Below are 57,671 nucleotides of genomic sequence, written 5' to 3'. Positions count from 1 at the left end.
CTTTTGTTTTAAAAAGATATGAACATGAATTCCGCTACAATTCAGAACATGGAAACGAACGAAGCCCACAAGCTGAGCACCGGCAATATCATCTTGATTGGCCTGATGGGCTCAGGCAAGACGACAGTAGGGAAGCTGCTGGCCAAGCAGCTACATAAGACATTTGTTGATTGCGACGAAGAAATTCAACGGCGCACCGGGGTCACCATTCCCCACATCTTTGATGTGGAGGGAGAAGAAGGCTTCAGGCAGCGAGAAACTGCAGCCTTGGAGGAGCTCGTTCAAAGAAGCGACATCGTACTTGCAACAGGAGGCGGAGCTCCCTTAAGTCAGTTAAACCGGGACATGCTGAGCCGAAGCGGGATCGTCGTGTATTTGAAGAGTAGTGTGCACGATTTGTGGCATCGCACACGGCATGACCATAATCGGCCCTTACTGCAGACCGCCGATCCGCGGGCGACGCTGCAGGATCTATTTGAAAAACGCGATCCGCTGTACAACAGCATAGCTGACATCGTAATTCACACTGGCAAACAGAACGTGCAGATCCTCTTGCTCAAGTTGCAGGAGAAGATCGCCGAGTATCGCGCCACAGATAAACCAGCACCAGAGAGTATCCAGTAATGCAAACCCTGAACGTAGGCCTTGCCGAGCGAAGCTACCCGATATTTATTGGCAGCGGATTGCTGTCAGACAGCGAATTGCTGTTGCCACATCTGACCGCCAAGCGGGCGATGATCGTCAGTAACACAACGGTTGCGCCATTGTATCTGGAGCAGTTGCGCGAAAGCCTAGAGAACTGCGGCGTGCGCTACGACAGCGTCATTCTGCCGGACGGGGAAAAATTCAAAAATACTGCCTCTATGGATACCATCTATGATGCTTTGCTAAGGTCGCACTGCGAGCGGACCACAACACTCATTGCATTGGGTGGAGGAGTGATCGGTGACATGGTTGGCTTCGCGGCAGCGACTTTTTTACGAGGCGTTCCATTTGTTCAGATCCCCACTACGCTACTCGCGCAGGTGGATTCTTCTGTAGGCGGAAAGACAGGGATCAATCACCCCTTGGGCAAAAACATGATCGGGGCCTTCTATCAACCGCAAATGGTGCTGGCGGATATCAGAACGCTGGATACGCTGCCGGACCGCGAATTAAGTGCGGGCATATCGGAAGTAATCAAGTACGGATTGATACGCGATCTGCCATTTCTGGAATGGCTCGAACAGAACATGGAAAGATTGCTGGCCAGGGATGCCGAAGCACTGCAATACGCAATAGCCCGCAGCTGCCAGAACAAGGCGGAAGTGGTAGGAAACGATGAGCGCGAAAGTGGTGAGCGAGCGCTTCTGAATCTGGGGCATACGTTCGGGCATGCGATTGAGAACGGCATGGGATACGGTGTCTGGCTGCACGGCGAAGCTGTCGCCGCAGGCACCATGATGGCGGCTGACCTTTCCCGCCGATTGGGGTGGTTGTCAGAGGCTGAAGTTGAGCGAATCAGAGGCTTGTTCCTGCGGGCGAAGCTGCCAGTGAGCGGGCCACGAATGGCTGCTGAAAAATACCATGAGCTCATGGGGCTGGATAAGAAGGTTGCAGCAGGGAAGATCAGATTCGTACTGCTAAAGACATTGGGCGAGGCAGTTATGACTGGGGATGTTCCTGAGGCGATCTTGAAGGAAACGTTAGAGGCGTGTTGTGACTGAACAGCAGTTGGCCCCCTATGCGGTGATCGAGAGTCTGGGTGGCCGTCGAATCCCTGAGTCGAGCCCGCCAGGAAGAAGCGAGTTCCAGCGCGATCGAGATCGCATCATCCACTCGAGTGCGTTCCGAAGACTGGAATACAAGACGCAGGTTTTCGTCAATCACGAGGGCGATCTGTTCAGAACGCGCCTGACGCACAGCATCGAAGTGGCACAGATAGGCAGATCGATAGCGCGCCGATTGGGTTTGAACGAAGACCTGGTTGAGGCAATCTCTCTTGCCCATGATCTGGGGCACACACCATTCGGACATGCCGGGCAGGACGAACTCAATGAATGCATGGCCAAATACGGCGGATTTGAGCACAACCTGCAATCACTCCGCGTTGTGGATGTATTGGAAGAGCGATATGCGGCATTTGACGGACTGAACCTTTGCTTTGAAACGCGCGAGGGGATACTTAAACACTGTTCCCGCGAGAATGCAGAGCGAATGGGGGATGTGGGGCAACGATTCCTGACCGGTCGCCGACCCAGCCTCGAAGCGCAGGTGGCCAATCTGGCGGACGAGATCGCCTACAACAATCACGATGTCGATGATGGCTTGAGATCCGGGCTGCTGTCATTGGAACAGCTGGCGGAAGTGAGGCTATTTGCAAGCCACCTTGAGGAGGTGCGGCAAACATGGCCGCAATTGGCGGAGCGCCGCGTCGTACACGAAACAGTGCGTCGAATGATCAATACACTGGTCACCGATATGATCTCCCAGACGCTCGCCAATATCGAAAGAAGTGCACCGCAATCGCTCGAGGAGGTGCGCTGCGCCCCTGCGCTGGCAGCATTCAGTCCGCGGATACGCGAACTGAATAATGAACTCAAGTCTTTCCTGCGTACCGAGCTATATCGCCATTATCGTGTCATGCGCATGAGCGCAAAGGCGCGTCGTGTGATTCGCGAACTGTTCCATGCGTTCATGGGCGACCCGCGCTTACTTCCGCCACAATCAGGAAGCCAGGAAGCAGAGGATCTGCCGCGTACCGTGGCAGACTACATCGCAGGCATGACCGACCGATATGCTATCCGCGAACACAGGCGAATTTTCGCTATAGAAGAGATTTAACCGGTTCTCGGTTGCCCACAGCATACGGTTTAAGGTAGCATTCCCGCCCTTTTGGATAAATATCCCGAAAAAGCGGCGCTAGCCGCCCTGTTGTCGGATGATTGAGGTGAGGAACAAGGTGAATAATTCTTCGTTGCCCGCGCGGCAAGGTCTGTATGACCCGCGCAATGAACATGATGCATGTGGTGTCGGTTTTGTCGCACATATCAAAGGCTTGGCCAGTCATGACCGAGTAAGTGAAGGCCTGAACATCCTGAAGAATCTGACGCACCGCGGTGCTGTCGGGGCGGATCCGCTGGCTGGCGACGGTGCAGGCATCATGATTCAGATTCCGCACGCTTTTCTGAGCAAGGCTATTTCCAAGAACAATATCCAACTGCCGGTTGCGGGTGAGTACGGTGTTGGCATGCTGTTTTTGCCGCGCAACAAGGCCGCTCGCGCGGCTTGCGAACAAGTCATCGAAGCCAGGGTCAAGGCCGAAGGCCAAGTCTTGCTGGGTTGGCGTGATGTGCCGGTTGATAGTTCCGGCTTGGGCGAAAGCGTGAAGGCGGTCGAGCCCTTGGTTCGTCAGGTATTCATCGGCCGCGGCAAAAAGACGGCTGATCAGGATGCGTTCGAACGCAAACTGTTCGTCATCCGCAAGACGGTCGAGCACGCCGTGCGCAAACTGCCCAAGGGCCAAGGAGCGGGCTTCTATATCCCGTCCATGTCGTCGCGCACCATCGTCTACAAGGGCATGTTGCTGGCGACACAGGTAGGCGAGTACTTCCTCGACCTTCAGGATGAAAGCTGCGTGAGCGCATTCGCGCTGGTGCACCAGCGCTTTTCCACCCATACTTTCCCTACTTGGGATCTGGCGCACCCGTTCCGTATGATCGCCCACAACGGCGAGATCAACACCATGCGCGGCAACGTAAACTGGATGGCTGCGCGCCATGCAGCGATGTCGTCCAGTTTCCTCGGCAGCGATCTGGAGAAATTGTGGCCGCTGATCGTTGAAGGGCAATCTGACTCCGCTTGTTTCGACAATGCGCTGGAACTGCTGGTGGCGGGTGGCTATTCCCTGCCGCATGCGATGATGCTGCTGATCCCCGAGGCATGGGCAGGCAATCCTTTGATGGACGAAGAGCGCCGCGCGTTCTACGAATATCACGCCGCCTTGATGGAGCCGTGGGACGGCCCCGCAGCGGTTGCCTTCACCGACGGACGTATGATTGGCGCCACGCTGGACCGTAACGGTCTTCGCCCGGCACGCTATCTGATCACCGAAGACGACGTCGTATTGATGGCGTCCGAGATGGGTGTTCTGCCGATCTCCGAAAAGAAGGTCGTCAAGAAATGGCGTCTGCAGCCCGGCAAGATGTTCCTCATCGACATGGAAGCGGGCCGCATCGTTGACGACAGCGAGTTGAAGAAGCAGATCGCTACCGCCAAGCCTTATCGCAAGTGGATCGAGCAGTCGCGCTACTTCTTGGATGATCTGCCTGCGGTAGCAAGCAAACAAACGAGTAGCGTCAGCCTGCTGGATGCGCAACAGGCATTCGGTTATACGCAGGAAGACCTCAAGTTCATCATGCAGCCGATGTCGACTGCCGGCGAAGAGCCTACCGGCTCCATGGGTAGCGATGCCGCATTGCCAGTGCTGTCCGGCCGCAGCAAGGTGCTGTACAACTACTTCCAGCAGCTGTTCGCGCAAGTGACCAATCCGCCGATCGATCCGATCCGCGAAGAGATCGTGATGTCGCTCACTTCGTTCATCGGTTCCAAGCCGAACCTGTTGGGTGTGGACGAGACCAAACCCGCCACACGACTGGAAGTACATCAGCCGGTATTGTCGAATGAGGATGCAGCCAAGCTGCACAACATCGACAAACTTACCAAGGGAAAGTACAAGTCGAAGACACTGGACATCACCTATCCGGTGAAGAACGGTGCAGCCGGTTGCGAAGCAGCTATCAAGGCACTGTACAAGGAAGCCGACAAAGCAGTGGCTGCAGGTTACAACGTGCTGATCCTGTCGGATCGCGCCATGTCCGACAAGCGCGTGGCGATTCCCGCTTTGCTGGCAACAGCAGCGGTACACCATCATCTCGTGCATGAAGGTTTGCGCACCAGCACCGGTCTGGTCGTCGAGACAGGTTCGGCGCGCGAAGTACATCACTTTGCGTTGCTGGCGGGTTACGGTGCCGAGGCGGTCTATCCGTGGCTGGCATTCGACTCCATCTCCTCGTTCGATCTGCCCTCGGGCCTGACAGCCAAGGACGGGCACAAGCGCTTCATCAAGGCGATCAACAAAGGTCTGCTCAAAGTGATGTCCAAGATGGGCATCTCGACCTATCAGTCCTACTGCGGTTCGCAGATCTTCGAAGCCATCGGCCTCAACAGCGACTTCATCGAGAGATACTTCCCCGGCACTGCGACCCAGATAGAAGGTATCGGTCTTCAAGAAGTCGCGGAAGAAGCGGTGCGTACGCACGGCGCGGCGTTTGGCAACGATCCTGTCTTGGCAAACATGCTGGATGCGGGCGGCGAATATGCCTACCGCGCACGCGGCGAAGAGCACACCTGGACACCGGATTCCATCGCCAAGCTGCAGCACTCGACGCGCTCCAACAACTACGCGACCTACAAGGAGTACGCCAAGCTGATCAACGACCAGACCCAGCGCCAGATGACGCTGCGCGGTCTGTTCGAGATCAAGCCCGTGGGCAAGCCGGTCGCACTGGAAGAAGTCGAATCAGCCAAGGAGATCGTCAAGCGCTTCGCTACCGGCGCGATGTCGCTTGGTTCCATCTCCACTGAGGCGCACACCACACTGGCGATCGCGATGAATCGCATCGGCGGCAAGTCCAATACCGGCGAAGGCGGCGAAGACGCCAACCGCTTCAAGACACTGCACGGCGGCGAGAAACTGTCCGAGATCATCGGCAAGGGCCGTATCGAAGCCGATCAGACCATGAAGGCAGGCGATTCACTGCGTTCGCGCATCAAGCAGGTCGCTTCCGGACGTTTCGGCGTGACAGCGGAATATCTGTCCAGCGCCGACCAGATTCAGATCAAGATGGCACAGGGCGCGAAGCCCGGCGAAGGCGGCCAGCTGCCCGGCGGCAAGGTTTCCGAATACATCGGCAAACTGCGTCACTCTGTGCCCGGTGTCGGCCTGATCTCGCCACCGCCGCACCACGACATCTATTCCATCGAAGACCTCGCGCAGCTCATCCATGACCTGAAGAACTCGAACCCGAGCGCTTCCATCTCCGTGAAGCTGGTGTCCGAAGTCGGTGTGGGTACCGTGGCTGCGGGCGTCTCCAAAGCCAAAGCCGACCACATCGTGATCTCCGGTTTCGACGGCGGCACCGGCGCATCGCCGCTGTCTTCCGTGAAACACGCGGGCACACCTTGGGAACTGGGCCTGGCTGAAGCACAACAGACACTGGTGCTGAACAAGCTGCGCGGCCGTATCGGTCTGCAAGTCGACGGGCAGATCAAGACCGGCCGCGACGTGCTGATCGGTGCCTTACTTGGCGCCGATGAATTCGGTTTCGCTACCGCACCGCTGGTGGTCGAGGGCTGCATCATGATGCGCAAGTGTCACCTCAACACCTGCCCGGTCGGCGTCGCCACACAGGATCCCGAGTTGCGCAAGAAATTCACCGGTCAGCCGGAACACGTGGTGAACTACTTCTTCTTCGTCGCCGAAGAAGTACGCGAATTGATGGCGCAGATGGGCGTGCGCAAGTTCGAAGATCTGATCGGCCGCAGCGACCTGCTCGACATGCGCAAAGGCATCAAGCACTGGAAAGCCAAGGGCCTGGATTTCAGTAAGGTGTTCCACCAACCCAAGATCGGTGCAGAAGTGGCGCGCCGTCATGCCGAAGTGCAGGACCACGAACTGGAAAAGGCACTCGACAACGATCTTATCGCCCAAGCCAAAGAAGCTCTGGACGCAAAGCGCGTGGTCACCATCGAAACGAAGATCTGCAACGTCAATCGCAGCGTAGGCACCATGCTTTCGCATGAAGTGGCCAAGCGCCACGGCAATACCGGCCTGCCGGATGACACCATTCGCGTGAAGCTGCTGGGCACGGCAGGACAAAGTTTCGGCGCATTCCTTGCACACGGTGTGACTTTGCAGCTGGAAGGCGAGGGTAACGACTACGTGGGCAAGGGCTTGTGCGGCGGGCGCATCATCGTCAAACCGTCCGACGACAGCAAGCTCGTTGCGGAAGACAACATCATCGTCGGCAACACCGTGCTGTACGGCGCGACAGCGGGCGAAGTGTTCTTCCGTGGCGTGGCCGGCGAGCGTTTCGCGGTGCGTAACTCGGGCGCGGTCGCCGTGGTCGAGGGTGTGGGTGACCACTGCTGCGAATACATGACCGGCGGTATGGTCGTCGTGCTGGGCAGTACAGGGCGCAACTTTGCGGCCGGTATGTCCGGCGGTGTTGCTTACGTGCTGGACGAGGATGGCAACTTCCCGCAGCGTTGCAACATGTCCATGGTGCAACTCGAAGCAGTGCCGGAAGAAGCGGCCCTGAGCGAGACCGGCGAAGTTGAAGCGCACGGTCGCGTGCACTTCAACCATCTGAACAAGGCTGATGCAGCAGCACTGCGCGGCAAGATTGAGAAGCATCTGCGCTACACCGGCAGTGCGCGCGCCAAGTTGATTTTGGATAACTGGGCGCAGTATCTGCCCAAGTTCGTGAAGGTCATGCCGACCGAATATCGTCGCGCTTTGCTAGAGATCGCGGCGCAGCAGCAGAAGGAGGCCGCATAATGGGCAAGCCAACCGGATTCAAGGAATTCGAGCGCGTCAGCGAAGGTTACGCGCCGGTAGCGCAGCGCCTGAAACACTATCAGGAGTTCGTTGCGCATCTGTCCGACGCGGAAGCGACGCAGCAGGGCGCGCGTTGCATGGACTGCGGCATCCCGTTCTGCAACAACGGCTGCCCGGTCAACAACATCATTCCGGACTGGAACGATCTGGTGTATCGCGGCAACTGGAAGCAGGCCATCGAGGTACTGCATTCCACCAACAACTTCCCTGAAGTGACCGGACGTATCTGTCCCGCCCCGTGCGAAGCGGCGTGCACGCTGAACATCAATAACGACGCGGTCGGCATCAAATCCATCGAGCACGCCATCATCGACAAGGCGGGCGAGAACGGCTGGGTCGTGCCGCAGAAGGCAGCGAAAAAGACCGGCAAGAAGATCGCCGTGGTCGGTTCCGGCCCGGCCGGACTGGCTGCAGCGCAGCAACTGGCCCGCGCCGGCCATGCCGTGACCGTGTTCGAAAAGAACAGCCGCATCGGCGGCCTGATGCGCTACGGCATCCCCGACTTCAAGCTGGACAAGCGACTGGTCGACTGGCGCATGGCACAACTCGCCGCCGAAGGCGTGAAGTTCCAGACCAGCACCTTCATCGGTAAGGAACTGCCGGGCAAAGGCATCGTGAATGACGCCAAGAAAGTCATCAGCCCGGCTGCACTGAAGAAGGATTTCGATGCGGTGATCCTGGCGGGTGGTGCCGAGCAACCGCGCGATCTGCCGGTACCGGGACGCGAACTGGCCGGTGTGCACTATGCGCTGGAATTCCTCATTCCGCAGAACAAGGAAGTGGCGGGTGATGCGAAGAACCCGATCAATGTCGCAGGCAAGCATGTCGTCGTCATCGGCGGCGGCGATACCGGCTCCGACTGCGTGGGAACATCCAACCGTCACGGTGCCGCATCGATCACCCAGATCGAAGTGATGCCGCGCGCGCCGGAGCAGGAGAACAAGTCGCTGACCTGGCCGTATTGGCCGCTCAAGTTGCGCACCTCCAGCTCGCACGAGGAAGGTTGTGAGCGTGACTGGGCCATCGCCACCAAAGAGTTCGTCGGAGAGAATGGCGTGCTCAAAGCACTCAAGTGCGTGCGCGTCGAGTTCAAGGACGGCAAGATGGTCGAAGTGGCCGGCAGCGAATTCGAGCTGAAGGCCGACTACGTGTTCCTCGCCATGGGCTTCACCAATCCGCTGGCGCAGGTGCTGGACGCGTTCGGCGTGCAGAAGGATGCACGCGGCAATGTGTTGGCGGCCACCGAAGGCGACAAGTGCTATCAGACCAGCGTGAAGAAAGTGTTCGCTGCGGGCGATATGCGACGCGGTCAATCGCTGGTGGTATGGGCGATTCGCGAAGGCCGGCAGGCTGCACGTGCGGTCGATGAGTTCCTGATGGGCAGCAGTCTGCTGCCACGATAAGAAAAGAGCAAAATGAACTTCAAAGTAAAGAACGACACATTCCTGCGCGCGCTGTTGCGCCAGCCTACCGAATACACACCGCTGTGGATGATGCGCCAGGCCGGTCGTTACCTGCCCGAATATCGCGCCACTCGCCGTACGGCCGGCAGCTTCATGGGCCTGTGCAAGAGTCCGGACTTTGCGACCGAAGTGACTTTGCAGCCGTTGGACCGCTTCCCGCTGGATGCCGCCATTTTGTTCTCCGACATCCTGACCGTGCCTGACGCGATGGGCCTGGGACTGTACTTCTCGGAAGGCGAGGGCCCGAAGTTCGAGCGTCCGCTGGAAACCGAGGCAGACATCATGGCGCTGCAAGTGCCGGATATCGGCAAGGATCTGAAGTACGTAACCGATGCCGTGTCGCAGATCCGAAAATCGCTGGACGGCCGCGTGCCGCTGATTGGTTTCTCCGGTAGCCCGTGGACACTCGGTTGCTACATGGTGGAAGGCGGCAGCAGCAGCGATTACGCCAAGGTGAAGACCTTGATGTACAAAGAACCCAAGCTGATGCATCACATCCTCAATGTGACCGCGCAGGCAGTGACCGCTTACCTCAATGCGCAGATAGAAGCGGGCGCGCAAGCCGTGATGATCTTCGATTCCTGGGGCGGCGCGTTGTCACACTCGGCTTTCCACGAATTCTCGCTGGCCTATACCCAGCGCATCGTGGATGGCTTGATCAAGGAAAAAGACGGCGTACGCATCCCGTCCATCGTCTTCACCAAGGGCGGCGGCCTGTGGATTGAGAGCATCGCCGACATCGGATGCGACGCGGTCGGTCTGGACTGGACCATGGATATCGGCGTGGCGCGCCAGAAGGTCGGCCACAAGGTCGCACTGCAAGGCAACCTCGACCCGACCGTGCTGTTCGCCACGCCGGAAGTGATCCGCAACGAGGTGGAGAAGGTCTTGTCCAGTTTCGGATTCGGCAGCGGCCATGTGTTCAATCTGGGCCATGGTATCTCGCAACATACCGACCCAGAGAACGCCGCTGCACTGGTACAGGCCGTGCACGAACTCAGCAAGAAATATCACTAGAAAACGCTTGACAGACGCTGTTTTATGAACAGGCGTCCAATATAGAAAAGGCCATGGGCGCAGCTTCCATGGCCTTTTGCATTGATAAGATAAGTCTTTGAAAGTTAATGCAGTAATAAACTGCATGGAAAATGTGCTACAGAAAAAAACTGTATACACTGTTTACAGTTAGCGCACTTCAAGGGTGGTTGTCCACATTGTTATCCACAGGAAATGTGGACAATAAAAAAATCCTATATCGCTCAATAGGATTCGCTAAACTTCAAACAAAATACCGGAAAGAATCTGCACAAAATGCCCACCATCCGCGTCGCGCTCGACGTGCCCTTGTCAACACTTTTCGACTACACCGTCAGTGCCGAAATGCAGATCGAGATCGGTCAGCGCGTACTCGTACCTTTTGGCCGCAAGCAGGTGTTGGGCGTCGCGATGGAATGGGTAGAAACCTCGGATCTTGATGCCGGACGCATCAAACCGGTGACGCAGGTGCTGGATGACGTGCCTCCCCTGTCGCAGGATTTGCTGACCCTGTTGCGCTTCTGCAGCGACTACTACCACTTCCCTCTGGGAATGATCGTGCTGTCTGCCCTGCCCACACGGCTGCGCGCTCTGGAGCCGATCAAGCTGAAGCAGGCTTTGGACTACACGTTGAGCGCGGCGGGCAGAGCACTCGATGCAACAACTCTGCCCAAGCGACGCGTGGTACAGCAACGCATCCTGCAGGCCTTGCGTGCAGCACCGCTCAGCGGCGCGCAACTGCGCAATCTGTCGGCCAGCGCACCAGCCGCTGTGAAGGTGTTGCTGGAAGCGGGCTGGGTGGAGGTATGTGCGCCCGTGCCGCGCAGCACGCACACCTTCAACGACGCGCATGCGCTCACCAACGAGCAGCAACAGGCTGTCGATGCCGTCACGCAACAACAATCATTCGGCTGCTTCCTGTTGCACGGCATCACCGGCAGCGGCAAGACCGAGGTGTATGTGCATCTCATGCATGAAATGTTGCAACGCGGAGGGCAAGTGCTGCTGCTGGTGCCCGAGATCAACCTCACCCCGCAACTGGAGAACTATTTCCGCAGCCGCTTCCCGGATGTCGATCTGGTCAGCCTGCATAGCGGTCTGGCCGACGGCGAACGTGCGCAAAACTGGCTCAAGGCGCAATCCGGAGAAGCGCGCATCGTGCTGGGCACTCGCTTGGCGGTGTTCACGCCGCTGCCAAAGTTGACCCTGATCCTGGTGGACGAGGAGCACGATCCATCATTCAAGCAGCAGGACGGTTTGCGCTACTCGGCGCGCGACGTCGCCATCTTCCGCGCCAGCCAGCGCGGCGTGCCTATCGTGCTGGGTTCCGCCACGCCGTCACTGGAAAGCTGGCACAACGCGCAAAGCGGACGTTACCGTTTGCTCAAACTCACCCAGCGCGCGGTTCAGCCCGCCACGCTTCCCGTTGTGCGTTGCATGGATGTCACCAAGCTGCCGTTGCATGAAGGTTTGAGCGAACCTTTGCTGACAGCGATTGAAACAAGGCTGCAGCGCAAGGAGCAAAGCCTGATCTTCATCAATCGGCGCGGCTATTCGCCGGTGCTGATGTGCAGCGCCTGCGGCTGGTTATCCGAGTGCAAGAAATGCGTGGGCAAACTGGTGCTGCACATGAAAGACCGCAGCCTGCGCTGCCATCACTGCGGCTTTCAGCAGCGTGTGCCGCATGCCTGTCCCACCTGCGGAGATGTCGATCTCAAGCCGGTCGGGATCGGAACACAACGTCTGGAAGAGACCTTGCAAAGTCGTTTCCCGCAGGCGCGCATCCTGCGCGTGGACAGGGACAGCACGCGCAACAAAGGCACGTGGGCAGCCATGCGCCAGCAGATACACGACGGCGAGGCCGACATCCTGATCGGCACCCAGATGCTGGCGAAAGGCCACGACTTCCCCAACCTCACCCTAGTTGGAGTGATCAGTCCGGATGGCGCGTTGTACAGCTCGGACTTTCGCGCTTCGGAAAAACTGTTCGCTCAGCTGACACAGGTCGGTGGACGCGCCGGGCGCGCGGATAAAACAGGTGAAGTCATCGTGCAATCTGCTTTTCCAAACCATCCGCTGTTCCAAGCACTGCGCGCCCATGACTACGAAAGCTGGGCAAAGACACTACTGGCGGAGCGCAGCCTGGCGGGTCTGCCGCCCTTTGCATTTCAGGCCTTGCTGAGTGCGGAAAGCCTGCAAGAACAGTTGGTCATGCAGTTCCTGCATCAGACGCGTGAACTGGCCGAACAGATCAATTCGGAAGTTGAGATATACGGCGTCGTGCCGGCGGCCATGCCCAAGCGCGCCAACCATCACCGTGCGCAGTTGCTAGTACAAAGCGATGCGCGTAAAACGCTGCAGGCATTTTTAAGAATTTGGAAACCCGAGTTGGATGCTCTGCCATCACAAAAGGTACGGTGGTCTTTGGACATCGATCCGATGGAATATTAATAATGACCCGTCAGGGCTATATAAGTCCCTACTAAAATAGGCGTTATAATGCGCGCTATCAATCGATATGGAGCAGAAAATGGAAATCCAGCGCTTTACCCTCTCCAACGCAGCACTTCCCCTCAAGACTTTGTTCAGCGGCTACCTACTGGTGGTCGGTCTGGGTCTATTGTTCGCAGGTGGGCAGATCATGCTGACCCATGGCATGGCCGACGGCAAACTCGGACTGTCAGTCGATGACATCGTCTACAGTTACTACGGCAACCGCGAGGAGGGCTCCAAGCTGGTATCCAAGTTGAACGGCTCGATGAAGGACAACGCCCCCCCCGAGGTGCGCCTGGCCATGATCAAGTGGGCGGAGACTGGCGCTTCTCCGGAACAATGGGACAACCGCATCTCAATGGACATCGACCAGTATTGCCAACCCTGCCATGCCAACATCTCCGGCCTGCCCGACCTCAGCAACAAGGATGCGATGAAGAAGCTGCTGGCCGTCGACGAAGGCCAGCCGATGGCCACGCTGACACGTGTGTCGCACATCCACCTGTTCGGCATCTCGTTCATCTTCTTCTTCGTGGGTTGGATATTCACCTATTCGACCGGCATCGCACCGATGCACAAGGCCATCCTGATCTCGGTGCCGTTCGGCTTCCTGATCGTGGACGTGCTGGCCTGGTGGCTGACCAAGTTGCATCCCGGATTCGCATGGTTCGTCATCATCGGCGGCTTCGGCTACAGCATGGCGGCGGCGGTCATGATCTTCACTTCGCTGTACCAGATGTGGATCCTTCCGCTGCGCAAGAATCACCCGGTATACCCGCCCGCTGACGCCACGTGAGTGCTGAACAAACACTGCTTGAGCGCATCGCCGCCGTCCTGGGCGGCGATGCCGTTTTAACGGGCGAAGCAGCTACTGAGCATTGCCAAGACTGGCGAGGCCGCTATCGAGGCGAAGCCATCGCAGTCGCGTTCCCAGCAGATACGCAGCAAGTTTCCGAAGTTGTAAAACTATGTGCGGCTCAGCGTGTCGCCATCGTACCGCAGGGCGGCAACACCAGCCTATGCGGCGCATCCGTACCGCTCGCGGACGGCACACCGCAACTCATCATCAACCTGTCGCGCATGCACCGCATCCGCGAAGTGGATGCCACCAACTACACCATGACGGTGGAGGCAGGCTGCAAACTGGCCTCGCTATACGAAGCGGCGGATCAGGTGGAGCGATTGTTTCCGCTCGGCCTCACCGCCATCGCGCCGCACTGCGAGATCGGCGGCAATCTCTCTACCAACGCGGGCGGTATCGGTGTATTGCGCTACGGCACTGCGCGTGATCTGGTGTTGGGACTGGAAGTGGTATTGCCGGATGGCAATATCTGGCACGGTTTGCGCCGTTTGCGCAAAGACAACACCGGCTATGACCTCAAGCATCTGTTCATCGGTGCGGAAGGCACACTGGGCATCATCACCGCCGCCGTGCTCAAGCTCTATCCTCGCCCACGTTCCACCGCCACCGCCTGCATCGCCGTGCGCGATCCGGCTGCCGCGGTCGCCTTGCTGGCACATCTGCGCGCCACCTGCGGCGACACCATCAGCGGCTTCGAACTCATCTCGCGTTCCTGCCTCGATCTGGTGTTCAAGCACATCGACGACACGCACGAACCCTTTGCGACCAAACATGAATGGCTGGTCATCACGCAATTGAGCAACGTGTTGCCGGTCGCGCTGGATGAAGCACTGCGCAGTGCACTACAGGCATTCGACGGCGTGATCGCTTTCGACATCACCAACGACAAGGAACATGCCGAGCGCTGGTGGAAGCTGCGCAAGAATATCGCCGAAGCACAAAAGGCCGAAGGCATCAGCATCAAGCACGACGTGTCGGTGCCGGTCAGCCGCGTGGCGGACTTCATCGCCGACGCCAGCGCCGCCCTGTGCGCCGCGCATGACGGCATCCGCATCGTCGCCTTCGGTCATATGGGTGACGGCAACATCCACTACAACATCTCCATGCTCGATGCCGCGCAGAACGATGCCTTCATCAAGCAGCACGAACACGAGGTCAATCGCATCGTGTATCAGGTCGTCGCCGCACTGGATGGCAGCATCAGCGCGGAACATGGCCTGGGCCAACTCAAACGCGAAGAAGTCACCCACTACAAGAGTGCGCTGGAGCTGGAACTGATGCGCCAGATCAAGCACGCGCTAGACCCGCACGGTCTGATGAATCCCGGCAAGGTGGTGTAAGCTTTCGCCATCGAACCGCTCAAGGAGGTAGTGATGGCAAACCAACCCGAGATCACCAACATGGCCCTGTTCTGCGATTTCGAGAACGTAGCGCTGGGCGTGCGTGATGCCAAATACGCGCAGTTCGATATCAAGAAAGTGCTGGAACGTCTGCTGCTCAAAGGCAGCATCGTGGTCAAGAAAGCCTATTGCGACTGGGAGCGCTACAAGGAATTCAAAGCGCCCATGCATGAAGCCTCCTTCGAACTGATCGAGATCCCGCATGTGCGGCAAAGCGGCAAGAACTCCGCTGACATCCGCTTGGTCGTCGATGCGCTCGACCTCTGCTATACCAAATCCCACGTCGACACTTTCGTCATCATCAGCGGCGACTCGGACTTCTCACCGTTGGTGTCCAAGCTGCGCGAGAACAACAAATACGTCATCGGCATCGGTGTGAAGGATTCCACCTCCGATCTGCTCAGCGCTAACTGCGACGAATTCATCTTCTACGACGACCTCGTGCGCGTGCAGGAAGCCAAGAAGAAACAAGCCGCCAAGAAAGCGCCCGCCAAAGCGAAAGTTGAAGTCACCAAACCCGCTGCTGCAAAGAGCGACGATGACAAAAAGCAAGAGGCCATGGACTTCCTGGTCGAGACCGTAGAAGGCCTCATCTCTGAACGAGGCTCCGATGAGAAGATATGGGGTTCCATGGTCAAACCCACCATGCAGCGCCGCAGGCCCGGCTTCACGGAATCCTATTACGGCTACCGCTCGTTCAAGGAGCTGATTGAAGACGCGCAACGCAACAAGCTTGTGGTACTGGCTAAAGACGAGAAATCCGGCCAATACATGATCAAGCTGCCTGTATGAGCGAACGTTCCCGAATCACTTCTCCGTCCTTCCGCATGAAGGAAATGCCCGAAAGATAGGCGTACAATTCTGCGCATAGCGCTCCGCAACCTCGGTTTGCACACCCGAAACGACAGGGGCGCAATTGTCGGAGGATGGTATGGCGTTGCAACCTTGTTTCTCTTTCAGGGCGGAGAAGGCGCCGTCGGGCGAGCCTGTTCGCCCCGTGACTTCTCAGACCTGCACCGCAGGCGCGACCAGCGCGCGCCGAACATCATGACGTCTCCTTTGCATGCCAAGCGTATCGGCTGGGTGGTTCTGCTGCTGACGCTGGTGGCAACTGGTTTGTACTGGTGGCAGCTGACCAGAGCCGCCGGTCAGTTGCGTGCAGAAACGATCGCACAGGCCGAGTTGCGTGCAAAACAATTGAATGGTGCAGTCGCGGAACAGGTTTCCATCCTGGTGCGTTCCGCCGACCGCGCGGCCCAAGAGCTAGCCGAGGCCTATGGATCTGGCCGGAAGCGAGATTACGACACCATGGTGGCCAGGGTGGAGCAGCGATTTCCTTTGGGCTCCCTGCTGCAAATAGCGACTATCGATGCAGAGGGATACCTGGCCTCATCCAATTTGGGGATGAAAAGTCGCGTGTATCTGGCCGATCGCGAACATTTCAAGGCGCATCTGAACTCACCAGAGCCCAAGTTGTTCGTCAGTGCGCCTGTATTTGGCAGGGTCTCCAAACAATGGTCCATCCAGTTCACGCGCCCCATCCTGCGCAATGGACGTTTCAATGGCGTGATGGTTGTCTCGCTATCACCGGAATATCTGCATCGCTCTCTGGCGGCCACGACACTGGCCTCCGATGACGTGATAGCGATCTTCCGGCAGAGCGGGGAATACCTGGCGCGCAGTGTCGATAATGACAAGGCGATGGGCAAGCATGTCGGGGCGAACCGCGGCTTTGTCGGGCCGGATGCCGTGCCCAGCGGCTCATTCAAAACGCCGGCCAATTTCGACAAGGTCGTGCGACTTTTCCAGTGGCATCGAATCGATGAGGCGCCACTCGTGGTGGTGACCGGCCTGAGTGAAACCACCCTGCTTGGACCGGTCGAGGCGCTCCTCGCAAAGGATCGTAACCAAGCCATCGTTGCCACCACGATCATTTGGCTGATGGCATTGGCCGCCGCCGCGTTGCTGCGCAGACTGAGTGCGCAACAGAAAGAAACTTACGAGCGTGCCGAGCAGTTGGAAGCGGCTGGCAAGAAGCTGACGGCCAGTGAAAAGCGTTTGCGCAGTATCTTTGAGACAGACCCGCAGTGCATCAAGGTCGTGGATGCCACTGGACGGTTGCTGGAAATGAATAGCGCCGGTCTGGCGATGCTGGAGGCAGGCGGTCTAGAGGAAGCGCAGCAGAAGAATCTGATCGACTATGTCTGTCCGGAATACCGCGAGGCTTTTGCAGCCCTGCACCGGCGAGTCATGCAGGGTGAAAGCGGCAAGCTGGTATTCAAGGTCACCGGCCTGAAGGGCACAACCCGCTATCTGGAAACGCATGCCTCGCCCATGCTGGGTGTCAACGGTGAGGTGACCTCGTTGCTGGGCATCACCCGCGATATCAGCGACACCTTGTTGGCAGAGCAGCAATTGCGCATCGCCGCGACAGCCTTTGAATCGCAGGCAGGGATCATCGTCACGGATCCCGCCGGTAATATCCTGCGGGTAAATCAGGCCTTTACCAGAATTACCGGATACAGCGCAGACGACGCTGTCGGCAAGAACCCCAGCTTGCTGCAGTCTGGCAGGCACGACCGGAAATTCTACGAGGACATGTGGGGGAGCATAGAACGTAAGGGGGGCTGGGAAGGCGAGATCTGGAACCGGCGCAAGAATGGCGAGGCGTATCCGGAGCATCTCTCCATCACATCGGTGAAAGACGCGAAAGGGCACACCGTGAACTTTGTCGCCACGCTCATGGATATCACCGCAAGCAAATCGGCCGAGGAAGAGATAAAAAGTCTGGCCTTCTTCGACCCGCTCACCCAGCTCCCCAACCGGCGCTTGTTGCAAGATCGCCTGCAGCGGGCATTGACCGCCAGCGGGCGGAGCGGGCGAGGCGGTGCGGTACTGTTCATCGATCTGGATAACTTCAAGACGCTCAACGACACGCTGGGACACGACATCGGAGACTTGCTGCTGGCGCAAGTGGCCGGACGGTTGAGCACATGCGTGCGCGAGGGTGACACGGTGGCCCGCCTGGGCGGCGACGAGTTCGTGGTCATGCTGGAAGATCTGAGCGAGAATCTGCTGGAAGCCGCGGAGCAGGCCAGGAATGTCGGCACCAAGATACTTGGCGCGCTCAACATGCAATATATGCTGGGCGAATATGCTTATATCAGCACGCCCAGTATCGGCGCGACGCTGTTCGACCGCAACCTCTCGATTGATGACCTGCTGAAGCAGGCCGATATCGCCATGTATCAAGCCAAAAAGGCGGGCCGCAATACATTGCGATTCTTCGATCCGCAGATGCAGGAGTCGATCAACACCCATGCGGCACTTGACGCGGAATTGCGCAACGCGATCGAAAACGCGGAGTTCCAATTGCATTTCCAGGTGCAGGTGGACGATACGGGTCACCCCTTCGGAGCGGAAGCCCTGATTCGCTGGGACAGCCCGGGTCGCGGCTTGACGATGCCGGGTACCTTTATCCCGCATGCCGAAGAAACAGGGCTGATCCTGCCGATCGGACAATGGGTGCTGGAAACCGCGTGCAAACAACTCAAGGCATGGGCGCAGGATGAGATGATGTGCCGACTTGTGCTCGCGGTGAATGTAAGCGCCAAACAATTCCATCAGACGGACTTCGTCGCGCAGGTCCGTTCAGCAGTCGAAGACAACGGTATCGACCCGGGGCTGTTGAAACTTGAGCTAACGGAAAGCATGTTGCTGGGGGACATCGAGGAAACCATCGCCACCATGAATGCATTGAACGTGATCGGCGTCAGGCTCTCTCTGGATGATTTCGGCACGGGCTACTCATCACTGCAATATCTCAAGCGTCTGCCCCTCAACCAACTCAAGATAGACCAGTCATTTGTGCGGGACATCACCAGCGACATCAGCGACAGGACGATTGTCAGCACCATAGTCCTCATGGCGCAAAGTTTGAATCTGGATGTGATTGCGGAAGGGGTGGAGACAGAAGCGCAGCGAGTGTTGCTTGAAAAATCGGGTTGCAAGCAGTTTCAGGGCTATCTGTTCGGTCGACCGGTGCCGATCGGCAAGTTCCAGTCGTTGCTGCAAGCCTGAATGCCCCTTGGAATCTGGGTGAAAGTTCAAAATAATATCGCCGACCCCGAATGCTATAATTCGCGCCTCTTTTGAAGGCGTCCCGCAATGTCCGTAGTCCTGAATTTCAGATCCCATCTTTCCGAATTGTTCGCGCAGGCTTTGCGCGAGGTGTCGCCGGATTCGGCAGACACCGCCATCCTCATCGAGCGGCCCAAGCAAAGCGCGCATGGCGATTACGCCTGCAATCTGGCTATGCAACTGGCCAAGCCCTTGCGCAAGTCGCCGCGCGACATTGCGAATGCGCTGATGGCCGCGCTGCCCAAGACGGATTTCATCGAAAAGGTGGAGGTCGCGGGGGCGGGCTTCATCAACGTGTTCATCTCTCCGACGGCCAAGCAGGCGGTGGTGCATAGCGTGCTGATGGCGGGCGCGGGCTACGGTCATGTGCATGTCGGGCAGGGGCGCAAGGTGGGTGTGGAGTTTGTCTCCGCCAATCCGACCGGGCCGTTGCATGTCGGCCACGGTCGCGGTGCGGCGGTTGGCGATTGCTTGTGCAACGTGCTGCATGCGGCGGGCTGGAACGTGACGCGCGAGTTCTATTACAACGACGCGGGCGTGCAGATAGACAACCTGAAGCTGTCGGTGCAACTGCGCTGCAAAGGCATCACGCCCGATGATCCTTCCTGGCCGGACTCCGGTTATCGTGGCGATTACATCGCGGACGTGGCGAACGCTTACATGGCGAAGGAGACCGTCGAGGCGGACGACCAGCACATCACCGGTAAGGGTGATGTGGAGGATGTCGAGGCGATCCGCCATTTTGCGGTGGCCTATCTGCGCCGCGAACAGGATCTGGACCTGCGCGCCTTTCAGGTGGAGTTCGATGTGTTCTCGCTGGAGTCCGCGCTGTACACCGAGGGTAAGGTGGAGGCGACGGTGCAGAAGCTGATCGCCAGCGGCCATACCTATGAACAGGACGACGCGCTGTGGTTGCGCACCACCGATTTTGGCGATGACAAAGACCGCGTGATGCGCAAGAGCGACGGCGGCTACACCTATTTTGTGCCGGACGTGGCCTACCATCTGGAAAAATGGAAACGTGGTTTCGTGCGCGTGATCAACGAGCAGGGTTCCGACCACCACTCCACCATCACCCGCGTGCGTGCCGGTTTGCAGGCGCTGGATGCCGGCATCCCCCAGGGCTGGCCTGACTATGTGCTGCACCAGATGGTGACGGTGCTGAAGAACGGCGAGGAGGTGAAGATCTCCAAGCGCGCGGGCAGCTATGTGACTCTGCGCGACCTGATCGATGAAGTGGGCTGTGATGCGACGCGCTATTTCCTCGCCGCGCGTTCGCCGGATTCGCAGCTGGTGTTCGATATCGATCTGGCGAAATCGCAGAGCAACGACAATCCGGTGTATTACATCCAGTATGCGCATGCCCGCATCTGCACGGTGCTGGCACAGTGGGGCGGTGACAAACAGGCGCTCCACACGGTCGGGCTAGATGTGCTGGATAGCGACTACGAGAAGATGTTGCTGCAGAAGATGATCGACTTCCCCACGGTGATCGAGACGGCCGCGAACGACCTTGCACCGCACCAGATCGCCGTCTACCTGAAGGACTTTGCCGCTGATTTTCACAGCTATTACAATGCGTCCCGCTTCCTGGTCGATGACGAGCGGGTCAAGCTGGCACGACTGGCATTGATCGCCGCCATCGCGCAAGTGATACGGAACGGATTGTCACTGCTCGGTGTCACAGCGCCCGAGCAAATGTAATCACTCAAAAGGAACAACATGGCTTCTGCAGGCGGACCACAAAAATCCAAGGCGCTCGCATCACTGATCATCGGTATGGTGATTGGTGTCTCCATAGCGGGTATCGTCGCCTGGTACATGGTCAAGAAGAATCCGACCACTTTCAACCAGCCTTCGGTGGCGCGCGAGATGCCGAAGCCGGTGCCGCAGATCGAGGTGCCACAGCCTAAATCGAACGGGCAGGCAGAAACCACACAGCCGCAGTTCGAGTTCTACAAGGTGTTGCCGGACAAGTCCGAGGGGGCGACGGCCTCCAAACCGGCAGCGGTCGCCAAGCCACAACCCAAGCCGCCGGTGGATAGCACGCCTTATCTGGTGCAGGCTGGCTCATTCCAGAACGCGGATGATGCGGAGAAACTCAAGGCGCGCCTGGCGCTGGGCGGATTCGAGGCGAGCATCGTCAGTGTCAACCTGCCGGAAAAGGGATTGTGGCATCGCGTCCGCCTCGGGCCGTTCGCCGGTTTGGCTGCGGCGAACGCAACCATCGCCAGTCTGAAAACTAACGGCATCGCCGCGACCGCGGTGCGCGCCCAATAACCACAGGAGAAGAAGATGACACTCATGCGTAAACTGATCGTGGTCTTGCTGATGATGTGTGCTGTGCAAGTGCAGGCTGAAGTGATGGCCGGCCGCGACTACAAGGTGCTGAAGCCGGCTCAACCGACCAGCAGCGGCAGCAAGGTCGAGGTACTGGAATTCTTCTTCTACGGCTGTTCGCATTGTTTCCATCTGCATGGCCCGCTCAGCAACTGGGAGAAGACCATGCCCAAGGATGTAGACCTGCAATTCGTGCCGGTCATCTTCCGCGATTCATGGGAGCCGATGGCGCGCACCTACTATGCGCTGGAAGCGCTGGGCGAGCTCGGCCGCTTGCACAACGATCTGTTCGAGGCATGGAACGTGTTCGGGAGCGATCTGAGCGATCAGGAGAAGATCGCGGCTTTCGTCGGCAAACGCGGTGTGGATCGTGCCAAGTTCGATGCGGCCTATAACTCGTTCACGCTGGCCGGCAAGGTTGCACGCAGCAATCAGCTGGTGCGCAGCTATGGCGTGCGTGGCACGCCCACCATCGCCGTGGACGGCAAATACATCATCACCGGACTTGAGCCGGCAGACACCATTCGCGTATTGAACGAAGTCATCAAGATCGCCCGCAAGGAACGCAGCAAGCAATAATGAAGGTCGTCATCTCCGGCGCGTCGAGCGGCATCGGTCTTGCCCTTGCGCGCCATTATCTTGAACGCGGCGCGACCGTCGCCGCCTTCGCCCGTCGCGGCGAACTGTTGCAGCAACTCTCCACGCAATTCCCGGGCAAAGTCTTCCCCTACGCGCTGGATGTGCGCGATGCCACTGCCATCGTCGCGGCAGCGCACGATTTCATGGCGCGCGTCGGCACGCCGGATATCGTGATCGCCAATGCCGGGGTGAGTATCGGCACGCTGACTCGCCATGCTGAGGACAATGATGTGTTCCGCCATGTGATGGACATCAATGTGCTCGGTGCGGTGCAGACCTTCCAGCCCTTCATCGACAAGATGCGCGCAGCCGGCAGCGGCAGGCTGGTCGGTATCGCCAGCGTGGCGGGTTTTCGCGGCCTGCCCGGTGCGGGGGCCTATTCCGCATCCAAAGCCGCATTGATCTCCTACATGGAAAGCCTGCGGCTGGAGATGCACGGCAGCGGTGTGAAGGTGGTGACCATCTGCCCCGGCTACATCCGCACGCCGATGACCGACATCAACACTTATCCTATGCCGTTCATGCTGGAAGTGGACGATGCTGCACACCGCTTCGCGCGTGTGATCGAACGTGGTAGCTCCTTCACGGTGGAGCCCTGGCAGATGGGCGTGGTCGGGCGGGTGATGAAGCTGATGCCGAACTGGTTGTACGACCGGCTGTTCGCCAAAGCGCCGCACAAATCGCGCGCGCAACACTGATGGCGATCTACAAACGGTTTATCAAGGGCGGCGTGCCGGAGTATCTGGCCCATCATTACTGGTGGGCCTATCTGTGGGACAAGAGCATCTGGTTCTTCGACCATCAACCTGTCATCAACGCCATCCTGTTTGGCCAATACGACGAGCTGCTACACAAGACGCTGCGCCATGTCGATGCGCGATCGGGTGCGCGTCTGCTGCAACTGACCTGTGTGTACGGCAAGCTCACGCCGTCCTTGTTTCGCAACGCTGACAACGAAGTGCACCTGTGCGACGTGGCGACCGGTCAGCTGCAACTGGCGCGCGGCAAGACGCAGGACATCGCGCGCCGCATCCATCTGTCGCGCATGAACGCGGAGACGCTGGCCTATGCCAACGATGCGTTCGACCAGTTGATCCTGTTCTTCCTGTTCCATGAGTTGCCACCCGAGGCGCGGCAGAACGTGTACGACGAGATGGCGCGCGTGCTGAAGCCGGGCGGATCGGTGCTGGTCACGGAATATGCGGCGACGCCGCATCATCACCCGCTGTATCGTTTTCCGCTGACGCGCTGGATATTGGGAACGCTGGAACCGTTCCTGCCGGCGTTCTGGCAGGAAGATGTGACAGCGAAACTTGCGGAGGCATTAGAAAAGCAGGGGAAATCACTGGCCGGTGAGCCGCACGTCGAATATTGCTTCGGTGGGTTCTACCGGGTGATGCGCTACGATCTTGCATAGGGTGCCCCGGCAGTCGGAGCCTTCTACCGGTCTGTGCGAATACGCAGGAAGCGGGCGAAACGCGGGATGCCGGTGTCCTCGTTCACGCCGTTGTAGCGATAGCTGACCCAACTGCCCAGCGCCGGCGGAGTCCGCCGCTCCGCATCGGAGAAACCGCTTCCCAGGCGGAAGCGCAGTCCCTCGGGGGTTTCCACTTGCAGCGCACCCATCATCCCCGCGTACTTTCCTTTGCCCGGCAGATGTGCCACGACTCTGGCGTCCGCGTCCTGAAAAGGTTTGAGCTTGAGCAGGTCGTCGTTGCGTTCGGCGCGATAAAGCGACGCGCCGCGATGCAGCATCAATCCCTCGCCGCCCTGCCCGACGATGCGTTCCAGCATCGCTTGCAGCGCGTCGTGGTCGTTCACACGCAACTGCGCGACATGCTGCAGCCATGGCTGGCCGACGCGCGCGACGATCTGTTGCAGTGCCGCATCGCGCTCGTCGAACACGCCGGGATGAGTCGGCAGATCGAACACCATGAAATGTACCCGCCGCCATTCGGCATCATTGGGCGTCTGCTTGCGGATGATGGAAACTGCCAGCGCGAATTGTCCGCGTGTGATCCATAACTCACCGTCCAGCGGCACATTCGGCCACCCGGCGGTGAACCATTGCGGTGCATGGATGATTTCGCCGCCGCGCGAGAATAGCCGATGACCATCCCAATAACCGCGCATGCCATCCAGTTTTTCGCTGACCCGGTATTCGGCCAGCGGGATCTCGTCGCGATAGATGTTCGCCAGCATCAGTGGCGGCGGCTCGGCAGCGAGAAGTGGGGAAGGTAGTTGCAGCAGGAACAGCACCAGCCAGAACGATGTGAGTATTTGTCTCATATCCACCCCCGTCATTGATGAAACTACTAGCCAATCTACTAAGCCAGCAAGTTGGCAAGTGGCTGGTTATCCTGCGCAGGCCGAAGGGTCGGTATGACGGCAATCAGCCCGCGAGCTTTTGCTTCAGTACCTCGTTCAGTTGCGCCGGGTTGGCCTGGCCCTTGCTGGCCTTCATGGCCTGACCGACGAAGAAGCCGAACAGTTTGTCCTTGCCGCTGCGGTATTCGGTCACCTTGTCGGCATTCGCCGCCATGATCTCGTCCACGATCTTCTCGATTGCACCGGCATCCGACACCTGCTTCAGCCCCTTGGCTTCGATGATGGCATCCACTTCGCCGCCTTCCGCCCACATGCTGCGGAACACTTCCTTGGCGCCGGAGTTGGAGATGGTGCCGTCCACGATGCGCGCCAGCATGCTGCCCAGTTGCTGTGCAGTGATAGGGCATTGCGTCATGTCCAGTCCGTCGCGGTTCAGCTGCGCATTCAGCTCGCCCATGATCCAGTTGGCGCAGATCTTGGCATCGTTCGGCACGGCGGCCAGCACGGTCTCGAAGAAATCGGCCATTTCGCGCGAGGCGGTGAGGATGCTGGCGTCATAGGCGGACAGGCCGAGGTCGTTCACATAGCGCGCCTGCTTGGTCTGCGGCAATTCCGGCAGGGTGGCACGCATCTGTTCGATCCACTCGGGCGAGATCTCCAGCGGCAACAGGTCGGGATCGGGGAAGTAGCGGTAGTCGTGCGCGTCTTCCTTGCTGCGCATGGCGCGCGTTTCGCCGGTGTCGGGATTGAACAGGATGGTGGCCTGCTGCACCTTGCCGCCGTTCTCTATGGTGTCGATCTGCCACTGCACTTCGTAGTCGATGGCCTGCTGCATGAACTTGAACGAGTTGAGGTTCTTGATCTCGCGGCGCGTGCCCAGTGGTTGGCCGGGTTTACGCACCGACACGTTCACGTCGCAGCGGAACGAACCTTCCTGCATGTTGCCGTCGCAGATGCCGATCCAGCGCACCAGCGTGTGCAAGGCTTTGGCATAGGCCACCGCCTCGGCAGCGGAACACATATCCGGTTCCGACACGATCTCCAGCAGCGGTGTGCCCGCGCGGTTCAGGTCGATGCCGGTCATGCCGTGGAAGTCGCCGTGCAGTGATTTGCCCGCATCTTCTTCGAGGTGGGCGCGCGTGATGCGCACGGTCTTCTCATAAGGTTTTGCGTTACCGGACAGTGGGGCGACCTGAATGGTCAGCGCACCTTGCCCGACCACCGGCAGCTCGAACTGGCTGATCTGGTAGCCCTTGGGCAGGTCGGGGTAGAAGTAGTTCTTGCGTGCGAACACCGAGCGCGGTGCGATGTGCGAACCGGTGGCAAGGCCGAACTTGATGGCGCGTTCTACTGCACCTTTGTTCAACACCGGCAGCACGCCCGGCAAAGCCAGACTCACCGCGTCGGCCTGCGTGTTCGGCTCGGCGCCGAACTCAGTCGACGCGCCGCAAAAGATCTTCGAGTTGGTGGAAAGTTGAGCATGCACTTCCAGGCCGATAACGATTTCCCAGCTCATGTTCAGATCCCTTGTGGCGCGCGGCTGTGCCAGTCGGTTGCCAGTTGATATTGGTGCGCGACATTCAGCATGCGCGCTTCGTCGAAATAGTTGCCGATGATCTGCAAACCGACCGGCATGTTGTTGTCGCCGAAACCGCAGGGGATGGACATGCCGGGCAGTCCGGCGAGGTTCACAGCGATGGTGTAGATGTCGGACAGATACATCTGCACCGGATCGTCGCCTTTCTCGCCCAGCTTGAACGCGGTCGAAGGCGAGGTCGGCCCCATGATGACGTCGCAGTGCTTGTACGCCTCGACGAAATCCTGCGCGATCAGGCGGCGGATGCGCTGGGCCTTGATGTAATAGGCGTCGTAATAGCCGTGGCTCAACACATAGGTGCCGATCATGATGCGGCGCCGCACTTCTGCGCCGAAACCTTGTGCGCGGCTCTTCTCATACATATCAGCCAGATCGCCGTACTCGGGTGCACGGTAACCGTAGCGCACGCCGTCGAAGCGCGACAGGTTGCTCGACGCTTCCGCCGGGGCCAACACGTAATACACCGGCACGGACAGCTTGGAGTTCGGCAGCGAGATGTCGACGATGGTCGCGCCCAGCTTCTTGTATTCCGCGATGGCGGCTTCGATGGCTTTCGCGACATCAGCGCCCATGCCTTCGGCGAAGAACTCCTTGGGAAGGCCGATGCGCAGCCCGGTCAGGGGCTTGTTCAGGTCGCGTGTGTAATCTTCCTTGTCGCGTTGCAGGCTGGTGGAATCGCGCTCATCGAAGCCTGCCATCACGTTCATCATCAGCGCCAGGTCTTCTGCGCTGCGGCCCATCGGCCCGGCTTGGTCGAGGCTGGACGCGAAAGCGATCATGCCGTAACGCGAGCACACGCCATAGGTCGGCTTCAAGCCGGAGATGCCGCACAGTGCGGCCGGCTGGCGGATGGAGCCGCCGGTATCGGTGCCGGTGGCGGCAGCGCACAGGCGTGCCGCGACCGCTGCGGCCGTGCCGCCGGAGGAGCCGCCGGGCACGCGCGCCGTGTCCCACGGGTTCTTCACAGGGCCGTAGTAGGAGGTCTCGTTGGAAGAACCCATGGCGAATTCGTCCATGTTGGTCTTGCCGAGATTGATCGCACCCGCGTTGTTGAACTGCGCAATGATGTGTGCGTCGTAGGGCGACACGAAGTTGTGCAGCATCTTGGAGCCGCAGGTAGTTAGCCAGTCCTTGGCACAGAAGATGTCTTTCTGCGCGATGGGGATGCCGGTCAGCGCATCGGCGTTGCCTGCGGCCAGACGCGCATCTGCCGCTTTGGCTTGCGCCAGCGACATCTCCGGGTTGATGGTGATGAAGGCATTGAGCTGCGGATTGAGCTGCGCCATGCGATCCAGATAGCTTTGCGTCAGTTCGACGCTGGAGATTTTTTTGGCGCGCAAAGCGGCGCCCATTTGTTTGAGGCTGGATTCGAACATGCTGGATTACTCGATGACTTTGGGAACGAGGAACAAGCCTTGTTCCACCTGCGGGGCGATGGTCTGGAAGGCCTCGCGCTGGTTGCTTTCCGTGACCTTGTCTTCGCGCAGGCGCTGGGCCAGATCCTGGCTGTGCGACATCGGCTCCACGCCGTCGGTATCCACGGCCTGCATCTCGGCGATCAGGCCGAAGATGCCGTTGAGCTGCTTGCGTGCGGTTTCGATCTCGGACGGGTTCATCGCGAGGCGCGCCAGACGGGCGACTTTTTCGACATCCTGGGTAGTTAAAGACATGGCAAAGACTATATTCAAACAGGGCTGATAGGGTATCATACGCCGCCCTTTGCGACACCCCTTTGACTACAGGACTCAACATGTTCGGACTGTTCAACAACTACTTCTCCAACGACCTCGCCATTGACCTTGGTACGGCTAACACACTGATCTGGCTGCGCGGACACGGCATCGTGCTCGACGAGCCGTCCGTGGTGGCGATCCGGCAGGAGGGCGGGCCGAACGGCAAGAAGGTGATCCAGCAGGTCGGTCTGGCCGCCAAGCAGATGCTGGGCCGCACACCGGGCAACATCACCGCCATCCGCCCGATGAAGGATGGCGTGATCGCCGACTTCACCGTGACCGAACAGATGCTCAAGCAGTTCATCCGCCGTGTGCACAAATCCAGCATTTTCACCCCCAGCCCGCGCATCGTGATCTGCGTACCGTGCGGTTCGACCCAGGTCGAGCGCCGCGCCATCCGCGAGTCGGCATACGGTGCCGGTGCGCGTCGCGTGGAACTGATTGAAGAGCCGATGGCGGCCGCGATCGGTGCCGACCTGCCGGTCGAAGATGCCACCGGTTCCATGGTGGTGGACATCGGCGGTGGCACCACCGAAGTGGGCGTGATCTCGCTGGGCGGTGCGGTGTATTCCGGTTCCGTGCGCGTCGGCGGCGACAAATTCGACGATGCCATCATCAACTACATCCGCCGCAACTATGGCATGCTGATCGGCGAGACCACCGCCGAGCAGATCAAGAAGCAGATCGGTTCCGCATTCCCGGGTAGCGAAGTGCGGGAGATGGAAGTGAACGGCCGTAATCTGGCCGAAGGCGTGCCGCGCAGTTTCACCATCTCCAGCAACGAGATCCTCGAAGCGTTGACCGATCCGCTGAACAGTATCGTCAGCGCCGTGAAGACCGCGCTGGAACAGACGCCGCCGGAACTGGGCGCGGACATCGCCAGCAAAGGCATGGTGCTCACCGGCGGCGGCGCGTTGTTGCGCGACCTCGACCGCCTGCTGATGGAAGAGACAGGTCTGCCGGTGGTGATCGCCGACGACCCGCTGACCTGTGTGGTGCGCGGTTCCGGCAAGGCGCTGGACTGCATGGACAAATACACCAACATCTTCACCTCCGATTGATCTAAGTGGCGCTGGAAGACACCCGCACCCTGCGCTTCTTCAATCGCGGCCCGAGTGCGGTCGCGCGGCTGGTGTTCTTCTCGGTGCTGTCGTTGCTGCTGCTGTTCGTGGATGCACGCTACCAGTATCTGGAATCCACGCGCCAGGTCATCTCCATCATCATCTATCCCTTCCAGCGCCTGACCGCCTTGCCCGGCGAGATGTGGGACGGTGCCAATGCTTTCATCTCTCTGCAGAGTCATCTGGTTGCGGACAATGCGCAACTGCATCTGCGGCATGACGCGGATTCGGCGCAACTCAAGCAGATGGAGACGGTGCTAAGTGAGAACGCGCAGCTGCGCGCCTTGCTTGAGATCAAACAGCGCGCCGAGTACAGCGTGCTGGCCGCGCAGATCGTCTATTTGGAGCGCGACATCTTCAAACGCAAACTGTTTGTCGATGCGGGCGAACAGAACGGCGTGCAGGCGGGGCGCGCGGTGGTAGACAATAGCGGTGTGGTCGGCCAAGTCACGCGTACCTATCCCTACTTGTCCGAGGTCACGCTGGTGACCGACAAGGACAACGTGGTGCCGGTGCAGGTGGTGCGCACCGGTCTGCGCGCCGCCGTGTTCGGTTCGGGCAACATCAGCGAACTGGAACTGCGCTATCAGCCGGTGGATGTGGACATCCAGGTTGGCGACGAGCTGGTGACCTCGGGTATGGATGGCACCTACCCTCCGGCACTGCCGGTCGCCAAAGTGATCCGCGTCGAGCGCGATCCGGCCTATCCGTTCGCGCGTATCGCCTGTGTGCCGCTGGCCGGTGTCGATCGCCATCGCACATTGTTGATCGTGTCCGGCGTCCCGACCCTGCCGCCGCGCCCCGCTGCGGATGATGCACACGGCACCGCCGTTCCGGGCAAAAAAGCTCCCCGTCGAGGTACGCCATGAGACACCAGATGACCATGGACCGCGAATTCCTGTTGCCAGCCAGCCGGCGTTTCATCTTGGCCAGCTTCATCGCAGCCGTGTTGCTGGAGTGGCTGCCTTGGCACGGCATGGCGCTGGTGTTGCGTCCCGACTTCGTCGGTCTGATGCTGCTCTACTGGTGCACGCACAAACCCCACCGTGTGGGCATCGGTATCGGCTGGATGCTGGGCATCTTCGTCGATGTGGCGGATGCCAGCCTGTTCGGCCAGCATGCGCTGGCCTATTCGGTACTGGCGTTCGGCGGCCTGGTGCTCAATCGCCGCGTGCAGATGTTCAGCCTGAAGGAGCAGTCCGTGCACGTGTTCGTGCTGCTGCTCGCCAGCTATGCGGTGTATGCCCTGGTGCACTGGCAGGTGCGGGGCTACGTCGAGTGGAACTATTTCCTCGGTAGCCTGACCTCCGCCCTGTTGTGGGCGCCGCTGACCCTGCTCATCCAGACCTTGCGCCGTCCGCGCCGCAATCCGAACGAACTATGACGCCACATGTCGAGCTGAAGAACCATCAGCGCGAGCGGTACCTGTTCAGCCTGCGCCTGATCTTCTGTCTCGGCTTCGTTGCTGTGCTGTTGGCGATTCTGGTGGCGCGCACTTTCTATCTGCAGGTGTGGAAGCACGAATATTTCGACACCATGGCGGAGAGCAACCGCATCTTCGTGGTTCCCATCGTGCCCAATCGCGGTGTGATCACCGACCGCCACGGCGAGGTGTTGGCGCGCAACTATGCCGGCTACACGCTGGAGCTGACGCCTGAGAAGATCCCCGATCTGAATGCCACCATCGAAGAGATCGGCAAGCTGGTGGAGATCAAACCCAAGGATCTGCGCCGTTTCAGGAAACTGATGTCGGAGCGCCGTTCACTGCAGACACTGCCGGTGAAGACGCGACTGACCGACGAGGAGCTGGCGCGTTTCGCCGCGCAGCGTTATCGCTTCCCCGGCGTAGAGATCAAGGCGCGCCTGTTCCGCGAATACCCGCTGTCGGACACGACCTCCCATTTGCTCGGTTACATCGGCCGCATCAACCAGCTGGAGCTGGACGATCTGGAAAAGAAGAATCTCGCGGGCAACTACATGGGTTCCGACTACATCGGCAAGACCGGCATCGAGGAGCGCTACGAGAAAGAGATGCACGGCGTGACCGGTTTCGAACAGATCGAGGTGGATGCGGGCGGACGCGCCGTGCGTATGCTGTCGCGCACGCCGCCGCAATCGGGCAAGGATCTGCAGCTGACACTGGATGCGGGCCTGCAGAAGGTGGCGGAGGAGGCCTTCGGTGATTATCGCGGCGCGCTGGTGGCGATCGATCCGGCTAACGGCGAGATACTTTCTTTCGTCAGCAAACCCGGTTACGACCCCAACCTGTTCATCGATGGTATCGATACGGAAAGCTGGGACGCACTGAACAATTCCCCCGATGTGCCGCTGAACAACCGCGCTCTGCGCGGCCAGTACCCGCCCGGCTCCACCATCAAACCGTTCATGGCGCTGACCGGATTGCATTTCGACGCGCGTTCGCCCGCTTTCAGTATCAGCGACCCCGGTTACTACATGCTGCCGGGCAGTTCGCACCAGTACCGCGACTGGAAGACCGGCGGGCATGGCAAGGTCGATCTGTTCAAGTCCATCGTTGTTTCGTGCGATACCTATTACTACGGCCTGGCGACCGAGCTGGGCATCGACCGCATGCACGAGTATCTGGAGCAGTTCGGTTTCGGCAAGCAGACCGGCATCGACCTGAAAGGCGAGACATCAGGGCTGCTACCTTCTACGGAATGGAAGAGGAAGCGATATGAGCAGATATGGTATCCGGGCGACACCGTATCGGCCGGTATCGGGCAGGGCTATAACCTCGTCACCCCGCTGCAACTGGCTTTCGCCACCGCCATATTGGCGAACGATGGCGTGGCCTACAAGCCGCATCTGGTGAAGGAGATACAGCATGCGCCCGATGAAAAGCAGGCGCAGCCTGAGCCGTTGTACGACCTGCACATTCCTGCCGAGCATCTGGCGCTGGTGAAAGGTGCCATGCAGGCGGTGGTCAAGCCTGGTGGCACGGCGGTCGGTGCATTCTGGGGCGTGCCCTACCCGGTGGCTGGCAAGACCGGTACCGCGCAGGTCATCGGCATGAAGCAGGGAGAGAAGTACGATGAGGACAAGGTCTCCGAATACAATCGTGACCATGCATGGTTCATCGCCTTCGCGCCGGCGGACAAACCGCGTATCGCGCTGGCCGTGCTGGCCGAGAACGGCGGCCACGGCGGCTCCACCGCCGCGCCCATCGCGCGCAAGGTGCTGGACTACTACCTGCTTGGCAAGAAGCCCAAGCCGCTGCAGAAGGTGATCGAACAAGCGGGGGCGGAGGACGATTGATGAATCTGCGACTGATCAAACAACGTTTCATGCTACATCTGGATCCCATACTCCTGTCGGGTCTGGGAGCGCTGCTACTGGTCAGCCTGCTGACACTGTACAGCGCCAGCGGCGGCAACGAGATGCGCGTGTTCGGCCAGCTGGGCAATATCGCCATCGGCTTCGTCGCGCTGTGGATCGTCGCCAACATGCCTTTGCACTGGCTGATGCGCATCGCGGTGCCGATCTATGTGCTGGGCATGCTCATGCTGATCGGCGTCGCCCTGTTCGGTGAAATCAGTCACGGTGCGCGGCGCTGGCTCAATCTTGGCTTCATGAATTTCCAGCCCTCGGAGCTGATGAAAGTCGCCGTGCCGCTGATGATGGCCTGGTACTTCGAGAAACACGAAGCCACGCTCACCATGAAAAACTATGTGATCGCCACCCTGCTGCTGTTGATGCCGGTCGCCCTCATCCTGCGCCAGCCCGATCTGGGCACCTCTATCCTGATCGCCGCCAGCGGTTTCTATGTGCTGTTCCTTGCCGGCCTGTCGTGGCGCATCATCGGCGGACTGCTGGTGGGGGCCGCCGCCAGCGCACCCTTCCTGTGGAACATGCTGCATGATTACCAGCGCCACCGTATCCTGATGCTATTCGATCCCTCACAGGATGCGCTGGGCAAGGGATACCACACCATACAGGGCATGATCGCGGTCGGCTCGGGCGGCTTGCTGGGCAAAGGCTATATGCAGGGTACGCAGACCCATCTGGAATTCCTGCCCGAGCGCACCACCGACTTCATCTTCGCCGTCTGGTCGGAAGAGTTCGGCTTCGTCGGCAATCTGTTCCTGCTGGGATTGTTCGCCTTCGTCATCGGCCGCGGCTTCATGATCACGGCCGCCGCTTCCACCTATTTCACACGTCTGATGGCGGGCAGCATCACGCTCACCTTCTTCACATATGCTTTCGTCAACATGGGCATGGTCAGCGGCATCCTGCCTGTGGTCGGCGTGCCGCTGCCGCTGGTAAGCTACGGCGGCACCTCCATGCTTACGCTGTTGCTCGGCTTCGGTGTACTGATGAGCATCCACACCCACCAACGTCTGGTCAAAACCTGAGGGAGTCACCATGAACAGAAAACTGATCATCATCCTGGCCGGCATCGCACTGCTGAGCGCCTGCTCCAACATCCCGCGTCGCACCACCGGCGAAACGGCCGCGAGCAAGCCCGCCGCCGCGCCCGCTACGACAGACGGCAAGTATCTGGCAGGCGACGGCCCCGGGGCGGATGTGCCGGACAATCTGGACAGCATCCCGGATGCCATACCCAAAGCGGAGCCGCTGCATCGCTACGCCAATCGTCCGTATTCCGCACTGGGCAAAACCTACACGCCACTGCAGACCGTCGGGAGTTATAAAGAACGTGGCACCGCCTCCTGGTACGGCAAGAAATTCCACGGCCAGCGTACTTCCATTGGCGACACTTACGACATGTACGGCATGACCGCCGCCCATCCCACCCTGCCGATACCCAGCTACGCGCGCGTGACCAATTTGGCCAACGGCAAAACCGTTGTCGTGCGCGTCAATGACCGCGGCCCCTTCCTGCATGACCGCATCATCGACCTGTCCTATGCAGCCGCCTACAAACTGGGCTACGTCAACAACGGCAGCGCCGAAGTGGAAGTGGAAAGCATCGCCGTCAACGGCAACGCGCCGGTCGCTGCTGCCGTGACTGCACCAGTGGTGAAGGCAGAGTCGATTGCGGCCGAGACCGTCATGCCGGTGATGCCACCGGATGTGGCCGGCAAGGTCTATCTGCAACTGGGAGCATTCAAAGAGAAGCAGGGGGCCGAGAGTTTCCTGTCCAAGATGCGCGCCGAACTTGGCGACACCGGCAAGGACATCATCCTGCTGCGCCAGAGCGGACTTAACCGCATCCAGCTCGGGCCCTATGCCAATTCCGAAGAAGCGCGCCGCGCTGCAAACACCTTGGCCGGCCGCCTCGGCTTCAAGCCTTTCGTGAGCCAGCACTGATGCACGAGGCCGCCAACATCGTTGTCGGCCTCGTAGCATTCATCCACCTCTACATCCTCGTGCTGGAGATGTTCCTGTGGACAAAGCCCACAGGACTCAAGGCATTCGGGCTGAGCAAAGAGTTCTCCGCACAGACCCGCACACTTGCCGCGAATCAGGGTCTGTATAACGGGTTCCTTGCGGCGGGACTGATCTGGGGATTGCTGTCTGACCAAGTCGATGTGCAGATGTTCTTTCTGGGCTGCGTGCTGGTGGCGGGTATCTATGGCGCGCTGACGGCCAATGTGAAGATAATTTGGGTGCAGGCGGTGCCGGCGGTTATTGGGTTGGTATTGGTGGGCTTGGCGTAGCGCACACTGATGCGTTCCACCGACCGTTCCCTATCCCTCCGGGGGAGGGATAGGGTGGAGGAGCACTATTGTTATTTGCGCTCATCTTAAAACCAAACCCAGCACCGTCGGGCAACCCCCGGCGGTGTTGGTTCTGAATTTGAAGCCATTTATGCTTCGACAAGCTCAGCACGAACGGCTTGAGTGATCCCAAAACCCCACTCCCAGTAACGTTGCCATAATATTAGAACATGCTAATATTCGCGCCTTGCTGAATCAAGGAGGCATCAATATGTTTGGTATGAACGTTAAAGAGATCGACGCGCAGCAGTTCGCGCAATGGGTGGAAGAAGACGGTCACAAGATGCGTGTGATCGACGTGCGCCAGATGGAAGAGATCGCTCAGGGCACGGTGCCCAAGGCCGAGGCGCTGCCCTTGCATATGCTGCCGATGAAAGTGAATGAATTGGACAAGTCCGAGAAGCTGATCATGGTGTGCCGCAGCGGCGCGCGTTCGGCGCAGGCCTGTATGTTCTTGCAACAGCAGGGTTTTTCAAATGTCATCAACCTGCGCGGCGGGATGATGGCCTGGGTGCAGAGCGGTTTTCCTGCACATCGTTTGAGCTGAGGCGAGCATGAAGAACAAGATACTTTGGGTCATTACCGCAGTGCTGGGCTTGATGGTGGCGATGCAGCAATTACAGGCCAGTCAGGGTGTGGATGTGAAGACCGCGCAAAACATGGTCAGCCAGGGCGCGCTGCTGCTGGATGTGCGTGAGCCCAGCGAATATGCGGCAGTGCATGCCGTGAACGCGAAGCTGTTGCCGTTGGGGCAAGTGGAGAGTCGCCTGCAGGAGCTGGCAGCATTCAAGGACCAACCGGTTGCGGTGATCTGTCGTTCCGGGCGACGTTCCGCACAAGCGGTGGCGATGCTGCAGGAAGCGGGTTTCACCCAAGTGGTCAACGTGCAGGGCGGAACCAGTGCCTGGGTCGAGGCCGGTCTGGACGTCGTCGCACAGCGTTGATGTTTTGGGTGGGCTCTCTGCCCGCCCCTCTTAGCTTTTCTTCTTGGCGCGCGGATGCGCGCTGTCGTAGATCTTGGCCAGGTATTGAAAATCGAGATGGGTGTAGACCTGCGTGGTGGAGATACTGGCGTGGCCCAGCATCTCCTGCACCGCGCGCAGGTCGCCAGACGATTGCAGCACATGCGTCGCAAAAGAATGGCGCAGCATGTGCGGATACACCTTGCGGTTGAGCCCCTGCTTGACCGCCCATTTCTGCAGTTGCATCTCGACACTGCGCGGCGAGATGCGCGCGCCGCGCGTGCCGACGAACAATGCGACCTCATCTTGCTTGGCGACTTGCTCGCGCACTTGCATCCATGCCTTGAGCGCTGCGATAGCCGCTTGCCCAACGGGCACCACGCGGGTCTTGCTGCCTTTGCCGGTGACGCGTACTTCGTTCGAGTGCAGGGTATCTTGCATGGTGGACAGATCGAGACTGATCAGCTCGGCCAGACGCAAGCCGGAAGAGTAGAGCAGCTCGAACATCGCTTTGTCGCGCGTATCCAGCGCTGTCTCCACCTTCATCTCGACCAGCTGTACCGCTTCATCCGGTGACAGTGCATGCGGCAATGTCTTGGGCGACTTGGGCGCACGCAGTCCGACGCAGGGATTTCCGGGGCAGCCGTGGTCGCGCATCAGGTAGTTGTAGAAACCGCGCCAGGATGACAGCAAGCGTGCCAGCGAGCGTCCGGACAGACCGCTACCGTGCAGTTGCGCGATATAGCGGCGGATGTGGTGGCTCTTCAGTTCGCCCAGCGCTGTACTGCCGGCCAGTTCGAACAGGCGCCGGATGTCGCGCGCATAGTTTTCCGAGGTGTGGGGTGAATAGTTGCGTTCGTGCTGCAGGTAGGCCAGATAGCCTGTCAGCGTGAGCGGCTGATCAGACATGCAATCTGAACGCGCTGCCCAGTGTCTCGGCGATGCGCTGCAGGAACACGGTACCCATCTCGGGATAGAAGCGTTCCTTGTCTTCGCTGCCGAGCACCAGCAGGCCGATGGTCTGACCGTTCGCGCGCAGCGGCAGATAGGCGAACGAGCGCAGGTGATTGCCCGACTCGCCGAACCAGCTTTGCGTGTCGGCGACCGCGTGATGCGTGCAGACCGGGAGCGCATGCTCGTCGGCGAAGGCCAGCACTTCGGCGCTGGGCGGCTCGTCTTTCCACAGATGCAATGCGACGTGCGGCACGGCGAAGATCTCGTTCAGACTGTGCGCCACCAGACTCTGCAGGGTATCGCGGTCGTGCGGGCCGAACAGCGCGCAATTGAACTGGTGTACCTTGAGTTGCAGTGCATCGTTCTCCTTGGCGTATTCGATCAGTTCACGAAGTTTCTTCTCCAATGATTTGACCTTGTCGCGCAGCGTGAGCATCTGCCGCTCCGAGAGTGAGATGGTGCGGCCGCCGTGCGGATGCGGCAGGTTGATCTCGGCCAGCATCTCGGCGTTCTGTTCGAAGAACTCGGGGTGGTCTTGCAGAAAGCGTACGACATCATCGGATTTCATGTGATTCCTTTACAAGTTGATCTCGCCCTCGAACACCGTGATGGCCGGGCCGGTCATCAGGACGGGGTTCGTGCCGCCATTCCAGGTGATGGTCAATGCACCGCCGCGTGTGGCGACGTGCACGGTGTCGTCCAGCAGGCCGCGCCGGATGCCCGCAACGACTGCCGCACAAGCGCCCGTGCCGCAGGATAGCGTCTCGCCCGCGCCGCGTTCATAGACGCGCAGTTTAATGTGCGCGCGATCGAGCACCTGCATGAATCCGGCATTCACACGATTGGGGAAGCGCGTGTGGTTCTCGATCAGCAGCCCCTGCTGCAACACCGGGGCGGCGTCCACGTCTGTCACGACCTGTACCGCGTGCGGGTTGCCCATGGAAACGGCAGATATCAGCACCGCCAGTCCATCGACATCCAGTGTCTGTGTGATCTCGTCGCTGTCGCAGACGAAAGGGATGCGCGCCGCCTCGAACACCGGCGCCCCCATGTTCACCGTGACGCGACCGTCATCCTCCAGTTTGGGGGAGATCAGACCGCTCTTGGTCTCGACCACGATCTCTTTCTTGCCGGTGAGCTTCTTCTCGTGCACGAAACGCACGAAGCATCTTGCACCGTTGCCGCACTGTTCCACCTCGCCGCCGTCGGCGTTGAAGATGCGATAGCGGAAATCGGCATCATGCCGCTGTGATTTTTCCACCACCAATATCTGGTCGCAGCCGATGCCGAAATGGCGGTCGGCGATAAGGCGCAGCTTCTCGGGTGTCAGCGAGAGCGACTGACGGATGCCGTCGATGACCACGAAATCGTTGCCCGCGCCGTGCATCTTGGTGAATTTGAGTGTCATGATCGACTGCCTGAAAACAATGCGCGGATTATACGTCGGCACACAACTGGGTGTGGTCGCGGAACATGCATCGATCCATTACCACCGTGATGCCGGCCGCTTGCGCCCGCAGCGCAGCTTCTTCGTTTACCACGCCATCCTGCAGCCACAGCCGCTTGATGCCAAGCTTGATGCAACTGTCCACGATGGCCGGCACATGCTCGGGTGCACGGAACACATCCACGATGTCCACCGGAAAAGGGATGCTCTCCAGGTCGGCATAAGCTTGTTCGCCTAGCACTTCATCGACAAGTGGCCGCACCGGCACGATGCGGTGGCCGAAACCCTGCAAGGCGCGGGCGACGTTGAAGCTGGGACGGGCTGCGTTGGGCGACAGACCGACCACGGCGACCGTGTGCGATTCGCGCAGCAGGCGGCAGATGTCAGCAGGACTTGGGTTGCTAAAAGCCATGTCAGTTTCCAGAAAGAAGCTGTGGCTATAATAAACCATCGGTCCATCCACGACGGGAGCCAAGTTTTGAGCGCAATCCATGCATCGCAATTGACCTTCTTCGCCGCCCACGCCCCGTTCGACCGTTTCGAAGGTGCGCATCAGGTCTGGCTGCTGGAACGCCTGAAACTTGCTTACTACGCCAAGGGCGAAGTGATCGCCTCGCCGGCGCAGGGCAAATCGCAACGATTCTTCATCATCAAACAGGGGCTGGTGCGCGGCGCGCGCCAAGGCGAAGACAGCAGCGATGCGGTGATCGAGCTGCACGAGGGTGAGAGCTTCCCGGTGGGGGCGCTGCTGGCCGGGCGCGCAGTGACTTCCACCTATCGCGCGGCCGAGGATGTGTTCTGCTTCGAGCTGGATGCGGCCGATTTCCACGCGCTGCTCGAACTTTCGCCGGTGTTCAAGGATTTCTGCACGCGCCGTATCACCGCCCTGTTCGAGCAATCGCATCAAGCAATGCGCGCACAGTTCGCGCAGGCGGCGACCGAACAACAGTCGCTGTCCAGCCCGTTGTCCGAGATCCTGCGTCGCGAACCGGTGACCTGTGCGCCCGATACCGCGCTGCTGGAAGTGTTGCGCACCATGCGCGAGTTGCGCGTCGGTTCCATGGTGGTTGTGGATGCGCAGCGCAAGCCGCTGGGTATCTTCACGCTGAACGATCTGCTCGGGCGCGTGGTGCTGCCCGGTCTGTCGACGGACGTGCCCATCTCGCAGGTGATGAGCTCGGAACCGATGGCATTGCCACCAACTGCACCGGCGTACGAGGCGGCCATGGCGATGGCACGTGCCGGCTTCCGTCATGTGCTGGTGACCGAAGCGGACGGCACCTTGAGCGGCATCCTGTCCGAGCGCGACCTGTTCTCTTTGCAGCGCGTGGGGCTGCGCCAGATTAGCGGCGCACTGCGCCAGGCGGCGGATGTGGAGACGCTGGTCGCGCTCAGTCGGGACATCCGCGCGCTGGCGCGCAACATGATGGCGCAGGGGGTGGCCGCCGAGCAGCTGACCTTGTTCATCTCCACGCTGAACGACCTGCTGGCGGCGCGCCTGATCGAACTGGAGTGTGACGCCTCGGCGCTGACGGGAACGCCACTGTACGAGAACCTGTGCTGGCTGGTGATGGGTTCCGGTGGGCGCTATGAGCAGACGCTGAACACTGATCAGGACAATGCGCTGATCTTTATGCCCCCGCCGGGCATGACGGCGGACGAGGCGCGCGCGATCCTGTTGCCGGTGGCGTTGCGCATCAATCAGGCGATGGCGCGTTGCGGCTTCCCGCTGTGCAAGGGCAACATCATGGCTTCCAATCCGAAGTGGTGTTTGTCGCTGGAAGAGTGGCAGGAGGTGTTCACCAAGTGGGTGGACAGAGGTTCGCCGGAAGCGTTGTTGCATGCCTCCATCTTCTTCGATTTCCGTGCACTCGCGGGGCAGCGCAAGCTGGTGGAGACGCTGCGCAACTGGCTGGCACAACTGGCGCGCAGCAACAGCCGCTTCCTGCACCAGATGGCGGCCAACGCGATGCGCAACCGTCCGCCGCTGGGGGTGGTGCGCGATTTCGTGCTGAACGACGCCAAGCGCATCGACTTGAAATTGAATGGTCTGGCTCCGTTCGTCGATGCGGCGCGCATCTTCAGTCTGGCTGCAGGCGCCACACAGACCAGCACCATCCAGCGCTTGCGCCAGAGCGCTGCCGCACTGCATGTGCCGGAAGCCGAGGTGGAGGCGTGGATCGATGCATTCCTGTTCATCCAGATGCTGCGCCTGCGCCATCACTATGAAGCCAGTGCAACATTGAGCGAGGCCGAAATCGCGCAACTGGACAATCTGATCGACCCTGCCGCGCTGAACGAACTGGACCGGCGCATCCTGAAAGAATCGTTCCGCCAGGCACGCAAGGTGCAGGCCAAACTGGCGCTGGATTACCAGCTGTGAAGAAGCTGTTGCAACGCTGGTTCGCGCCACGCGCCAAGCTGGACGCGGAACAAGCGGCGCGACTGGCGGCGTGGCAGAAGTTGCCATTACCGGATACGAAGTTGCCATTCGAGCGGGCACGCTATGTGGTGGTCGATGTGGAGACCACCGGCCTGAACCTGATGACGGACACGCTGATCTCCATCGGTGCGGTGGCGGTGGTGGGTGGGCGCGTGGTGATGGCCGACAGTTTCTCCGTGGTGTTGCAGCAGCAGCAGAGCAGCCGCAAGGAGAACATTTTGATTCACGGCATCTCCGGTTCGGTGCAGCGCGAGGGCATGCCGCCCGCCGAGGCCTTGCTGGATTTTCTGGAATATCTTGGCGATGCGCCGCTGGTCGCCTTCCATGTCGCGTTCGACGAGACCATGATCCGGCGCGCCGTGCGCCAGTATCTGAATCACAACTTCAAGCACCCCTGGCTGGATCTGGCCTATGTTATGCCCGCCCTCAATCGCGACCTGATGCGCAGCCATCGTGTGCTGGATGACTGGATAGGGCGCTTCGGCATACACATCGCGGCGCGGCACAACGCGCTGGCCGATGCGCTGGCGACCGCGCAATTGCTGCAGATCGCCCAGTCGCAGGCGCGGCGCAAGGACGTCACCGACTACTCTGGATTGCGAGATCAGGAGCGTGCGCAACGCTGGGCCAGCAACGTAAGATGATTGTAAGGTTGCTCCCGTAACCTGCCGCGAGCAGTGTCGGGCAGGCTAGCTTCATGTCAGGCGCGGCGCTTCGAAAATTCTAATAAGGGAGACAAGCATGGATAAGCAAGGCGAAGCCTACTGGAAGGCGACGTTGGGCCTGCTGACCAAGATTCTGGCAGTGTGGTTCATCGTCTCGTTTGGCGCGGGCATCCTGTTCGCGGATATGCTGAACGGCATACATCTTGGAGGGTATCCACTGGGCTTCTGGTTCGCCCAACAGGGATCCATGTACATCTTTGTGGCACTGATTTTCTACTATGCCAAGAAGATGGATCAAATCGATCGCAAGTTCGACGTACACGAAGAATAAGGGGCTGACATGGATCTGCAAACAACGATTTATCTGGTGGTGGGGCTGAGCTTCGCCCTGTACATCGGCATCGCCATCTGGGCGCGCGCCGGTTCGACTTCCGAGTTCTACGTCGCCGGTGGCGGCGTCGGTCCGCGCATCAACGGTATGGCGACAGCGGCCGACTGGATGTCGGCCGCGTCATTCATCTCCATGGCCGGCCTGATCTCCAACATGGGCTACGGCGGCGGTCTGTTCCTGATGGGCTGGACCGGCGGTTATGTGCTGCTGGCCTTGCTGCTGGCACCCTACCTGCGCAAGTTCGGCAAGTTCACCGTGCCGCAGTTCATCGGTGACCGCTACTACTCGCAGACGGCTTCCACCGTTGCAGTGCTGTGCCTGCTGGTGGCCTCGCTGACCTACATCATCGGTCAGATGACCGGTGTAGGCGTGGCGTTCTCGCGCTTCCTGGGCGTGAGCAACGAGACCGGCATCTACGTCGGTATGGGCATCGTGTTCACCTATGCGGTGTTCGGCGGCATGAAGGGCATCACCTACACTCAGGTGGCACAGTATGTGGTGCTGATCTTCGCCTATACCATCCCGGCGATCTTCATCTCCATGCAACTGACCGGCAATCCAATCCCGCAACTGGGTCTGGGCTCCAGTCTGACCGGTCAGGATATTTCGCTGCTGCAGAAACTGGATCAGGTCGTGGTCGATCTGGGCTTCGGGCAATACACCACCACCACGGCAGGCAGCACGCTGAACATGTTCGTGTACACCCTGTCGCTGATGATCGGTACGGCCGGTCTGCCGCACGTGATCATGCGCTTCTTCACCGTGCCCAGCGTGCATGCCGCACGTCTGTCGGCCGGTTGGGCGCTAGTGTTCATCGCCATCCTGTATACGACCGCCCCGGCAGTCGCCGCAATGGCCAAGACCAACCTAATCCGTACGCTAACACCCGGTGTGGTTATGCAGAACGCCGATCCTTATGCTGCAGAATCGCAGATCAAGTATGACGAGCGTCCGGACTGGATGAAGCGCTGGGAAGTGACTGGCCTGTTGAAGTTCGAGGACAAGAACGCCGATGGTCGCATCCAGTACTACAACGACAAGTCCAAGAGCGAGGAATTCAAGGCCAAGGCGGAAGCGGCCGGCTGGAAGGGCAACGAGCTGTCGGTCAACGCCGACATCATCGTGCTGGCCAACCCGGAGATCGCATTGCTGCCGAACTGGGTGATTGCGCTGGTGGCTGCCGGTGGTCTGGCTGCTGCGCTGTCCACAGCTGCCGGTCTGCTGCTGGCGATCTCCTCCGCTATCTCGCATGACCTGGTGAAGGGTGTGTTCAAGCCGAACATCAGCGAGAAGGGCGAGTTGATGGCGGGCAAGATCGCCATGGCCTGCTCCATCGTGGTGGCCGGTTACCTCGGCCTGAATCCGCCGGGCTTTGCGGCCGGTACCGTGGCGCTGGCCTTCGGTATTGCGGCGTCATCGCTGTTCCCGGCGATCATGATGGGTATCTTCTCCAAGAAGATGAACAAGGAAGGTGCCATCGCCGGTATGTTGGCGGGCCTCACCATCACCCTGTTCTATGTGTTCGCGCACAAGGGCTTGTTCTTCATCAAGGGTACCGACTACCTGCCGCTGATCGGCGGCCCGAACAGCTTCTTTGGCATCACGCCTGAGGCGTTCGGTGCAGTCGGCGCAATGGTCAACTTCATCGTGGCGTTCGTGGTGGACAAGTTCACCAAGGAGCCGCCGGAGCATATCCAGCATCTGGTGGAGAGCGTGCGAACACCGCGCGGCGCGAAAGCGGTCGACGGTCGTCACGCGTAACAGGTTGTTGAAAAACGTAGCGAGGATGGCCAGATGCAAGGCGCACGGCGCGCAGGAACCGGAATGTACGAGTAGTACATGAGGATTTCGAGCACCGTGCAACACCGCAGATGGCCATCGCAGTAGTTTTTCAGCGCCTGTGAAGCCAGTGGGCTGCGTGTAACATAGGCCCCGCCGAGTCCCGGCGGGGCTTTTTATTTGGAGTGAATATGGTTTTCGATGTGAATGTAGCCATGACTTGGGTGCTGTTCCTGGCCCTGTTCCCGATCGCGTTCTTCTGGCTGCGCCGTGCCTGGCGCATCGCCATCCGACGCGATTTCTCGGAAGTCGGCCTGAGGAAGGGCGTGCCGCCCGACAGGCCGGAACGCTTCGCACCCTATGCGGCGGCGATCAATCTGCTGGGGGGGGTGATTGTGCTGTGGGTCATCTTCGGTGTGCTGACGGCGCAGCTTGACTACACATCCTGGAGCGCCACCGCCGGCATCACCATCTGGCTGAAGATGATCGCCGATTTCATCCTGAGTCGGCATGCCCACCCCATGGTGTTCAAACGCAAGCAGGAATGAGCATTCAGCCTTGCGGCAGCAGTTTGAAACGGGTGCAGATGCGCGTTCCTTTGCCGTCCGACCCTTCGTTCAGCGTTAGCTCGGCACCGTGCCGCTTGGCGACCTCGGCCACGATGGAAAGGCCGAGTCCGCTGCCGCTCTGGCCGCTGCCGAGGATACGGTAGAAGCGTTCGAACACGCGCTCGCGGTGTTCGGGGGCGATGCCGGGCCCGTTGTCCTCGACGCACAATAGAGCCTGGCCGGGTGAGTAAGCCGTGCTGACGGTGATGTGCCCACCTTGCGGGGTATAGCGGATCGCATTATCGATCAGGTTGTTGAGCAACTCGCCCAGACTGGGCGCATCGCACAGCAGCGGCAAAGCCTTGTCGCTTGCTTCATAGCCAAGATCGATGTCTTTCTCCAGCGCCATCTGCACCCATTCCAGCGTGCATTCCTGCGCCAACTGGCGCAGATCGATACGTGTGAAGCGGTCGGTTCCCAAACCGGCGGGTTCGGTTCTGGCCAATGCCAGCAGTTGGTTGACCAGACGCGTGCCATGGCGGGTGCTGGTCAGAATGTGGCGCAAGGCATGTTGTTTCTGTTCGGTGTCATTCGTGCGCAACGCGAGTTCTGCCTGTGTCTTCAGCCCGGCGAACGGTGTGCGCAATTGGTGCGCGGCATCGGCGACGAAGCGCTGTTGTGCTGCCATCACCTGTTTCAATCTCTCCAGCAGATCGTTCACCGCGTCGATCAGCGGCCGCACTTCAGCCGGTGCCTTGCTGCCGTCGAGTTGGCTCAGATCATCGCGCTGCCGGCTGCCGACTTCGTTACGCAGCCGCTCCAGCGGCCGCAGACCCTGTTTCAATCCATACCAAACCACGGCGAGCGCGATCAGCGTCAGCAGCAGTTGCGGGATCACGATGTTGGCCAGGATGCCGCGTATCAAGGCTTGGCGTTGCTGGGTGGTCTCCGCGACATGCAGTTGCAGGACTTGGCCGCTGGAATGGAAGGTCAGGCTGACCATGCGGGTCTTCTGGCCCTCGCGCTCGCCGTTGCTGAACAGCGGGCCGGTGCGGCCGCGCCGATAGGACAGCGGTCGTAGCGTGTTGCCGTTGCCCGCCAGCTTGTGGCCTTCGCTGTCGGTGACCGTGTAGACCACGCGGTCCGGCATGCCGGGATCGCTACCGTCCGGCAGTTCCGGCGTCACGTCTAGGCGCGGTATGCCGCGGCTCAGGCCGAGCTGCGAAGCGATCTCGTTGGCGCGCTGCAGCAGCACCAGGTCGTAGGGCTGGTTGGCGTAGTTGATGGTGGCGAAGTAGCCGACGGCGGTGCTGGCGATCCACAACAGGTACAGCGAGATGAGCAAACGCTGCATGAGGTAGCTGCGCAGTGATCGGATCTGGTTCTCCATGTCGCTGTCTCAGCCGATGCCGGTTGGTCTGCTCAGCTTGCCGGGTTTTGCAGGTTGTCGATGACGTAACCCAGGCCGCGGATGGTGCGGATGGTGACACCTGCGGGTTCGACCTTCTTGCGCAATCGGTGGATGTAGACTTCGATGGCGTTGTTGCTGGCTTCTTCGGAATAGCTGTAGAGACGTTCCAGCAGTTGCTCCTTGCTTACCACCCAACCGGTGCGCATCATCAGTGCCTCGAGAACACTCATCTCGCGTGTGGTGAGTTCCAGCGGTACGCCGTCTATCATGGTGCGACGTGCCACGCTGTCGAAGGTGAGCTTGCCGCAGGCATAGACCGGGTTCATGCCGCACTGGCCGCGCCGGATCAGGGCGCGCACGCGCGCTTCCAGTTCGGGCAGGCTGAACGGTTTGATCATGTAATCGTCGGCGCCGAGGTCCAGTCCTTTTACGCGGTCCCCTTCTTCGTCGCGCGCGGTGAGGATGATGACCGGCACCTGGCGATTGTTGTCACGCAGGCTGCGCAGCACGCTGAAGCCGTCCAGCTTGGGCAGGCCGAGATCGAGGATGACCAGGTCGAACGGTTGTTCGCCGCTGAGGATGAGTTTGGCGGAGAGTCCGTCCTTGACACAATCGACGGCGTAACCGGAATGGCGCATGGAGTTGCACAGGCCGTCTGCCAGTACTTCATCATCTTCAGCGATCAGGATGCGCATCGTGTGTCAGTCCCACGTAAGGGAATAGGGTTAAGTTCGTCACGGGCAGGTATGCTTATGACTTTGTCTTCAGCCGCCGGACTGCATTCTATGTGCAAGCGGCAGTTTGTCCAAATGGCGGGCGCGGCATCAGGTAACAGGATCGAGTACAGACATGCAGGCAGGCGAAAGACATCGACGCTACTGGCGCAGCAATCTGCGCATGACCGGCGTATTGCTGGCGATCTGGTTCGTCGCCACATTCGTGGTCAGCTGGTTCGCGCGCGAACTGCAAACGCTGACCGTGCTGGGCTTCCCCTTTCCATTCTTCATGGCGGCGCAGGGCGCTTTGCTGATCTATCTGCTGTTGGTCGCGTTCTATGCCTGGCGCATGGGCAAGCTGGATGAGGAATATGGCGTCGGAGAGGATGCCTGATGGCAGCCCAATCGCAATTCACCTCGCAGCTGAAACGTTATTACTCGCTGTACACCGGCGGCGTCATCGGCTTCGTCGTGCTGCTGTCCATCCTCGAGCAGATGGGCGTGCCCAACCAGACACTGGGCTATATCTTCCTCGGTGTGACCGTGTCGCTGTATGCCGGTATCGGTATCCTGTCCAAGACCTCGGATGTGTCGGAATATTATGTGGCCGGCCGCCGCGTTCCGGCCCTGTTCAATGGCATGGCGACCGCTGCCGACTGGATGTCCGCCGCGAGTTTCATAGGTTTGGCCGGAACCTTATATATATCGGGCTACGACGGTCTGGCGTTCGTCATGGGTTGGACCGGCGGTTATTGTCTGGTGGCGCTGTTCCTCGCTCCTTATCTGCGCAAGTTCGGGCAATACACCGTGCCGGACTTCCTGGGCGCGCGCTACGGTGGTGACGGCCCGCGCATGATCGGCGTGTTCGCCGCCATTCTTTGTTCCTTCACTTATGTTATCGCGCAGATATATGGCCTGGGTTTGATCGTCAGTCGATTCACCGGTATGGATTTTGGCGTCGGCGTGTTCGTCGGTCTGGGCAGTATCCTGTTCTGTTCATTTCTGGGCGGCATGCGCGCGGTGACCTGGACGCAGGTGTCGCAGTACGTGATCCTCATTGTGGCCTACATGATCCCGGTGATCTGGTTGTCGGTGAAACATACCGGCAATCCGGTGCCGCAGATCGCCTACGGCTATGTGCTGGAGCAGGTGACCGCGCGCGAGAAGGTGCTCAATGATGCCGATACACCGGATGGCGCGCGCGAAGCGGAAGTGCGCGGGATTTTGAAGCAGCGGCAGACTGATACGGAGGCACGATTGCGCGCCTTGGACGCCGGGGGCGAGGACTATCTGGCGGCAGAGCGAAGCCGATTGGCGGCGCAGGTTGCCGAGTTGCGCAAGCGCCACGCTGCGGATGCCGAGATCGCCGATGCGGAGCAGGCGCTGAATGCGTTCCCGAAAGATATGGCCGCCGCGAACAATGTCTGGCACGCCGAATTAGAGGCCGACCGTCTGCGATCTTCTCCCATCGCGGCGCATGCCGAACCCTATGCCGGACCTGACGAAGAGACGCGCGACAACAAACGCAAGAATTTCCTGGCGCTGGTGTTCTGTCTGATGGTGGGTACGGCGGCGTTGCCGCACATCCTGATGCGCTTCTACACCACGACCTCGGTGAAAGAGGCGCGACTGTCGGTGTTCTGGTCATTGCTGTTCATCTCGCTGCTGTATCTCACCGCGCCGGCGTTGGCGGTGTTGGCCAAGTACGATGTGTATACCCTGCTGGTGGGATCGAGCTTCTCCGAGTTGCCGAGCTGGGTGTCGGCCTGGGCGTCGGTGGACAAGGCGTTGATGAACGTGAGTGACATCAACCGCGACGGCATCGTGCAGCTCGCCGAAGTCACCATAGGCGGCGACCTGATCGTGCTGGCCACGCCGGAGATTGCGGGGCTGCCCTATGTGGTCACCGCGCTGGTGGCCGCGGGCGGTCTGGCGGCCGCGTTGTCGACGGCCGACGGTTTGATGCTGACCATCGCCAACGCGCTGTCGCACGATGTGTATTACAAGATGATCGACCCAAAGGCGCCGACCGGACGGCGTCTGGCCATCTCCAAAGGTCTGCTGCTGGTGGTGGCGGTGTGTGCCGCCTATGTCACATCACTCAAACCGGGTGACATCCTGTTTATGGTGGGGGCGGCGTTCTCGCTGGCCGGTTCCGCCTTCTTCCCGGCACTGGTGTTGGGCATCTTCTGGAAGCGTGCCAACAAGGCCGGTGCCATCGCGGGCATGGTCAGCGGACTGAGTGTGTGCATGATCTATATGTACATCACCTACCCGTTCTTCGGCGTGAACGCGCCGCTGTGGTGGGACATCAATCCGATCTCGGCAGGCATCTTCGGCATCCCGGTGGGATTCGTCGGCGTCATCATCGGCAGCGTATTGAGCCGCCCCCCGACTGCCAAGGTGCAGGCGCTGGTGGACTATGTGCGTTACCCGAACATGGCGGGTGACGAAGGCCGCAGCGCATCCTGAGCCGGTGATGGGAGAGTCCGTACTGTTTTTGATCGTGTTGCTCAAGGCGCTGGTGGAAGTCGCCGCGCTATCACTATTGGCGCAGGGCATATTGCGCGTATTGGCCGGCCGCAGTTACCAACAGAATCCTGTTTACCGCCTGTTTCAGGTGATCGCTTCGCCGGCGCTCTGGCTGGGACGCGTGCTGACGCCGCGCTTCATCGCACAGCAGTATCTGGGGTTGATTGCTTTCCTGTTGCTTTTCTGGATGTGGCTGGCGCTGATCTATGCCAAAGCCTATGTCTGCCATGCCGCACTACTGGCATGTTTCGCCGCTTAGCGGTTGGACTGCACGGACAAAAGCCGCTATCCTTCGCGCCCTCAAACAGGCGCCCGTAGCTCAGCTGGATAGAGTATTGGTTTCCGAAGCCAAGGGTCGTGGGTTCGACTCCCGCCGGGCGCACCAAATCAGGTTTCAAGATCCAATGTTGCGGTCGCGGTGCGGCCGGGAGGAAAGTCATGGCTCGTCTGATATTTCTGGTAGTGGCCATCGCGCTGGTGTTCTGGTTGTTGCGCCGCTTCCGTCGTCCGCCGTCCGAGTCCAAAGATGCCTCGCAGCCCGAAGATATGGTGAGTTGCGCCCATTGCGGCTTGAACCTGCCCAAGAGTGAAGCGCTCTCTTCCGGCGACGATTATTATTGTTGTGAGGCACACCGGCGCATATCGAAGCCGGAATGACGCGTATGCGGGACGCCACAAATCCCGAAGTCTCGCTGTTCGCAGGCTGGCGTCCGCCGACCTCGCTGTCGCCGGATAGTCTCTGGCGTTCCCTTTCCCTGTTCAATCTGTATCGCCTGATCCTGGGCGGTGTGCTGGTGTTCACCTCCGCGCTGTTCGGTACGGCGCTGTCGCTGACGCAGTACGAACAAACGGCATTTTTCTGGATCAGCGCCACCTTCACCTTGCTGGTATTGGTTTCGGTGCTGGCCGTGGTCTGGCGCAAGCCGCAGCCAGGGTGGCAACTCGCTTTCCAACTGTGCGTCGATATTGTATGCATCAGCATGCTCAGTTACATCGGAGGCGGCGTGCAGAGCAACTTGCCGATGTTGTTGCTGGTGTCACTGGCTTTCGCCGGCATGATCAGTCATGGCCGCATCACGCTGCTGTATGCGGCGCTGGCCAGCATCACTTTGCTCCTGAGCCACGCTTATGCGGTGCTGACCCGCGATGCATCGGAAGCGCTGTTCTTTCATACCGGCATCCTGAGCACCTCGTATTTTGCCGTGGCCTGGCTGGCGCATGCGCTGTCGAAATATGCCTTGGACAGTGAGCGTCTGGCGGCGCGGCGCGGCGAGGATCTGTCCAGTATGGCGGAGGCGAACCGGCTGATGATCCAGGGCATGCCGGACGGTATGCTGGTGGTAGATGAGCGCGGCCATGTGCGGCAGGCCAACCCCGGGGCCGGGCGTTTGCTGGGCTATAACTTCTCTGCAGGGCAACAGGTCGGGCTGGGTGAGTGCTCGCCCTTGCTGGAAGCCATGTATGCCGCGTGGCGGCAGAATCATGCTCTGGGTGGCGAAGAGCTGCAGCTGCCGCGCACCAACCGTATGGTGAGGGTGCGCTTTCTGGAGATTGGCGGAGCAAGCTTCTGGGGGGCGGTGATTGTGCTGGAGGATATGCAGCGCATCCAAGCGCAGGCGCAGCAGGTGAAACTGGCGGCCTTGGGCAGGCTGACCGCGAACATCGCGCATGAAGTGCGCAATCCGCTGTCGGCGATCAGCTATGCCACCGAATTGATGCAGGAGGGGCCGCGCGACCCGGCGCAGACGCGCTTGCTGCAGATCATCTTGGATAACACTTCGCGCCTGAATCGTATCGTGCAGGACGTAATGCAGATCAACCGGCGTGATCGATCACAGATGGAAAGAATAGATGTGCTTCAGGCACTGTCGCTATTCATCGATAGCCTGGCGCAGGTGGAGCAGGTGCCACGAGCAGTGTTCGAGCTGGCGGTGCCTGCTGGCAGCGCAGTCAATTTCGACCGCGGCCATTTTGAGCAAGTGCTGTGGAACATGTGCCGCAATGCTTTGCGATATAGTCGCAAGCAGCCCGGTAGCGTGCAGTTGAGATGGCTGCAGGATGCCGAAGGAAGGCAACTGCTCGAAGTCGAGGATGACGGGCCGGGTGTGGCGGAGACGGAAGTGCAGAATCTGTTCGAGCCTTTCTACACCACTGATAGTCGTGGCACCGGGCTGGGCTTGTATATCGCGCGCGAATTGTGCGAAGCAAATGATGCGGTGATCGGTTATCGGCGCGGTGAAGGGGGCGGCGCGTGTTTCAGCATCGCCTTCGGGAGGGCCGAAGATGCATAAGGAAAAAGGCATGGAAGCGGGGATACCGAATGTACTGATCGTGGACGATGAGCCCGATATTCTGGAATTGCTGGAACTTGCGCTGACGCGCATGGGGCTGGATGTGACCCGTGCGAACGGATTGTCCGAGGCGAAAGCGCGGCTGGGCGAACGTCGTTATGCGATGTGCCTGACCGATATGCGCATGGCCGACGGAACAGGATTGGATGTAGTGCGCCATATCGCCGAAAGCAGTCTCGATCTTCCCGTCGCGGTGATCACGGCGCACGGCAACATGGAGAACGCCGTGGCGGCGCTCAAGGCGGGCGCGTTCGATTACCTTTCCAAGCCGGTGTCGCTGGAGCAATTGCGCACCTTGGTGAATTCAGCGCTCAGTCTGCCGGTCTGTGCCGGGAAAGCGGATGGCGCCTTGTCAGCATTGCTGGGTGAAGCGCCGGCCATGCAGCAGGCGCGCGATCTGATCGCACGCGTCGCGCGCAGTCAGGCGCCGGTGCACATCAGCGGCGAGTCGGGCAGCGGCAAGGAGATGGCGGCGCGGCTGATCGTGGAGCAGAGTGCGCGCTGCAGGCAGCCCTTTATCGCGGTCAACTGCGGCGCGATCCCAGAGAATCTGATGGAGAGCGAGTTCTTCGGTTACCGCAAAGGCGCGTTCACCGGTGCCGACAAGGACCGGGACGGGTTCTTTCAGGCGGCGAACCAGGGCACGCTCTTGCTCGATGAGGTGGCCGAGCTGCCGCTGGCGATGCAGGTCAAGCTGTTGCGCGCAATCCAGGAGAAGCGGGTGCGCCGCGTGGGGGCGACCGAAGAAGAGGCGGTGGATGTGCGTATCCTGAGCGCCACGCACCGCGATCTGGCTGAATGTGCGCGCGACGGCAGTTTCCGCCAGGATCTGTACTACAGGCTGAACGTGATCGCGCTGCGCATGCCGGCCTTGCGCGAGATACATGAGGACATCCCGCAGATCGCCCAGCAATTGCTGACAAGGATCGGTGGTGCGGCAGGTGCGAAGTTCTCGCCTGCGGCCCTGAAGGTGTTGTCGGCATACGACTTCCCCGGCAACGTGCGCGAGCTGGAGAATGTGATCGAACGCGCGCTGGCCTTGTGCGTAGACGGGCTTATCCAGCCGGATGATCTGCAATTGAAACCTGTGAACGGCGAGCAGCAGGCTGCGGCAACGGGGGGCAAGTACCCGCTGACCGACTATCTGGATCGCGTGGAGCGCGAAGCGATACTGGAGGCCTTGCATCAGACGCATTTCAATCGCACCGCTGCCGCCAAGATATTGGGCGTCACATTCCGCGCCCTGCGCTACCGCATGGACAGACTGTCCATCACTGACAAGGACAAACAGTAGTGAAGTTCGATCCGAGCGGCTGGCTGAGCGGAGTCAGGCGTATCGCGTCGCCGAACTTCGATGCGCGGCCGGTGCAGACGTCGGTCAGCTTGCTGGTCATACACAGCATCAGCCTGCCCCCGGACGAATTCGGCGGCCCGGGCGTGCGGCACTTGTTCACCAATACCTTGGACTGCGGCGCGCATCCCTATTATGCGCAACTGGCGGGAGTGCGTGTCTCGGCGCATTTTCTGATCGGTCGTGACGGCGGCATCACCCAGTTCGTCCCCTGCGGCAGTCGGGCGTGGCATGCGGGGGTGTCGGTGTGGCAGGGGCGCGAGCGCTGCAATGATTTTTCGATCGGTATCGAGCTGGAAGGGTGTGACAGCATGCCTTTTGAGTCTGCGCAATATGCGGCTTTATCCCGGCTGACGCGCCGCCTGCGACGAAAATATCCGATCCGGCACATCGTCGGCCATGCCGATATCGCGCCCGGACGCAAAACCGACCCCGGCCCGACGTTCGATTGGGCACTATATTTTCGCCTGCTTGACCGCTCATCCGCGTAACGGCGGGAGATGGTCTGATATGGAAATATATAGGCCAAATTTCCGCTTGCATTAATTTCCTTAACTACTAGAATTAGCCCCAATTCGCAGGTTGGACCACTAGATATAGTGTTTTTCTGTGTAAAGCCGCTCCGGTGCAAGGCCGGGCGACATCTGCAAATATAAGGGGAGAATACATGCTGCAAGCTTCTGAAACCGCATCGCCATCCGTATCAACCAACGTGTTCGCTGCTCGCGAGTCCGAGTCGGTTTCCGGTGCTTCCGGCGTGATGCTGGATCAATACAAGATCATTCGTCGTAACGGCTCCGTCGTGACATTCGAGCCGTCCAAGATATCCATTGCCATGACCAAGGCCTTCATCGCCGTGAACGGCGGTCAGGGTGCGGCTTCCGCGCGCGTGCGCGAGATGGTGGAGCAATTGACGGAAGGTGTGGTGAGCGCCTTGGCGCGCCGCCAGCCGCACGGCGGCACCTTCCATATCGAAGACATCCAGGACCAGGTCGAACTGTCCCTGATGCGTTCGGGTGAGCATGATGTCGCGCGCGCCTATGTGTTGTACCGAGAGCGCCGCAATCAGGAGCGCGCCAAGAGCAAAGCGGCGGCAGCACCGGAAGCGCCGTTGTTGAACGTGACGGAAGGCGGGGTGAAGCGTCCGCTGGATGTTGCAGCGCTTTTGGCCAGTATCGAGGCGGCATGCGCGGGTCTGGGGGATGCAGTCGACGCGAACAAGATCCATCAGAGCACCATGAAGGATCTGTACGATGGTGTAGCCATGGAAGAGGTGCGCAAGTGCACCATCCTGTCCGCGCGCGCATTGATCGAGCAAGATCCGGCCTACAGCTATGTGACAGCGCGCCTGCTGCTGAACAACATCTGCTGCGAGATCCTGGGCGAGGCGGTGACACAAGCCGATATGGCGACACGCTATGCCGAATATTTCCCCAAGTTCATCAAGCGCGGCATAGAAGCCGAGTTGCTGGATGAGGAACTTGGCCGTTTCGATCTGGCTCGCCTTGCGGCCGCGCTGGACTCGGATCGCGACCTGCAGTTCAACTACCTCGGTCTGCAGACTTTGTATGACCGCTATTTCCTGCATGTCGAAGACAAGCGCATCGAATTGCCGCAGGCCTTCTTCATGCGCGTGGCGATGGGGCTGTCCCTGAATGAAGTGGATCGCGAAGCGCGTGCCATCGAATTCTATCGTCTGCTGTCCAGCTTTGATTTCATGAGCTCTACACCGACATTGTTCAATGCCGGCACGCGCCGTTCGCAACTGTCTTCCTGCTACCTGACCACGGTCGCGGACGATCTGGACGGTATCTACGAGGGCCTGAAGGAAAACGCCTTGCTGTCCAAGTTCGCCGGCGGTCTGGGCAACGACTGGAGCAACGTGCGTGCGCTGGGTTCCCACATCAAGGGCACCAACGGCAAGTCGCAGGGTGTAGTGCCGTTCCTCAAAGTGGTGAACGATACGGCAGTGGCGGTCAATCAGGGCGGCAAGCGCAAGGGCGCGGTGTGTGCCTATCTGGAGACTTGGCACCTCGATATCGAGGAGTTCCTCGATCTGCGCAAGAACACCGGCGACGACCGTCGCCGCACGCACGATATGAACACCTCCAACTGGATCCCGGACCTGTTCATGAAGCGTGTGATGGAAGGTGGCGAATGGACGCTGTTCTCGCCTTCGACCTGCCCCGATCTGCACGACAAATTCGGCGCTGCATTTGAAAAGGCTTATCTGGGCTACGAGGCGAAAGTCGCCAGCGGTGAGATCAAGCTGTTCCGCAAGGTGCCGGCGCAGAGCCTGTGGCGCAAGATGCTGACCATGTTGTTCGAAACTGGCCATCCATGGGTCACATTCAAGGATCCGTGCAACATCCGCTCGCCGCAGCAGCACGTGGGCGTAGTGCATAGCTCCAACCTGTGTACCGAGATCACCTTGAACACTTCGGCAGACGAGATCGCTGTATGTAACCTTGGTTCGGTGAACCTGACGGCACACTTGACTGCCGATGGTCAGGTCGACCACGAGAAGTTGCAGCGTACCGTGCATACCGCCATGCGCATGCTAGATAACGTGATAGACATCAACTACTACGCCGTTGCCAAGGCGCGCAATTCCAACCTGAAGCACCGTCCGGTTGGTCTGGGCATCATGGGCTTTCAGGATTGTCTGCATACTCTACGCATCCCGTATTCCTCGGAAGCGGCTGTCGAGTTCGCCGATCGTTCGATGGAAGCGGTCTGCTACTATGCCTACTGGGCTTCCACCGAACTGGCCGAAGAGCGCGGTCGTTATGCCTCATATCGCGGCAGCTTGTGGGAGCAGGGCATCCTGCCGCATGACAGTCTGGATATGTTGCGCGAAGCGCGCGGCGGTTATGTCGAGGTCGACACCTCGGTCACCATGGACTGGGATGCACTGCGTGCACGTATCCGTCAGCACGGCATGCGCAACTCGAACTGCGTGGCGATCGCGCCGACCGCGACCATCTCCAACATCATCGGCGTCTCGGCCTGTATCGAGCCCACCTACCAGAACATCTTCGTCAAATCGAACCTGTCCGGCGAGTTCACCGTCATCAATGAGCATCTGGTGACAGACCTGAAACAACTCGGCCTGTGGGACGAGGTGATGGTGGCCGATCTTAAATACTTCGACGGCAGCCTGACAAAGATCGACCGCATCCCGGCGGAACTCCGTAGCCTGTATGCGACGGCGTTCGAGGTCGAGCCGAAATGGTTGATCGAAGCGGCTTCCCGCCGCCAGAAGTGGATCGATCAGGCGCAATCGCTGAACATCTACATGTCCGGCGTATCCGGCCGCAAGCTGGATGAGACTTACAAGCTGGCCTGGGTGCGCGGTCTGAAGACCACGTATTACCTGCGCACCTTGGGAGCCACGTCTGCCGAGAAATCCACGTCGCGTGCCGGATCGCTGAATGCGGTATCGAGCGGGGGTGTGGGGGAGATGTCGGCAGCACCGGCTACAGAAGAAACGCAGTTCTGCTCGATCGACAATCCAGAGTGCGAGGCTTGCCAGTAATACTCAAATGACACGGTTCGGCAGCCTGCCGAGCCGTGGCGTATAGAAATCACCACCCGCGCCCTGCGCGGGGGATACAAGAAGAAAAGGACTACACATGCTGAATTTCGAAGATGAAGTGATGCCAACGGCCGCGCCTGCCGCTGCACGCATGGGTGCACTGGCAGCGGGAGCCGCACCTGTTGCCGAGCATGATTACACCATCGCTTCGGTGTCGACCGGTCGCATCCGCGTGGAAGACAAGCGTTTGATCAATGGGAATGCGGACGTGAACCAGTTGGTTCCGATCAAATACAACTGGGCATGGGAAAAATACAATGCAGGTAACGCGAACCACTGGTTGCCGCAAGAGATCAACATGTCGGCCGACATCGCGTTGTGGAAGAATCCGAATGGCCTGACCGAGGACGAGCGCCGTCTCGTCATGCGCAATCTGGGCTTCTTCTCTACCGCCGACAGCCTTGCTGCGAATAACATCGTGCTGGGCACCTATCGCCATATCACCGCGCCTGAATGTCGCCAGTATCTGCTGCGTCAGGCATACGACGAGGCGATCCATACGCATGCTTACCAGTACATCGTGGAAAGCCTGGGGATGGACGAGGGCGAAGTGTTCAATATGTATCATGAGGTCAAGAGCATCCGCGACAAGGATGAGTTCTTGCTGCCCTTCATCGATACGTTGACCAATCCTGAGTTCAAGACCGGCACACCCGAGAACGACCAGAAACTGCTGGAATCTTTGATTGTCTTCGCGTGCATCATGGAGGGGCTGTTCTTCTATGTCGGCTTCGTGCAAGTGCTGGCGCTGGGGCGCCAGAACAAGATGACGGGCGCTGCGGAGCAGTTTCAGTACATCCTGCGTGACGAGTCGCTACACCTGAACTTCGGGGTGGACATGGCTAACCAGATCAAGCTGGAGAATCCGCACCTGTGGACGCCGGAATTCAAGGAGCGCCTGAAAGGGCACTTCACCAAGGCGGTGGAGCTGGAATATCGCTATGCCGAAGACACCATGCCGCGCGGCGTGCTGGGTCTCAATGCCGGTATGTTCAAGGAGTATCTGCGTTTCATCGCCAATCGCCGTTGCCAGCAGATCGGTATCGATGCGCTCTATCCGGGTGCGACCAACCCCTTCCCGTGGATGGCTGAGATGATCGATCTTAAGAAAGAGAAGAACTTCTTCGAGACGCGCGTCACTGAATATCAGACCGGCGGCGCACTCTCCTGGGATTGATTGTCTGGGCCGGTTGATGCGGTAATAATTTCGCCCCTTTCAAGGGGCGAAATTTTTTATGCGCATATCACCGAGCTCGGGTTGCATGGCGTGCAAAGAAATATCAAAAAAACAACGATTGCTTATTGACATCAAACATATTTCGGATAAAGTTGCAACCGCAAGATGTAGTGAAAAAAATCCACAAAAACTACTACTTATAGTGGTCGACGGATAAAAATAAGGGGGCTTCGCTTGCGCGAACTCGAAATTAAGGCAGCAACTACATTTCCGGCATCACCTTTTGCGCTGAATGCGCAATCGAAAAACGAGATTTCTCTCGGGGGCTTTCCTCCCTCAAAATTCACAGAACATGATTTTCGGCCGGCATTGATGTCTGGTTGTGGCGCAGTGCATCCAGTTATTCGCATAGAGACGAAAACTGGGCGTGCAAAACGCGAAAACGGATCGAAGGCGCATTGATGAATCGCGCCGTAAAGGCTTTGGTATTGCTGCGAGGCAGCATGCTGGAGGAGTAGTAAGTGTTGTTCTTATTAACTTTCATATCTCAAGGAGGTTGAAATGGTAGCAGCAAAGAAAGCCAAACCAGCAGCAAAGAAGCCGGTAGCGAAGAAGGTCGTCGCCGCCAAGAAGCCCGCAGCGAAAAAAGTTGCAGCTAAGAAGCCGGTAGCGAAGAAAGCCGTCGCCGCCAAGAAGCCCGCAGCGAAAAAAGTTGCAGCTAAGAAGCCGGTAGCGAAGAAAGCCGTCGCCGCCAAGAAGCCCGCAGCGAAAAAAGTTGCAGCTAAGAAGCCGGTAGCGAAGAAAGCCGTCGCCGCCAAAAAGCCCGCAGCGAA

At 59.5% G+C, this 57,671-nt stretch carries 51 protein-coding genes, 1 tRNA gene and 1 other RNA gene; 42 read left to right on the top strand and 11 right to left on the bottom strand.

Annotated features, from left to right (window positions below; all coding sequences use genetic code 11):
- The first annotated feature begins 24 nt into the window (after positions 1 to 24).
- From ACYCZ5_RS03605 to ACYCZ5_RS03530, 16 genes are all read left to right on the top strand, one after another.
- Positions 25 to 624, top strand: coding sequence for a shikimate kinase (locus ACYCZ5_RS03605; RefSeq protein ID WP_461543415.1), 600 nt, complete (start codon positions 25 to 27; stop codon positions 622 to 624).
- Positions 624 to 1,706, top strand: coding sequence for a 3-dehydroquinate synthase (aroB, locus tag ACYCZ5_RS03600; protein ID WP_461543414.1), 1,083 nt, complete (start codon positions 624 to 626; stop codon positions 1,704 to 1,706). The genes ACYCZ5_RS03605 and aroB overlap by 1 nt, the downstream gene beginning before the upstream one ends.
- Positions 1,699 to 2,823, top strand: a complete 1,125-nt coding sequence (locus ACYCZ5_RS03595) for a deoxyguanosinetriphosphate triphosphohydrolase (protein ID WP_461543413.1) — start codon at positions 1,699 to 1,701, stop codon at positions 2,821 to 2,823. The genes aroB and ACYCZ5_RS03595 overlap by 8 nt, the downstream gene beginning before the upstream one ends.
- A 97-nt stretch (positions 2,824 to 2,920) precedes the next feature.
- Positions 2,921 to 7,600 (top strand): glutamate synthase large subunit, encoded by a 4,680-nt coding sequence (gene gltB / locus ACYCZ5_RS03590; protein ID WP_461543412.1) that lies wholly within the window; start codon positions 2,921 to 2,923, stop codon positions 7,598 to 7,600.
- On the top strand, positions 7,600 to 9,063 hold the full coding sequence (locus tag ACYCZ5_RS03585; RefSeq protein WP_461543411.1) for a glutamate synthase subunit beta: 1,464 nt from the start codon (positions 7,600 to 7,602) through the stop codon (positions 9,061 to 9,063). The genes gltB and ACYCZ5_RS03585 overlap by 1 nt, the downstream gene beginning before the upstream one ends.
- A gap of 12 nt (positions 9,064 to 9,075) precedes the next feature.
- Positions 9,076 to 10,140 carry a uroporphyrinogen decarboxylase gene (gene hemE / locus ACYCZ5_RS03580; RefSeq protein ID WP_461543410.1) on the top strand — a complete coding sequence of 355 codons (1,065 nt, stop codon included), beginning with the start codon at positions 9,076 to 9,078 and terminating at the stop codon, positions 10,138 to 10,140.
- 294 nt (positions 10,141 to 10,434) lie between these two features.
- Positions 10,435 to 12,609 (top strand): primosomal protein N', encoded by a 2,175-nt coding sequence (locus ACYCZ5_RS03575; RefSeq protein WP_461543409.1) that lies wholly within the window; start codon positions 10,435 to 10,437, stop codon positions 12,607 to 12,609.
- A gap of 79 nt (positions 12,610 to 12,688) precedes the next feature.
- Positions 12,689 to 13,447 (top strand): elongation factor-1 alpha, encoded by a 759-nt coding sequence (locus tag ACYCZ5_RS03570; protein WP_461543408.1) that lies wholly within the window; start codon positions 12,689 to 12,691, stop codon positions 13,445 to 13,447.
- Positions 13,444 to 14,853, top strand: coding sequence for an FAD-binding oxidoreductase (locus ACYCZ5_RS03565; RefSeq protein ID WP_461543407.1), 1,410 nt, complete (start codon positions 13,444 to 13,446; stop codon positions 14,851 to 14,853). The genes ACYCZ5_RS03570 and ACYCZ5_RS03565 overlap by 4 nt, the downstream gene beginning before the upstream one ends.
- A 33-nt stretch (positions 14,854 to 14,886) precedes the next feature.
- On the top strand, positions 14,887 to 15,705 hold the full coding sequence (locus ACYCZ5_RS03560) for an NYN domain-containing protein (RefSeq protein ID WP_461543406.1): 819 nt from the start codon (positions 14,887 to 14,889) through the stop codon (positions 15,703 to 15,705).
- Between the two features lie 255 nt (positions 15,706 to 15,960).
- The gene (locus tag ACYCZ5_RS03555; protein WP_461543405.1) at positions 15,961 to 18,993 is read left to right on the top strand and encodes a bifunctional diguanylate cyclase/phosphodiesterase; all 3,033 of its coding nucleotides are present in this window, start codon (positions 15,961 to 15,963) and stop codon (positions 18,991 to 18,993) included.
- 87 nt (positions 18,994 to 19,080) lie between these two features.
- Entirely contained in the window at positions 19,081 to 20,757 is a 1,677-nt protein-coding gene (gene argS / locus ACYCZ5_RS03550; protein WP_461543404.1) for an arginine--tRNA ligase, read from the top strand.
- Between the two features lie 18 nt (positions 20,758 to 20,775).
- Positions 20,776 to 21,333: an SPOR domain-containing protein gene (locus tag ACYCZ5_RS03545; RefSeq protein ID WP_461543403.1), complete on the top strand. Its 558-nt coding sequence runs from the start codon at positions 20,776 to 20,778 to the stop codon at positions 21,331 to 21,333.
- Positions 21,334 to 21,348: 15 nt separating this feature from the next.
- A complete protein-coding gene (locus tag ACYCZ5_RS03540) occupies positions 21,349 to 21,972 on the top strand; it encodes a thiol:disulfide interchange protein DsbA/DsbL (RefSeq protein ID WP_461543402.1) in 624 nt (207 codons plus the stop codon).
- Positions 21,972 to 22,730, top strand: coding sequence for an SDR family oxidoreductase (locus tag ACYCZ5_RS03535; protein ID WP_461543401.1), 759 nt, complete (start codon positions 21,972 to 21,974; stop codon positions 22,728 to 22,730). The genes ACYCZ5_RS03540 and ACYCZ5_RS03535 overlap by 1 nt, the downstream gene beginning before the upstream one ends.
- Positions 22,730 to 23,449 (top strand): methyltransferase domain-containing protein, encoded by a 720-nt coding sequence (locus ACYCZ5_RS03530; RefSeq protein WP_461543400.1) that lies wholly within the window; start codon positions 22,730 to 22,732, stop codon positions 23,447 to 23,449. The genes ACYCZ5_RS03535 and ACYCZ5_RS03530 overlap by 1 nt, the downstream gene beginning before the upstream one ends.
- A 23-nt stretch (positions 23,450 to 23,472) precedes the next feature.
- On the opposite strand, the gene ACYCZ5_RS03525 is transcribed toward ACYCZ5_RS03530, so the two are convergent.
- From ACYCZ5_RS03525 to gatC, 4 genes are all read right to left on the bottom strand, one after another.
- The gene (locus ACYCZ5_RS03525) at positions 23,473 to 24,321 is read right to left on the bottom strand and encodes a DNA ligase (protein WP_461543399.1); all 849 of its coding nucleotides are present in this window, start codon (positions 24,319 to 24,321) and stop codon (positions 23,473 to 23,475) included.
- A 103-nt stretch (positions 24,322 to 24,424) separates the two neighbouring features.
- Positions 24,425 to 25,876, bottom strand: coding sequence for an Asp-tRNA(Asn)/Glu-tRNA(Gln) amidotransferase subunit GatB (gatB, locus tag ACYCZ5_RS03520; protein ID WP_461543398.1), 1,452 nt, complete (start codon positions 25,874 to 25,876; stop codon positions 24,425 to 24,427).
- A gap of 2 nt (positions 25,877 to 25,878) precedes the next feature.
- Positions 25,879 to 27,333, bottom strand: coding sequence for an Asp-tRNA(Asn)/Glu-tRNA(Gln) amidotransferase subunit GatA (gene gatA, locus ACYCZ5_RS03515; RefSeq protein ID WP_461543397.1), 1,455 nt, complete (start codon positions 27,331 to 27,333; stop codon positions 25,879 to 25,881).
- Positions 27,334 to 27,339: 6 nt separating this feature from the next.
- On the bottom strand, positions 27,340 to 27,627 hold the full coding sequence (gene gatC, locus ACYCZ5_RS03510) for an Asp-tRNA(Asn)/Glu-tRNA(Gln) amidotransferase subunit GatC (RefSeq protein ID WP_461543396.1): 288 nt from the start codon (positions 27,625 to 27,627) through the stop codon (positions 27,340 to 27,342).
- An 80-nt stretch (positions 27,628 to 27,707) separates the two neighbouring features.
- On the opposite strand from gatC, the gene ACYCZ5_RS03505 reads away from it, so the two are divergent.
- The 9 genes from ACYCZ5_RS03505 to ACYCZ5_RS03465 all read left to right on the top strand — a co-directional run bounded on the left by ACYCZ5_RS03505 (position 27,708) and on the right by ACYCZ5_RS03465 (position 35,457).
- A complete protein-coding gene (locus tag ACYCZ5_RS03505; RefSeq protein WP_459721574.1) occupies positions 27,708 to 28,751 on the top strand; it encodes a rod shape-determining protein in 1,044 nt (347 codons plus the stop codon).
- A gap of 5 nt (positions 28,752 to 28,756) precedes the next feature.
- Complete coding sequence (mreC, locus tag ACYCZ5_RS03500) at positions 28,757 to 29,680, top strand: rod shape-determining protein MreC (RefSeq protein WP_461543395.1); 924 nt, start codon at positions 28,757 to 28,759, stop codon at positions 29,678 to 29,680.
- Complete coding sequence (gene mreD / locus ACYCZ5_RS03495) at positions 29,677 to 30,195, top strand: rod shape-determining protein MreD (protein ID WP_461543394.1); 519 nt, start codon at positions 29,677 to 29,679, stop codon at positions 30,193 to 30,195. Before mreC ends, mreD begins: the two co-directional genes overlap by 4 nt.
- Positions 30,192 to 32,087 (top strand): penicillin-binding protein 2, encoded by a 1,896-nt coding sequence (gene mrdA, locus ACYCZ5_RS03490; RefSeq protein ID WP_461543393.1) that lies wholly within the window; start codon positions 30,192 to 30,194, stop codon positions 32,085 to 32,087. Before mreD ends, mrdA begins: the two co-directional genes overlap by 4 nt.
- The gene (gene rodA / locus ACYCZ5_RS03485) at positions 32,087 to 33,184 is read left to right on the top strand and encodes a rod shape-determining protein RodA (protein ID WP_461543392.1); all 1,098 of its coding nucleotides are present in this window, start codon (positions 32,087 to 32,089) and stop codon (positions 33,182 to 33,184) included. The genes mrdA and rodA overlap by 1 nt, the downstream gene beginning before the upstream one ends.
- Positions 33,185 to 33,194: 10 nt before the next feature.
- A complete protein-coding gene (locus tag ACYCZ5_RS03480; protein WP_461543391.1) occupies positions 33,195 to 34,103 on the top strand; it encodes a septal ring lytic transglycosylase RlpA family protein in 909 nt (302 codons plus the stop codon).
- Positions 34,103 to 34,453 (top strand): DUF1304 domain-containing protein, encoded by a 351-nt coding sequence (locus ACYCZ5_RS03475; protein ID WP_461543390.1) that lies wholly within the window; start codon positions 34,103 to 34,105, stop codon positions 34,451 to 34,453. The genes ACYCZ5_RS03480 and ACYCZ5_RS03475 overlap by 1 nt, the downstream gene beginning before the upstream one ends.
- Positions 34,454 to 34,724: 271 nt before the next feature.
- A complete protein-coding gene (locus tag ACYCZ5_RS03470; RefSeq protein ID WP_461543389.1) occupies positions 34,725 to 35,060 on the top strand; it encodes a rhodanese-like domain-containing protein in 336 nt (111 codons plus the stop codon).
- A 7-nt stretch (positions 35,061 to 35,067) separates the two neighbouring features.
- Complete coding sequence (locus ACYCZ5_RS03465; RefSeq protein WP_461543388.1) at positions 35,068 to 35,457, top strand: rhodanese-like domain-containing protein; 390 nt, start codon at positions 35,068 to 35,070, stop codon at positions 35,455 to 35,457.
- 30 nt (positions 35,458 to 35,487) lie between these two features.
- On the opposite strand, the gene xerC is transcribed toward ACYCZ5_RS03465, so the two are convergent.
- From xerC to ACYCZ5_RS03445, 4 genes are read right to left on the bottom strand one after another with little or no spacing between them, the layout of a single operon-like run.
- The gene (xerC, locus tag ACYCZ5_RS03460; protein WP_461543387.1) at positions 35,488 to 36,384 is read right to left on the bottom strand and encodes a tyrosine recombinase XerC; all 897 of its coding nucleotides are present in this window, start codon (positions 36,382 to 36,384) and stop codon (positions 35,488 to 35,490) included.
- Positions 36,377 to 36,997, bottom strand: coding sequence for a DUF484 family protein (locus ACYCZ5_RS03455; RefSeq protein WP_461543386.1), 621 nt, complete (start codon positions 36,995 to 36,997; stop codon positions 36,377 to 36,379). The genes xerC and ACYCZ5_RS03455 overlap by 8 nt, the downstream gene beginning before the upstream one ends.
- A 9-nt stretch (positions 36,998 to 37,006) precedes the next feature.
- Positions 37,007 to 37,837 carry a diaminopimelate epimerase gene (dapF, locus tag ACYCZ5_RS03450; RefSeq protein ID WP_461543385.1) on the bottom strand — a complete coding sequence of 277 codons (831 nt, stop codon included), beginning with the start codon at positions 37,835 to 37,837 and terminating at the stop codon, positions 37,007 to 37,009.
- A gap of 28 nt (positions 37,838 to 37,865) precedes the next feature.
- Positions 37,866 to 38,288: a CoA-binding protein gene (locus ACYCZ5_RS03445; RefSeq protein WP_461543384.1), complete on the bottom strand. Its 423-nt coding sequence runs from the start codon at positions 38,286 to 38,288 to the stop codon at positions 37,866 to 37,868.
- Positions 38,289 to 38,354: 66 nt separating this feature from the next.
- Here ACYCZ5_RS03445 and ACYCZ5_RS03440 point away from each other — a divergent pair, with 66 nt between their 5' ends.
- From ACYCZ5_RS03440 to ACYCZ5_RS03425, 4 genes are all read left to right on the top strand, one after another.
- Positions 38,355 to 40,259, top strand: a complete 1,905-nt coding sequence (locus tag ACYCZ5_RS03440; protein ID WP_461543383.1) for a DUF294 nucleotidyltransferase-like domain-containing protein — start codon at positions 38,355 to 38,357, stop codon at positions 40,257 to 40,259.
- A complete protein-coding gene (locus ACYCZ5_RS03435; protein ID WP_461543382.1) occupies positions 40,256 to 40,963 on the top strand; it encodes a 3'-5' exonuclease in 708 nt (235 codons plus the stop codon). Before ACYCZ5_RS03440 ends, ACYCZ5_RS03435 begins: the two co-directional genes overlap by 4 nt.
- Positions 40,964 to 41,060: 97 nt before the next feature.
- Positions 41,061 to 41,315, top strand: coding sequence for a DUF4212 domain-containing protein (locus ACYCZ5_RS03430; protein WP_461543381.1), 255 nt, complete (start codon positions 41,061 to 41,063; stop codon positions 41,313 to 41,315).
- 9 nt (positions 41,316 to 41,324) lie between these two features.
- Positions 41,325 to 43,136 carry a sodium:solute symporter family protein gene (locus ACYCZ5_RS03425; protein WP_461543380.1) on the top strand — a complete coding sequence of 604 codons (1,812 nt, stop codon included), beginning with the start codon at positions 41,325 to 41,327 and terminating at the stop codon, positions 43,134 to 43,136.
- A gap of 5 nt (positions 43,137 to 43,141) precedes the next feature.
- On the opposite strand, the gene ACYCZ5_RS03420 is transcribed toward ACYCZ5_RS03425, so the two are convergent.
- A non-coding RNA gene (locus ACYCZ5_RS03420) (sX9 sRNA) lies at positions 43,142 to 43,216 on the bottom strand.
- A gap of 129 nt (positions 43,217 to 43,345) precedes the next feature.
- Here ACYCZ5_RS03420 and ACYCZ5_RS03415 point away from each other — a divergent pair.
- A complete protein-coding gene (locus ACYCZ5_RS03415; protein ID WP_461543379.1) occupies positions 43,346 to 43,702 on the top strand; it encodes a hypothetical protein in 357 nt (118 codons plus the stop codon).
- 4 nt (positions 43,703 to 43,706) lie between these two features.
- Here the strand turns inward: ACYCZ5_RS03415 and ACYCZ5_RS03410 are convergent, their stop codons facing one another.
- Complete coding sequence (locus ACYCZ5_RS03410) at positions 43,707 to 45,092, bottom strand: sensor histidine kinase (protein ID WP_461543378.1); 1,386 nt, start codon at positions 45,090 to 45,092, stop codon at positions 43,707 to 43,709.
- A gap of 32 nt (positions 45,093 to 45,124) precedes the next feature.
- On the bottom strand, positions 45,125 to 45,808 hold the full coding sequence (locus ACYCZ5_RS03405) for a response regulator (protein WP_461543377.1): 684 nt from the start codon (positions 45,806 to 45,808) through the stop codon (positions 45,125 to 45,127).
- A gap of 154 nt (positions 45,809 to 45,962) precedes the next feature.
- Between ACYCZ5_RS03405 and ACYCZ5_RS03400 the strand changes: the two genes are divergently transcribed.
- The 12 genes from ACYCZ5_RS03400 to ACYCZ5_RS03345 all read left to right on the top strand — a co-directional run.
- Entirely contained in the window at positions 45,963 to 46,223 is a 261-nt protein-coding gene (locus tag ACYCZ5_RS03400; RefSeq protein WP_461543376.1) for a DUF4212 domain-containing protein, read from the top strand.
- A complete protein-coding gene (locus ACYCZ5_RS03395; RefSeq protein WP_461543375.1) occupies positions 46,223 to 48,301 on the top strand; it encodes a sodium:solute symporter family protein in 2,079 nt (692 codons plus the stop codon). Before ACYCZ5_RS03400 ends, ACYCZ5_RS03395 begins: the two co-directional genes overlap by 1 nt.
- Positions 48,276 to 48,620: a hypothetical protein gene (locus tag ACYCZ5_RS03390; RefSeq protein WP_461543374.1), complete on the top strand. Its 345-nt coding sequence runs from the start codon at positions 48,276 to 48,278 to the stop codon at positions 48,618 to 48,620. The genes ACYCZ5_RS03395 and ACYCZ5_RS03390 overlap by 26 nt, the downstream gene beginning before the upstream one ends.
- A 49-nt stretch (positions 48,621 to 48,669) precedes the next feature.
- Positions 48,670 to 48,746: transfer RNA gene (locus ACYCZ5_RS03385), tRNA-Arg, on the top strand.
- Between the two features lie 53 nt (positions 48,747 to 48,799).
- Positions 48,800 to 49,018, top strand: coding sequence for a PP0621 family protein (locus tag ACYCZ5_RS03380; protein WP_461543373.1), 219 nt, complete (start codon positions 48,800 to 48,802; stop codon positions 49,016 to 49,018).
- Positions 49,019 to 49,023: 5 nt separating this feature from the next.
- Positions 49,024 to 50,652 carry a sensor histidine kinase gene (locus ACYCZ5_RS03375; protein ID WP_461543372.1) on the top strand — a complete coding sequence of 543 codons (1,629 nt, stop codon included), beginning with the start codon at positions 49,024 to 49,026 and terminating at the stop codon, positions 50,650 to 50,652.
- A complete protein-coding gene (locus tag ACYCZ5_RS03370) occupies positions 50,645 to 52,006 on the top strand; it encodes a sigma-54-dependent transcriptional regulator (RefSeq protein ID WP_461543371.1) in 1,362 nt (453 codons plus the stop codon). Before ACYCZ5_RS03375 ends, ACYCZ5_RS03370 begins: the two co-directional genes overlap by 8 nt.
- Positions 52,006 to 52,554, top strand: a complete 549-nt coding sequence (ampD, locus tag ACYCZ5_RS03365) for a 1,6-anhydro-N-acetylmuramyl-L-alanine amidase AmpD (protein WP_461543370.1) — start codon at positions 52,006 to 52,008, stop codon at positions 52,552 to 52,554. Before ACYCZ5_RS03370 ends, ampD begins: the two co-directional genes overlap by 1 nt.
- Before the next feature lie 176 nt (positions 52,555 to 52,730).
- Positions 52,731 to 55,601 (top strand): ribonucleoside-diphosphate reductase subunit alpha, encoded by a 2,871-nt coding sequence (locus ACYCZ5_RS03360; RefSeq protein WP_461543369.1) that lies wholly within the window; start codon positions 52,731 to 52,733, stop codon positions 55,599 to 55,601.
- A 97-nt stretch (positions 55,602 to 55,698) separates the two neighbouring features.
- Positions 55,699 to 56,838: a ribonucleotide-diphosphate reductase subunit beta gene (locus ACYCZ5_RS03355; RefSeq protein ID WP_461543368.1), complete on the top strand. Its 1,140-nt coding sequence runs from the start codon at positions 55,699 to 55,701 to the stop codon at positions 56,836 to 56,838.
- A 234-nt stretch (positions 56,839 to 57,072) separates the two neighbouring features.
- Positions 57,073 to 57,300, top strand: a complete 228-nt coding sequence (locus tag ACYCZ5_RS03350) for a hypothetical protein (RefSeq protein ID WP_461543367.1) — start codon at positions 57,073 to 57,075, stop codon at positions 57,298 to 57,300.
- 99 nt (positions 57,301 to 57,399) lie between these two features.
- Positions 57,400 to 57,671: histone H1-like repetitive region-containing protein (locus ACYCZ5_RS03345; RefSeq protein ID WP_461543366.1), on the top strand; the 272-nt coding region annotated here is incomplete at its 3' end.

The organism is Sideroxydans sp., assembly GCF_054604835.1.
Note: the sequence above shows the minus strand (reverse complement) of the source record. Positions and strands in the feature narration are given on the sequence as shown.

What these genes read in the sequence shown, in the direction of transcription:
- ACYCZ5_RS03360 (WP_461543369.1), top strand. Translation starts at nt 52,731, where the DNA reads ATGCTGCAAGCTTCTGAAACCGCATCGCCATCCGTATCAACCAACGTG.
- ACYCZ5_RS03375 (WP_461543372.1), top strand. Translation starts at nt 49,024, where the DNA reads ATGCGGGACGCCACAAATCCCGAAGTCTCGCTGTTCGCAGGCTGGCGT.
- dapF (WP_461543385.1), bottom strand. Translation starts at nt 37,837, where the DNA reads ATGACACTCAAATTCACCAAGATGCACGGCGCGGGCAACGATTTCGTG.
- xerC (WP_461543387.1), bottom strand. Translation starts at nt 36,384, where the DNA reads ATGTCTGATCAGCCGCTCACGCTGACAGGCTATCTGGCCTACCTGCAG.
- ACYCZ5_RS03605 (WP_461543415.1), top strand. Translation starts at nt 25, where the DNA reads ATGAATTCCGCTACAATTCAGAACATGGAAACGAACGAAGCCCACAAG.
- ACYCZ5_RS03525 (WP_461543399.1), bottom strand. Translation starts at nt 24,321, where the DNA reads ATGAGACAAATACTCACATCGTTCTGGCTGGTGCTGTTCCTGCTGCAA.
- ACYCZ5_RS03530 (WP_461543400.1), top strand. Translation starts at nt 22,730, where the DNA reads ATGGCGATCTACAAACGGTTTATCAAGGGCGGCGTGCCGGAGTATCTG.
- ACYCZ5_RS03400 (WP_461543376.1), top strand. Translation starts at nt 45,963, where the DNA reads ATGCAGGCAGGCGAAAGACATCGACGCTACTGGCGCAGCAATCTGCGC.
- argS (WP_461543404.1), top strand. Translation starts at nt 19,081, where the DNA reads ATGTCCGTAGTCCTGAATTTCAGATCCCATCTTTCCGAATTGTTCGCG.
- ACYCZ5_RS03415 (WP_461543379.1), top strand. Translation starts at nt 43,346, where the DNA reads ATGGTTTTCGATGTGAATGTAGCCATGACTTGGGTGCTGTTCCTGGCC.
- ACYCZ5_RS03355 (WP_461543368.1), top strand. Translation starts at nt 55,699, where the DNA reads ATGCTGAATTTCGAAGATGAAGTGATGCCAACGGCCGCGCCTGCCGCT.
- ACYCZ5_RS03540 (WP_461543402.1), top strand. Translation starts at nt 21,349, where the DNA reads ATGACACTCATGCGTAAACTGATCGTGGTCTTGCTGATGATGTGTGCT.
- ACYCZ5_RS03575 (WP_461543409.1), top strand. Translation starts at nt 10,435, where the DNA reads ATGCCCACCATCCGCGTCGCGCTCGACGTGCCCTTGTCAACACTTTTC.
- ACYCZ5_RS03405 (WP_461543377.1), bottom strand. Translation starts at nt 45,808, where the DNA reads ATGCGCATCCTGATCGCTGAAGATGATGAAGTACTGGCAGACGGCCTG.
- ACYCZ5_RS03430 (WP_461543381.1), top strand. Translation starts at nt 41,061, where the DNA reads ATGGATAAGCAAGGCGAAGCCTACTGGAAGGCGACGTTGGGCCTGCTG.
- gatB (WP_461543398.1), bottom strand. Translation starts at nt 25,876, where the DNA reads ATGAGCTGGGAAATCGTTATCGGCCTGGAAGTGCATGCTCAACTTTCC.
- gatA (WP_461543397.1), bottom strand. Translation starts at nt 27,333, where the DNA reads ATGTTCGAATCCAGCCTCAAACAAATGGGCGCCGCTTTGCGCGCCAAA.
- ACYCZ5_RS03475 (WP_461543390.1), top strand. Translation starts at nt 34,103, where the DNA reads ATGCACGAGGCCGCCAACATCGTTGTCGGCCTCGTAGCATTCATCCAC.
- ACYCZ5_RS03380 (WP_461543373.1), top strand. Translation starts at nt 48,800, where the DNA reads ATGGCTCGTCTGATATTTCTGGTAGTGGCCATCGCGCTGGTGTTCTGG.
- ACYCZ5_RS03370 (WP_461543371.1), top strand. Translation starts at nt 50,645, where the DNA reads ATGCATAAGGAAAAAGGCATGGAAGCGGGGATACCGAATGTACTGATC.
- ACYCZ5_RS03470 (WP_461543389.1), top strand. Translation starts at nt 34,725, where the DNA reads ATGTTTGGTATGAACGTTAAAGAGATCGACGCGCAGCAGTTCGCGCAA.
- ACYCZ5_RS03560 (WP_461543406.1), top strand. Translation starts at nt 14,887, where the DNA reads ATGGCAAACCAACCCGAGATCACCAACATGGCCCTGTTCTGCGATTTC.
- ACYCZ5_RS03465 (WP_461543388.1), top strand. Translation starts at nt 35,068, where the DNA reads ATGAAGAACAAGATACTTTGGGTCATTACCGCAGTGCTGGGCTTGATG.
- hemE (WP_461543410.1), top strand. Translation starts at nt 9,076, where the DNA reads ATGAACTTCAAAGTAAAGAACGACACATTCCTGCGCGCGCTGTTGCGC.
- ACYCZ5_RS03410 (WP_461543378.1), bottom strand. Translation starts at nt 45,092, where the DNA reads ATGGAGAACCAGATCCGATCACTGCGCAGCTACCTCATGCAGCGTTTG.
- ACYCZ5_RS03455 (WP_461543386.1), bottom strand. Translation starts at nt 36,997, where the DNA reads ATGAAATCCGATGATGTCGTACGCTTTCTGCAAGACCACCCCGAGTTC.
- ACYCZ5_RS03395 (WP_461543375.1), top strand. Translation starts at nt 46,223, where the DNA reads ATGGCAGCCCAATCGCAATTCACCTCGCAGCTGAAACGTTATTACTCG.
- gltB (WP_461543412.1), top strand. Translation starts at nt 2,921, where the DNA reads ATGATTGAGGTGAGGAACAAGGTGAATAATTCTTCGTTGCCCGCGCGG.
- gatC (WP_461543396.1), bottom strand. Translation starts at nt 27,627, where the DNA reads ATGTCTTTAACTACCCAGGATGTCGAAAAAGTCGCCCGTCTGGCGCGC.
- ACYCZ5_RS03505 (WP_459721574.1), top strand. Translation starts at nt 27,708, where the DNA reads ATGTTCGGACTGTTCAACAACTACTTCTCCAACGACCTCGCCATTGAC.
- ACYCZ5_RS03535 (WP_461543401.1), top strand. Translation starts at nt 21,972, where the DNA reads ATGAAGGTCGTCATCTCCGGCGCGTCGAGCGGCATCGGTCTTGCCCTT.
- ACYCZ5_RS03545 (WP_461543403.1), top strand. Translation starts at nt 20,776, where the DNA reads ATGGCTTCTGCAGGCGGACCACAAAAATCCAAGGCGCTCGCATCACTG.
- ACYCZ5_RS03480 (WP_461543391.1), top strand. Translation starts at nt 33,195, where the DNA reads ATGAACAGAAAACTGATCATCATCCTGGCCGGCATCGCACTGCTGAGC.
- ACYCZ5_RS03570 (WP_461543408.1), top strand. Translation starts at nt 12,689, where the DNA reads ATGGAAATCCAGCGCTTTACCCTCTCCAACGCAGCACTTCCCCTCAAG.
- ACYCZ5_RS03425 (WP_461543380.1), top strand. Translation starts at nt 41,325, where the DNA reads ATGGATCTGCAAACAACGATTTATCTGGTGGTGGGGCTGAGCTTCGCC.
- mrdA (WP_461543393.1), top strand. Translation starts at nt 30,192, where the DNA reads ATGACGCCACATGTCGAGCTGAAGAACCATCAGCGCGAGCGGTACCTG.
- mreD (WP_461543394.1), top strand. Translation starts at nt 29,677, where the DNA reads ATGAGACACCAGATGACCATGGACCGCGAATTCCTGTTGCCAGCCAGC.
- ACYCZ5_RS03585 (WP_461543411.1), top strand. Translation starts at nt 7,600, where the DNA reads ATGGGCAAGCCAACCGGATTCAAGGAATTCGAGCGCGTCAGCGAAGGT.
- rodA (WP_461543392.1), top strand. Translation starts at nt 32,087, where the DNA reads ATGAATCTGCGACTGATCAAACAACGTTTCATGCTACATCTGGATCCC.
- ACYCZ5_RS03555 (WP_461543405.1), top strand. Translation starts at nt 15,961, where the DNA reads ATGACGTCTCCTTTGCATGCCAAGCGTATCGGCTGGGTGGTTCTGCTG.
- ACYCZ5_RS03445 (WP_461543384.1), bottom strand. Translation starts at nt 38,288, where the DNA reads ATGGCTTTTAGCAACCCAAGTCCTGCTGACATCTGCCGCCTGCTGCGC.
- aroB (WP_461543414.1), top strand. Translation starts at nt 624, where the DNA reads ATGCAAACCCTGAACGTAGGCCTTGCCGAGCGAAGCTACCCGATATTT.